This window comes from Massilia sp. 01N410 (assembly GCF_056399665.1).
In genome coordinates this window covers 1-55600 of the sequence record NZ_JBFTRV010000003.1, presented here as the reverse complement: position 1 = coordinate 55600, position 55600 = coordinate 1, and the positions used below count along the sequence as shown (strand labels likewise).

The following is a 55600-nucleotide window of genomic DNA, read 5'->3' as shown; positions in this document are numbered from 1 at the left end:
TTGTGTCCGGCGCGGCAACATGAACGGGCTCGATTTACGCACTGCGGCCCGGGCCGATGCGGGCGCCATGCTCGAGCTGCTTCGGTTGGTTTCTATTGAAGGCGATACGCTTCCATTCCGGGATCAGGTCGATGGGCATTTCATCGACAGCCAATGGCTAGGCGCAGCCGGATGTGTTTTGGCATATCAAAACGGGGTTTTGCTTGGCATGTATCGCTATGGCCCGAATATGCCGGGCCGCGGCTCGCATATTGCAACAGCTACTTTTATCGTTGCCAAAGCATTCCGGGGCCGAGGACTCGGCCGCATTCTCGTGCAGGATTGCCTTGAACAGGCGAGGCTCTCCGGATTTCGGGCGATGCAATTCAACCAGGTTGTCGCCACCAATCGCGCCGCACTTTCACTCTACCGTTCATGAAAGTGGGCACGATTCCCGACGCATTCGCACATCCCCAGGATGGCTATGTCGCGGCCTATGTCATGTATGTCGACTTATGCCGGCCTGGTTGACTATGGCGCGGTGTACGCCAGGTTCATTCGCGGCCGAATTGCGGGTTCGGGCGGGTCATGTAGTACCACTCCTGGTTCGGGCCGGCGTTCGTATCCGGGAACAGGATGCGGCCCGAGAATTCCGCCACGACCGGGGTGCCGTCGGCGCGCACGCCGATCTGTTCGCCTTCCTGCAGCGGGTCGAAGCTGGCCCACTGGCGGGTGAAGCGGTCGCCGGCGTCGAGCTTGTCGTGCACCACGACCATCTGCAGCGCTTCCATCTCTTCGAAGGGGATGGGCTGCGGCTCCGGGGCTTCGATCAGCTTCAGGTGGGCGAGGGTGTTCATGATGGCGCGGTAGGCCACTTCCGGCGCCTGCGGGTCGAGGTGCTGGCCGCATTCCAGGGTCAGGGCATAGCCGCCGGTGCTGCGCATGTATTCGGTGGTACCCATGCCGTAGCGCAGCACGGTTTCCAGTTCGGCCGCACCGACGTTAGAGCTCGACCTGCGCGAACGTCGCTGCACGCCGCCGCCATAGGCCGCCATCCAGCCGGTCACGAAGCGTCGCACGCCCAGGCGGCGCGCCAGCGCGCGCTCTTCGCGCATGTGGCGGAAGGGTTCGAGCGGGCCGTCGTTGTCCAGCGGGCCGACCATCACGAAGGGCTCGCCATGGGCGGCGTTGAAGGAGTGCAGGTCGAGCAGCACGTCGTGCCGGGCCAGCAGCGGGCACAGCCAGTTGGCGACGCGGTCTTCGAAGTCCTGCGGGTGCTCTTTCGGCGACAGGTCGCGGTTCAGGTTGCGGTCGCCGGAACGGGTGTTCTTGGCGTAGGCAAGCGGATTGACGATGGGGACGAAGGTCACGCTGCCGTTGACGATGTGCAGCTTGCCGGCGTCGAGCTCCGCCATCACGCGCTGGATGGCCTGGGTACCGCAGGTCTCGTTGCCGTGGGTCGCGCCCATGATGATGACGCGCGGACCGGGGCCCTGACCCGTGTAGTTGACGGATTTGAAATGCAGCTGGCTTGCGGCGGAGGTCATGCTTTTGATCCAAGGAAATATCGGTCCGGCCATTTTATCGGGAATCCCTGGCATCCGGGAGCGCCGCGTGGCATCATCCGGCGTTTTCGTCGACGATCCTCCACATGAGCCGCGTCTCCGCCCGCATCCATGGCCTCGACACCCTGCGCGCGCTCGCCGTCACGCTGGTGGTGCTGCATCACTACGTACTGTTCGTCAGCGGTACCGGCACCTTCGGCTGGGTGGGCGAGATCGGCTGGGTCGGCGTCGACCTCTTCTTCGCCCTGTCCGGCTACCTGATCGGGAACCAGATCTTCCAGGCCCAGCGCAGCGCGGGCGGCCTGAGCCTGGGGCGCTTCTACGCGCGCCGGCTGCTGCGTACGCTGCCGAATTTCTACGCCGTGCTGGCGCTGTATGCGCTGTGGCCGGCCTTCCGCGGCGACGCCCCGATGCTGCCGCTGTGGAAGTACCTCAGCTTTACCCAGAACATCGGCCTGGAACCGGGCACCGCCTTCTCTCACGCCTGGTCGCTGTGCATCGAGGAACAGTTCTACCTGCTGCTGCCTGCCTGCGCGCTGCTGGCCGCCGCCCTCGGCGGGCGCAAGGACGGGCCGGACGGCAGCAGGCTGCGGCGGGTATGGGCAGCGTTCGCGCTGGCCGTCGCGGCGGGAATGGCGGTCCGCGCCGGCACCTGGCTGCACGGACAGGATGACGGACATTGGCTGCACTTCTATTACAAGCACATTTATTACTCGAGCTTCTGCCGCCTCGACGAGCTGCTGGCCGGGGTGGCGCTGGCCCTGCTGAAGAACTTCCATGGCGGGATCTGGGCGCGCCTGATGGGGCAGGGCAGGCTGCTGCTGGCGGCCGGGATCGCTGCCTGCGCATTGGCGCTGCGCTGCTTCCTGGCCGACCATTACGGCCTGTGGACCACCGTGTTCGGCTTTCCGCTGCTGGCGCTGGGTTGCGCGCTGCTGATCGTGGCGGCGCTGGCCCCGGATTCGCCGCTGCACCGCATCCGCGTCCCGGGGGCGTCGAGCCTGGCGCTGTGGTCCTATGCGGTCTACCTGGTTCACAAGCAGGTGAGCGTGCTGTCCGCCCAGCCCCTTGAAGAGGCCGGCTATGGCCCCGGACACCCGCTGACAGTCGTGCTGGCGCTCGCCGCCTCGGTACTGGCAGGCTGGCTGCTGTTCCGGCTGGTCGAGACACCCTTCATGCGCCTGCGCGAGCGCTATGTGCCAGGCAATAGCCGAGGATCCTCGCTGGCAGCCGCCGTGCGGTGACAAAGCGCGCATTTTTGCGCGATATCAGTCTGATAAGCTTGGGGGTGATGAAGAAACTTATCCATTCCACCCTGCTGGCTTCCGTGATGTGCGCCGGCGCCGGCGTCCTTGCGGCGCCTCCCCAGCCCTATGTGATCGTGACGCGGCTGGGTGTCTCCACGACCACCTTCGGCTGCGGCGCCGGCAATATCGGCGTGTGCCATTATCTGATCCTGAAGTCGCTCTGCCAGGACAAGATGCTCGACGAGCGCACCAAGGAGCGCACCTGCAGCTATACCGAGGTGGTGCCGCCATTCAAGCTGCTGCCCGGCGAGAAGAGAACGGTCGGCGACCTGCCTGCCGACTACCTGTACTCGATGAAGATGAATGCCACGCCGACCGTCGACGAGGTGCTCAAGTCACCGTCGCCGCATTGAGGCGTATTGAGCGTCATTGTGCGTCATTGCGCGTCGATGACGTCGAAGGCGGCCGGCATGTCGGCCAGCCAGGCCGCCAGGTGGGCGACCCGCATCGAGGGATCGTAGCCGTCGGTGCCGGCGATCGCCGCGCGCAGGCCCGGCACCGCCTCCTGGGTGCGCGGGCTGGCGTAGGCGGCGATCAGCATCGCAAGCAGGTCGTTGGGCGGGGTGCTTGCGCGGCGCAGGCGGGCGTGGATCACGCCCAGCAGGGCGCGCTGCATGCGCGGCGTCGGGTGTTCTATGTAGACGAACACGCTGGGCGTGTTGATGATGGCGTCGGCCATGGCCTGCTCGATCCGCTCCGGCTTGTAGTCGGAAGGGATGTCGAAATAGGCCTTGTCCCAGCGGGTATCGGCGTAGCGATGGCCCGGCGGGAAGGTATCGATGGTCTCCAGCCCGAGCGCGCGGCTGGCGCGCCCGAGCAGAGAACTTATGACTTCTATCAGCGGCATGCCGGTAGTGTATCCGAACTGCCGACTATCGATCAGGCGAAGCGGCCGGCGCGGAAATCCTCTACCGCCTGGAACACCTCGGCATTCGTGTTCATCACGAATGGGCCGTACTGCGCGATCGGCTCGTTCAGCGGACGGCCGGCGATCAGGATCAGGCGGCTGTCGGTGTCGGCCTTGATCTTCACGCCGTCGGCGCCCTGGGCATTGTCGAGGATGGCCATGCGCGCCTGCGGCACCGCCTTGCCGTCGACCACGACTTCACCGCGGTAGACGTAGAAGAAGGCGTTGTGCCCGGCCGCCAGCGGCTGCTCGAACGCCACGCCCGCCGGCAGGTGGATGTCGAGGTAGAGCGGCTGGGTCGCCTCGCGCTGCACGGCGCCATCGACGCCATGCGAGCTGCCGGCGATCACCTGCACCTCCGCGCCGGAGGGCAGGGTGAAGCGCGGCACTTCCTCGGTCGGGATGTCGCGGTACCAGGGCTCGCACATCTTGTCCTTGGCGGGCAGGTTCAGCCACAGCTGGAAGCCTTCCATCAAGCCTTCGTTCTGCTCCGGCATCTCGGAGTGGGCCACGCCGCGGCCGGCGGTCATCCATTGCACGCCGCCATCGCTGACCAGGCCCTCGTTGCCGGCGCTGTCGCGGTGGCGCATGCGGCCGGCCAGCATATAGGTGACGGTCTCGAAGCCCCGGTGCGGGTGCTCGGGGAAGCCGGCGATGTAGTCGCCCGCCTTGTCGCTGCCGAAGGCATCCAGCATCAGGAAGGGATCGAGACGGCGCTGCAGCGGCTGGGTCAGGACGCGGTTGATCTTGACGCCGGCGCCATCCATCACGAACTGGCCGCCGAGCACGCGCTCGATGCGGCGGCTTTTTTCGACGCGTTCGTCGGCAACGGTGACTTCAACTTGCTGTTCCATTTCGATCTCCTGTTAATTGAATACTGCGGCCCGAAGGCCGCGCCCAGGGGCGATTCAGGCGATGGCGGCGACCACGGCGTCGGCCTCGGCCTGGCCCTTGCTCGCTGCATCCGGGCCCATCGACTGGCCGTTCGAGTACACGAAGGTCGAGTCGGTCATGCCCAGGAAGTTCAGCAGCATGCGGATGTGCGGCACTTGCGGATCCGCGTCTTCCGGATAGATGCCGCCGCGGGACGTGGCCACGAACACCTTCTTGTTCTTCAGCAGGCCTTCCGGACCGGCTTCGGTGTAGCGGAAGGTGACGCCGGCGCGGGCGATCGCATCGAACCAGGCCTTCAGCTGGATCGGCATGCCGAAGTTGTACATCGGAGCGCCGATCACGACCACGTCGGCGGCCTGCACTTCGGCGATCAGGGCGTCGTCCTGGGCCACGCGGGCGGCCTGCTCGGGGGTACGCTGGTCGGCCGGGGTGAACAGGGCGCCCAGTGCGGCTTCGTCCAGCACCGGGTGGGATTTCGCACCGAGGTCGCGCACGATGATGGTGGCGCCCGGGTTGGCGGCGCTCAGCTTGGCGACGATGCTGCCGGCCACACGGTTCGATTCGGAATTGGCGCCGCGGAGGCTGGAATTGATCTGCAGGATGTTCATTGTCGTTTCCTTCGTTGTGTCGGTTGGTGTTTCGATGTAGACACTTTAACGGTTCCATCTATCGTGCGGAAGGCGTTAGAATGGATAACATTATTCAGCCAGTGGAACAATCATGGACATCGAAGCCAACGATATGCTGCTGTTCGCCCGCATCGTCGAAGCCGGCAGTTTCAGCATGGCGGCGCAGCGCCTGGACCTGCCGAAATCGACGGTATCGCGCCGCATCGCCCTGCTCGAAGCCAGCCTGGGCGAGCGCCTCCTGCAGCGCACCACGCGCCGCCTGGTGTTGACCGAGTTCGGCGAAAGCCTGCTCGAGCACGCGCGCAAGGTCGCCGAGGAGGTGGAGGCGGCCGGCGCCCTGGCCCAGCACCGCCAGGCCGAGCCCAGCGGCAAGCTGAGGATTTCGATGCCGGGCGATTTCGCGAACCTGTACCTGACCGACCTGATCGCGCGCTTCACCGCCCGCTATCCGGCGGTATCGCTGGAACTGGACCTGTCGCCGCGCCGGGTCGACCTGGTGGCCGAGAACTTCGACATCGCGATCCGCATGGGCGACCTGCCCGAGGATTCCACCTTGAACGCGCGCCGCGTCTCGCTGGAACGCTTCGGCCTGTACGCCGCGCCTTCCTACACCGCCCAGCACGGCCTGCCCGAGCACCCGGACGACCTGGCCAAGCACGACCTGCTGTGCATCCTGAGCCGCAACGGCGGCGCCACGCCCTGGGTGCTGGAGCGCGGCAAGGTGCGCTGGGAACGCGCGGTGCAGGCGCGGCTGACGGCAAATTCGCCGGAACTGCTGGCACGCATCGCCGCCGGCGGCGCCGGCATCGCGGCCAGCTCGACCCTGTTCGTCCAGCCCTATCTGCAGAAGGGCGAGCTGGTGCGGGTGTTGCCGGAATGGGAATTCCCGGCGGCTACCGGCTGGGCCGTCTTCCCCGGACGGCGCCTGATGCCGGCCAAGACGCGGGCCTTTCTCGACATGCTGGAAGACGCCTGCTGCGCGCGCGCGCGGCTGCAGATGGAGAGCCGGGCCGCCTAGGAAGCGTCAGGCGGCCCTGTCGGTTCGGCCGCCGCTCCGGTATCATTCGGGGATGAATCAGATTTCTACCCCTCCGTTTGTCATTGGTGTCGCTGGCGGCAGCGGCAGCGGCAAGTCGACGGTGACCCAGCAGGTGCTGGCTTCCTTCGGCGCCGACATGGTGTCGGTCGTGATGCAGGACGATTACTACCGCGACCAGTCCGATCTCACCCCCGAAGTCCGCCGCAAGCAGAATTACGACCATCCCCAGGCCTTCGACTGGCCGCTGTTGGTAGAGCACGTCCAGGCCCTGCGCAATGGCGAAACGATCGAGATGCCGGAATACGACTTCACGATCGACAACCGCTCGAACAAGACGATTCCGGTCAAGCCGGCTCCGGTCATCGTGATCGAAGGCCTGTTCGCGCTCTACGACGCGGACCTGCGCAAGATGATGTCGCTGAAGATCTTTGTCGACACCGCGCCCGACGTCCGCTTCATCCGCCGCATGCAAAGGGATATCGTCGAACGCGGTCGTACGGTCGAGAGTATCGTCAACCAGTACCTGGAAACGGTACGCCCGATGCACAAGCAGTTCATCGAGCCGACCAAGCGCCACGCCGACGTCATCCTGCCCCACGGCGCCAACGGCCCGGCGGTCGATGTCATTACCACCAAGGTGGCGAGCGTCATCGGCCAGTTGAAGCGGCCTTGATCTTCTGATCGTCCCTACTCAGAAAACCTTGAAAGCAAGGTAGGCGGACAAGGCCGCCACCGCTACCCCGAGAACCAGATAGAGCTTCCAGTATGAACGTTTCTCGGCGTAGGGGTCCCGCAGGCTGCGCGCCGCCCCTTCCGGCAGCCTGGCCATGCGGGTCAGCGCGGTGCCGAAGGGGATGCTGATGCGGGCCCGGGCATTCACTGCCCAGCCATTGGCGTCAAGGATGGGGCCCAGGTTGCGGTTCTTCAGCTTGAAGAAGGCCATGGCCACGGAAGGCCCGGAAATCGACAGGAACAGGCCCACCACCGCCAGCGGCATCTGCCAGGCCTTCAGGCCCATGAAGCCCGTGACCACGGAGGCCAGGGCTGTGCCGATGGCGCCGACCGCGAGCCCGAGGGCGGCGAAGATACCGGCGAAGCGTGCCGCATCGAAAGGCGTCGCCGCGGGCTTGACCCCGGCGCCCACCTTGTTTTCGGCGTCGGTCACCAGCTTGGCCGTCATGTCGTCCACGCCCTTGGCCCGGGTGGCGGCGAACTTCTGCATCTGCTCGCCTGCCAGGCGGGTAGCCTTGCGATATGGCGCCCAGAAGGCCTGGTGGATACTGATGGGGTGGTCCACGATCTTGGTGATGGTGGCATCCCAATCCTTGCCGTCACGGTCATAGAAAATACCGTTGCGGCCCACCATGAGCTGGTCCGAATCGCCGGCGGTAAAGGCCGCCGCGATGGTCATCTTCAGGCTTCCCCGCACACAGTCGCAATAGGCCAGATACACCCCGGACAGGCTGGCCAGGATGCCGTGCCGGGACGGGTCCAGCACCTTGATGCAGAGATCGCAGCTGCGGCCGTCCAGGTAGAGCGTGCCCGCCTGGAAGATGGCCTTCTTGTCGCCGCCGCTATAGAAATCCCGGAAGGAGACGAAATTGTTGGCCAGCTGTCCCAGGTCCCGGACATAGCGCACCAGGCGTTCGACTTCGGCAATGGCGTTCGCTTCCGGGGCCAGCGCCAGATCCCTGGAGATGAGCTGGTCGATGGCGGTGCGGATGCCCGGGGCGAGGAATGCCTGCAGGAGGGAGACCTCCAGGCTGGCCAGCGGCGTTTCCGGACGGGCTGCCTGCCAGGCCTCGTAGGCGGCGAACTTATCCTTGAGATATTGCCACTCCTCGGCGCCCAGGCTGTCTTTGTCCCCCAGCAGGGGCTTTGCCACCTGTTCCCGAAGGGTCGCGGCGGCTGCCGTCCATGCCGGATTGGCGCCGCCGCCCAGCGGCAGCTCGCCGCCGGCCTGGATATAGGCGATGGGCAGCGCCGCCAGGCCGGCATCCTCGGCCGTCAGGCTTCTGGCACCGAGCGCGCGGATATCCTCCGGCGCGCCGTTCAGCAAGTCCCCCGCCCGAGGGTCGAACTCGGCCAGGCGGCAGCGAGTGAAATAATCGTCCGCCTTGGCGCGAATCGCGGCCAGGGCGGCGAAGGCGGTGTCGGTTTCGGCGCCCAAGGGGAGGAGGCCGGCGTCGTTCTGGGGACGGGACTGCCACTCGAGCCATGCCTGGGCCTCGGTGAAAAAGCGGTCGGCGAGCGCCTGGTCGATGCCTGCTTCGCCACAGCGATCCGGCACGCTGCCCAGGGTGTCCATGATGGCGGCGAGGACCGGCCGCAGCGCGTCGTCGCAAGCGGCGGCGGTGATGACGCCGTCGCCGTTGAAGGCCATGCCGGAGAAGATGCGGTCACTGTCGCTGACATCCCCGACGCTGATCGCGTCGGCGCCGCCCTTGCCCAGGCTGTCCATGACATGGCGCGCCGAGGCCAGCAGGCGATCGCCTTCTGCGCTGTCGGCGCGGATGGCGGCGAGCGGTAATGGGCCGCCATTCGCCAAAGCATCGGGGGAAGTCAGGCGGGCCGCCGCCCAATCGATGGCGGCGATCAGTTCCGGGGCCCGGATGTGGCCGTCGCCGTCGATGTCCATCAGCGCCAGGGTCCGGCGGTCGAATTCCAGGCCCTGGACCGGGCAGGACAGGGCGACCCACAGCTTCTGGTCGAGCTGCCGGAGATGGACGAGGTCGGCACCCGAGTCGAGGCTGACCTGGGTGAAACCGCCGGCGTCGAAGAACCGCCAGTTATGGCGGAAAGCAGTGTCGGCTGCGGGCGTGGAGACGTCCTCCACATCCTCCAACAGGGAGGGGTTCAGGGGAGCGTTCATGGTTGGGCCTCGGGGGCGAAGGGGGGTAGGAGGCAAAAAATGCCGACAGCGAAGGTGAAACGGGCGTGAACAAATGCCATGTCGAGTTTTGTCAGGCGAATGGCTCGGTGCACGAGCCTGTCGCCATCAGAGTAAGTCGCAATCAGAGTACGTAATGGATAGTGCCGGGCGCTCTCATTTACCGCCGGAGAACTCGCCCATCATCTCGCCCAGGCGCACCGAGCGCTCCGGCGCCCACGCCGGATTGAAGTGAATGGTGTTGGCCTTGAACAGCATGACGACGGTGGAGCCGAGCAGGAAGCGGCCCATTTCCTCGCCCTTCTTGAGGACGATGTCCTGGTCGAGGTAAGACCATTCGCTGATCTTCTGCGGGCGCTTCGGGTTCACCACGCCGTGCCACACGGTCGCCATGCTGCCGACGATGGTGGCGCCGACCAGCACCATCACGAAGGGACCGTATTCCGCCGACTCGAACACGCAGACCACGCGCTCGTTGCGGGCGAACAGGTTGGGCACGCCGCGCGCGGTGGTCGGGTTCACCGAGAACAGCGCGCCCGGCACGTAGATCATGCGGGTCAGGCGGCCGTCGCAGGGCATGTGCAGGCGGTGGTAATCCTTCGGCGACAGATACAGGTTGGCGAAGCTGCCGTGCTGGAACTGCCTGGCCAGTTCGGCGTCGCCGCCGACCAGTTCGGTGGTGGTGAACCGGTGGCCCTTGGCTTGCAGGATGTGGTGGTCGTCGATGGCGCCGAACTGGCTGATGGCGCCGTCGACCGGGCAGACGAAGGCGGCGTCCGCCAGCGGGCGCGCGCCGGCCTTCAGCGGGCGGGTGAAGAAATCGTTGAAGCTGGTGTAGCTGCCGATGTCCGGATTCTCGGCTTCGTCCATGTTGACGCCGTACTTGCCGACGAACCAGCGGATCAGCCGGGTCGTGATCGAGCCGCCCTTGGCCCCGGCGACGCGGCCGGCGAAGGTCGTCAGGCGCTGCTTGGGCAGCAGGTATTGCGGCAGGACTTTAAGGCGATCGGACACAGTAAAAAACCTCGAATGAAAGATGAAGATTATAACGGGCAGCCTGCCCTCTGGGCCAAGTTGCATTTTGACATCAATTTCAATATGCATGCATATGAAATTGATGCATACATATCAAAAATATTTACGCATTGGCAACAATAATCGGGAGAGCTGGTGGACAATGGCGGTCCATTTCAAATTGACCAGATTGAACAGATCGACATGCCAGCCCATCGTTTCCCTTTCCGCCTGAGCCTCGGTGCCGCCGCCGTCGCGGCCGCCCTGGCCAATCCCGCCTTTGCCCAGCAGGCACCGGTCTCGAAGGAGACCACGCCCGCCGCCGAGGGCAAGACGATCCAGCAGGTCGAAGTGAAGGGCGCCGCCGCGTCCTACGATCCGCGCCGCGACGATACCGCCAGCAAGATCGTCGTCAACAATGAAGAGATCGTCAAATACGGCGATACCAATGTGCTCGACGTGCTCAAGCGCGTGCCCGGCGTGACCATCAGCAGCAGCGGCCGCGGCGGCGAGATCCGCATGCGCGGCCTCGGCAGCGGCTATACCCAGGTCCTGATCAACGGCGAGCGGGCCCCGCAAGGCTTCGACATCAGCTCGCTGTCGCCGGACGTGATCGAACGCATCGAAGTGCTGCGCGCCGCCAGCGCCGAGTTCTCGACCCAGTCGATCGCCGGCACCATCAATATCGTGCTGAAGAAGGCGGTCAAGGCGGCCCAGCGCGAGCTGAAGGTGGGCTACGGCCACGGCGCCGCCATGAACAGCCCGACCCTGAACCTGCAGCTGTCCGACAAGCTCGGCAAGCTGTCCTACTCGTTCGCGGCAAACGGCTTCCAGAACCGCTTCACCAACGATCCGGAAACCATCGAAACCTTCGTCAATGCCGCCAACGCCATCACCGGCGTGCGCCAGAGCGAGACCCCGCAGGATGCCCGCATCAGCGTGGTCAACCTGACGCCACGCGTCAACTACACCTTCGAGAATGGCGACACGCTGACCGCGCAAACTTTTGCCAACTGGGCAAACTTCATGCAGGCCGAAATGGGCAGCGTCGACACCCTGATGGGACCGCTGCCGGCTTACCCGCGGCTCGAGCAGCGGATGACCAACCACAACCACGTGTTCCGCCAGGAGCTGAACTGGGTGCACAAGTTCGAATCCGGCGCCAAGCTGGACGCCAAGCTGAGCGGCCTGTACGTCGGCGCCGACAATGCGATGTACCGCTTCGGCAGCGGCAATGCGCAGGCCGCACCGCTGCGCGCCTTCATCAAGTCGGACGTCGTCGTGCGCGGCCTGACCTCGACGGGCAAGTATACGAGCAGCCGCTTCGAAGGCCACGCGCTGGCCTTCGGCTGGGACGGCGGCTGGCAGGGCGGCGACGACGCCCGCCGCGAGCGCGATGCCGCCGCGCCGAACGTCCCGCTGCCGGGCGGCGACGAACTCTACGAGTCGACCGTCTCGCGCCTGGCGGTGTACGGCCAGGACGAGTGGAACGTGACCCCGGCCTGGTCGGTGTACCTGGGCGCGCGCTGGGAGGGCATCCGCACATCGACCGAGGGCAACACTTACGCGCAAATAAAGAACCGCTCCTCGGTCCTGAGCCCGGTGGCGCAGACCCTGTACAAGCTGCCGGGCACCAAGGGCGACCAGGTGCGCCTGGCCGTGACCCGCACCTACAAGGCGCCGGGCCAGCAGCAGATCATCCCGCACCGCTTCACCTCGGTGAACAACAGCCAGACCGAACCGGATACGATCGGCAACCCGAACCTCAAGCCCGAACTGGCGCTGGGCATCGACGCCTCCTACGAGCACTACTGGGCCGAGGGAGCGCTGCTGTCGGCCAGCGTGTCGAGCCGCCGCATCAGCGACTACACCCGCAACATGGTCGTGTTCGACGGCGCGCGCTGGGTCTCGACCCCGACCAACAACGGCAATGCGCGTACCTACGGCGTGGAACTGGAAGCCAAGTTCCCGCTGAAGGCCGTGATGGAGACCAAGACCAACCTCGACCTGCGCGCCAGCCTGTCGCGCAACTGGTCGACGGTGGACTCGGTGCCGGGCCCGGACAACCGCCTGGACGGCCAGACCCCGCTGTCCGCGACTCTCGGCGCCGATTACAAGACCGGCCCGCTGACCCTGGGCGGCAGCTATGTCTTCAAGAACGGCGGCTTCGTGCGCATCTCGGGCAACCAGATCAGCTACCAGTCGGTGCGCCGCGATCTCGACCTGTATGCGCTGTGGAAGTTCAATCCGAAGCTGCAGCTGCGCGTGGCGACCGCCAACCTGCTGGCCCAGGACACCATCAGCCAGAGCAGCTATACGACGCCGGGCGTGGGCACCCAGACCAGCCGCACCTTGAATCCGGTGCACCGCAGCGTGCGGGCCACCCTGGAGATGAAGTTCTGAGCCCCGCCTGCGCCGCGGCTACCGGGAGTTGAACATGTCGCGGTGCAGGCGCCAGGCGCCGTCGATCTTGCGCCAGGCGACCAGGTAGCGCCCTTCGGCGGCGAGCACGCGCTCGCCGTCCGGCGCCGCCGCATAGAGGGCGTAGCGTCCGACCTCGATCGCGCCGGCATCGTCGCCGTCGACATCTTCGGTGGTGAAGCGGGCGCCAACGATGCCGTTGGCGAGGGTGCCGTCGAAGAAGGCGGCGATCGCTTCGCGGCCGGTGCAGGCGGGCGCGCCTTGCGGGATGAAATGGGCGTCCTCGGTGTAGAGGGATGCTGCGCGGCCGGCGTCGCGCGCGGCGATGGCTTCGGCGAGGCGGTCTTGTGCCGCCTGAATCTCGTCTTTCAGGGTCATGGACTGTCCTTTCGATGTATGGGAACGACCCTGCCGATCATACGCCGCTTCGTTTTATAAAAATACAATTTTGCTTGCCCCGAAATTGCTTTAGGCTTAAAGTATCTCCCGGTACCCACCGTCCGATACTTTCTCCGGAGCCGCTTCATGACAAGCTCATTGGCAAGCCCTTCCGCAGCAGAAGCACACCTCTCGGCCCATGTCGACACCTTCGCGCGGGATCATCTCCCGCCGGTCGGCGAGTGGCCGGAACTCGTATTCGATCTTCCTGAACTCCAATACCCGGCGCGCCTGAACTGCGTGGCCGAACTGCTCGACCGCCATGTGGCGGAGGGACGCGGCGAACGGCGCGCCATCCAGGGCGAGCATCATGCCTGGACCTATGCCGGCCTGCAGCGCCAAGTCGACCGCATCGCCCACGTGCTGCGCGCCGACATGGGCCTGGTGCCCGGCAACCGCGTGCTGCTGCGCGGCGCGAACTGTCCGTCGATGGCGGCGGCCGTCCTCGCCGTGCTGAAGGCCGGCCTGGTGGCGGTGCCGACCATGCCGCTGCTGCGCGCGAAAGAGCTGGGTGTCATCCTCGACAAGGCGCAGGTGAATGCGGTGCTGTGCGCGCGGGCGCTGGCCGGCGAGCTGGAACAGGTGGAAGCCCATCCGCCCACCGTCTACTTCGACGATCCGGACCATCCGGAAGGGCTGGAGGCGCGCATGGCGCGGCACGCGGCGCCGTTCGCGGCGGTCGACACCGCGGCCGACGACGTCTGCCTGATCAGCTTCACCTCCGGCACCACCGGCGTACCGAAGGGCACGATGCACTTCCACCGCGACGTGCTGGCCATCTGCGACTGCTTCCCGCCCCATGTCCTGCGTTCGGGCGCGGACGACGTCTTCATCGGCACGCCGCCGCTGGCCTTCACCTTCGGCCTGGGCGGCCTGCTGCTGTTCCCGCTGCGCGTTGGCGCGGCCGCGGTGCTGCTCGAGAAGCTCACGCCGGAAGGCCTGCTGGCGGCGATCGAACGCCACCGCGCGACCATCTGCTTCACGGCGCCGACCTTCTACCGCCAGATGACGCCGCTGGTGCCGAAGTTCGACCTGTCCTCGCTGCGCAAATGCGTGTCCGCCGGCGAGGCGCTGCCGCTGGCCACCCGCGACGCCTGGAAGAGCGCCACCGGCATCGACATGATCGACGGCATCGGCGCCACCGAGATCCTGCACATCTTCATCTCCGCCAGCGGCGACGACATCCGTCCCGGCGCCACCGGCAAGCCGGTGCCGGGCTATTCGGCCTGCATCCTGGATGCCGACGGCCGGCCGGCCGGGCCGGGCGTGATCGGGCGGCTGGCCGTCAAGGGACCGACCGGCTGCCGCTACCTGGCGGACGAGCGCCAGCGCAAGTACGTGCTGAACGGCTGGAACCTGACCGGCGACGCCTACGAAATGGACGCCGACGGCTACTTCTACTACCGTGCGCGCACCGACGACATGATCATCTCGGCCGGCTACAACATCGCCGGCGCCGAGGTCGAGGACGTGCTGCTGCGCCATCCCGCGGTGGCGGAATGCGGCGTGGTCGGACGCGCCGACGAGGAGCGCGGCCAGATCGTCGAAGCCCATGTGGTGCTGAAGCCCGGCTTCGATCCTTCGCCCGAACTGGTGCGGGAACTGCAGGACTTCGCCAAGCAGCACATCGCGCCCTACAAGTATCCGCGCGCCGTGCGCTTCACCGACAAGCTGCCGCGCACCGAGACGGGCAAGCTGCAGCGTTTCAAACTTCGCGAGTCGTGACCATCATTGTGAGCATCGTATGAATATCGTTTGCATCGGCGGCGGGCCCGCCGGCCTGTATTTCGGCCTGTTGATGAAGAAGCAGGACCCGGCACACCGCATCGTCGTGGTCGAGCGCAACCGGCCCTACGATACCTTCGGCTGGGGCGTGGTGTTCTCCGACCAGACCCTGGGCAACCTGGTGGCCAGCGACGAGCCGACCGCGCGCTCCATCCTGCAGGCCTTCAACCACTGGGACGACATCGACGTCTTCTACAAAGGCGTGCGCGTCACCTCGGGCGGCCACGGCTTCTGCGGCATCGGCCGCAAGCGCCTGCTCAACATCCTGCAGCAGCGCTGCGAGGAACTGGGCGTGGAGCTGGTGTTCGAGACCGAGGTCCAGGACGACCAGGCCATCGCCGCCCGCTACGACGCCGACCTCGTGATCGCCGCCGATGGCCTGAACAGCCGCATCCGCACCCGCTACGCCGAGGATTACCGGCCCTCGGTCGAGACGCGCCGCTGCCGCTTCGTGTGGCTGGGCACGAAGAAGAAGTTCGACGCCTTCACCTTCGTGTTCAAGGAAACGGAGTTCGGCTGGTTCCAGGCCCACATCTACCAGTTCGACGGCGATACCTCGACCTTCATCGTCGAGACCCCGGAAGAGGTATGGCGCAAGGCCGGCCTGGCCGACATGCCGCAGGAAGAGGGCATCGCCTTCTGCGAGCGCCTGTTCGCCGAACACCTGGACGGCCACGCGCTGATGTCGAACGCCGGCCACCGGCGCGGATCAAGCGCCTGGATCGCCTTCCCGCGCATCGTCTGCGAGCAGTGGGTGCACTGGAACGGCGAGGGTTCATCCTCCGTGCCGGTCGTGCTGATGGGCGATGCGGCCCACACGGCCCACTTCTCGATCGGCTCCGGCACCAAGCTGGCGCTGGAAGATGCGATCGAACTGGCGCGCTGCTGCGCCGGGAACGAGGGCAACCTGCGCGCCGCGCTCGACGCCTACCAGGCCAGCCGCTCGGTGGAGGTGCTGAAGATCCAGTCGGCGGCCCGCAATTCGATGGAATGGTTCGAGAACGTGGACCGCTACAGCGCGCTGGAAGCCGAGCAGTTCGCCTACTCGATGCTGACCCGCAGCCAGCGCATCTCGCACGAGAACCTGCGCCTGCGCGACCGCGGCTATGTGTCGCGCTTCGAGGACTGGTTCGCGCGGCGCGCCTGCGCCGAGGCCGGCGTCGAACTGCCCGCCGGCGCCCACCTGCCGCCGATGCTCACGCCGTTCAGGATGCGCGACGTGCTGCTGAAGAACCGCATCGTGGTCTCGCCGATGGCCCAGTATTCGGCGGTCGACGGCGTGCCGGGCGATTACCACCTGGTCCACCTGGGCGCGCGCGCGCTGGGCGGCGCCGCGCTGGTGATGGCCGAGATGACCTGCGTGTCGGCCGATGCCCGCATCACCCCGGCCTGCCCGGGCATGTATGCGCCCGAGCACACGGCGGCATGGAAGCGCATCGTCGACTTCGTGCACGGCCAGAGCGATGCCAAGATCGGCTTGCAGCTGGGCCACGCCGGCGCCAAGGGCTCGACCCGCGCGATGTGGGACGGCATCGACCAGCCGCTGCCAAGCGGGAACTGGCCGCTGATCTCGGCCTCCGAACAGCAGTATTTGCCGGGCATCTCGCAACTGGCGCGCGCGGCGACGGAAGAAGACCTGGACCGTGTCGAAGCCGACTTCGTGCGCGCCACCGTGGCGGCCGAGGAGGCCGGCTTCGACTGGCTGGAGCTGCATTGCGCCCACGGCTACTTCCTGTCGTCCTTCATCTCGCCGCTGACCAACCGGCGCGGCGACGAGTACGGCGGCAGCCTCGAGAACCGTTGCCGTTATCCGCTGCGCGTGTTCCGCGCGATGCGCGCCGTCTGGCCTACGGGTAAGCCGATCAGCGTGCGCATCTCGGCCCACGACTGGGTCGAAGGCGGCATCACGCCGGAAGACGCGGTGCAGATCGCCCGCCTGTTCAAGGATGCCGGCGCCGACATGATCGACTGCTCGTCCGGCCAGGTGAGCAAGCAGGAGAAGCCGCTGTTCGGCCGCATGTACCAGACGCCGTTCGCGGACCGCATCCGCAACGAAGCCGGCATCCCGGCCATCGCCGTCGGTTCGATCTTCGAGGCCGACCACGCCAACAGCATCATCGCCGCCGGCCGCGCCGACCTGTGCGCGGTGGGCCGGCCGCACCTGGCGAATCCGGCCTGGACCCTGACCGAAGCTGCGAAGATCGGCTTCTCCGCCATCGCCTGGCCCAAGCAGTACCTGGCCGGCAAGGCGCAGATGGAGCGCAACCTGGAACGCGAACGCCAGCTGGCGGCCGCGAACACGGGTCTGTCGCCGCAGCAGATCGCGGCAAAGTTGCTGGAGGGCTGATGGACGCACTCGAGGGTAAGCATGCGGTCGTGACGGGCGCCAGCCGCGGCATCGGCCTGGCGATCGCCCGCGCGCTCCAGGCTCAGGGCGCGCGCGTGACCCTGATGGCGCGCGATGCCGCGGCGCTGGAAGCGGCGGCCGCCGCCCTGGGCGGCGAGACCGGATGGCAGGCGATCGACGTCGCCGACGCCGCCGGCGTGGCCGCGGCGTTCGAACGCGCGGGCCGGGTCGACATCCTGGTCAACAACGCTGGCCAGGCCGCGTCGGCGCCCTTTATGAAAACCGATGGGGCGCTGTGGCAGCGCATGCTGGAGGTGAACCTGAGCGGCGCCTACCACTGCATCCAGGCGGCCCTGCCCGCCATGCTGGACGCGGGCTGGGGACGCATCGTCAACGTCGCCTCGACCGCCGGCCTGACCGGCTACCGCTACGTTGCCGCCTATTGCGCGGCCAAGCACGGGCTGGTCGGCCTGACGCGCGCGCTGGCGCTGGAACTGGCCGCCAAGGGCGTCACCGTGAACGCGGTCTGCCCCGGCTATACGGAGACCGACATCGTGCAGGAAGCCGTCGCCAACATCGTGCGCAAGACCGGCCGCAGCGAGGAACAGGCGCGCGCCGAACTGGCCGCCGGCAATCCCCAGGGACGATTGGTGCGGCCGGAAGAGGTGGCGCATGCGGTGGCCATGCTGTGCCTGCCGGCGGCGGCGGCCATGAACGGCCAGTCCATCGCGGTGGCCGGCGGGGAGGTGATGTGAAGCCCCAGCTCGACCTGACCGCGCGCCTGACCGGCGAGCACCACCAGGCCCTCAAGCTGTGGCTGCGCATGCTGGCCTGCACGGTGCGGGTCGAGGACGTCATCCGCAGCCGCCTGCGCACCAGCTTCGGCATCACCCTGCCGCGCTTCGACCTGATGGCCCAGCTGGAACGGCATCCGGAAGGACTGCGCATGGGCGAACTGTCGAAGCGCATGATGGTCACCGGCGGCAACGTCACCGGCATCGTCGACCAGCTCGAGCGCGAGCACCTGGTGGCGCGGGTGCCGGATCCGCAGGACGGCCGCGCCTTCGTGGTCACATTGACGCCGGAAGGGCGCGGCGCCTTCGCCGAGATGGCCGAAGTGCACGAAGGCTGGGTGGCGGACCTGTTCCGCGACATCCCCGCCGCCGACAAGGCCAGGATGATCGCGCTGCTGGACACCATGAAGCAGCATCTGCACGACCAAGACGACACAGACGACAAGGAATAGGAGTACATCATGCGTTACCTGCAGGGCGAGCCGCATTCGCTGCCGCGCAACCGCAATACCTTGGCCGATTACCGCGCCGAGCACTTTCTGTACGAGGTCAGCGACGGCGTCGCCAGCATCACCCTCAACCGGCCGGAGCGCAAGAATCCGCTGACCTTCGATTCCTACGCCGAGCTGCGCGACCTGTTCCGCGCGCTTGCCTACGCGGATGATGTGAAAGCCGTGGTGATCCTCGGCGCCGGCGGCAATTTCTGCTCGGGCGGCGACGTCCACGAGATCATCGGCCCGCTCACCAGGCTCGACATGCCGGGCCTGCTGGCCTTCACCCGCATGACGGGCGATACCGTGAAGGCGATGCGCGCCTGCCCGCAGCCCATCGTCGCCGCGGTCGACGGCGTCTGTGCCGGCGCCGGCGCGATCCTGGCGATGGCCTCCGACATGCGCTTCGCCACCGCCCGCACCAGGACCGCCTTCCTGTTCACGCGGGTCGGCCTGGCCGGCTGCGACATGGGCGCCTGTTCGATCCTGCCGCGCCTGATCGGCCAGGGACGCGCGGCCGAGCTGCTGTACACCGGCCGTTCGATGTCGGCGGAGGAGGGCGAGCGCTGGGGCTTCTACAACCGCCTGTGCGCGCCGGAAGACCTGCTGGCGGAGGCGCAACAGCTTGCGCGTAGCCTGGCCGGCGGTCCGACCTTCGCCCACGGCATGACCAAGAAGATGCTGCAGCAGGAGTGGAACATGGGTATCGACGAAGCCATCGAAGCCGAGGCCCAGGCCCAGGCCATCTGCATGGCGACCAACGACTTCCACCGCGCCTACCACGCCTTCGTGGCCAAGCAGACGCCCGATTTCGAAGGAGACTGAGATGGCCGACAAGTCCTACTTGCAGTGGCCTTTCTTCGACGGCCGCCACGCCGACCTCGAAACGGCGCTCGACCGCTGGGCCTCCGAGCACGTGCGCGGCCTGCACGGGCATGATGTCGATGCCGATTGCCGCCAGCTGGTGCGCCTGCTGGGCGAGGGCGGCTGGCTGCGCCATGCGATCGGCGGCGAGTCCCAGACCATCGACACGCGCGCCATCTGCCTGATCCGCGAGACCCTGGCGCGCCATAACGGCCTCGCCGACTTCGCCTTCGCGATGCAGGGCCTGGGCTCGGGCGCGATCAGCCTGTTCGGTACCGCCGCCCAGCGCGAACACTACCTGCCGCGCGTGGCCCGCGGCGATGCGATCGCGGCCTTCGCCCTGTCCGAACCGCATGCCGGTTCCGACGTCGCGGCCATGCAATGCGCGGCCCGGCTGGACGGCGATGCGTATGTGCTGGACGGCGAGAAGACCTGGATCTCGAACGGCGGCATCGCCGATTTCTACGTGGTGTTCGCCCGCACCGGCGAGGCGCCGGGCGCGCGCGGCATCAGCGCCTTCATCGTCGATGCCGGAACAAAGGGCTTCGAGATCGCCGAGCGCATCGAGGTGATCGCGCCGCACCCGCTGGCGCGCCTGCGCTTCGACGCTTGCAGGATACCCGCCACCCAGCGCATCGGCGATGCCGGCCAGGGCTTCAAGGTGGCGATGGCGACCCTGGACGTGTTCCGCACCTCGGTGGCTGCCGCCGCGCTGGGCTTCGCGCGCCGCGCCTTCGAGGAGGCGCTGGCGCATGCGACGAGTCGCGAGATGTTCGGCCAGCACCTGTCCGACTTCCAGCTGACCCAGGCCAAGCTGGCCCAGATGGCCACCCAGATCGACGCCAGCGCGCTGCTGACCTACCGCGCCGCCTGGCAGCGCGACCGTGGACAGAAGGTGACCAGGGAAGCGGCGATGGCCAAGATGACGGCCACCGAGTCGGCCCAGCAAGTGATCGACGCCGCGGTGCAGATGTTCGGCGGCCTGGGCGTCACCAGCGGCCACCCGGCCGAGCAGCTCTACCGCGAGATCCGCGCACTGCGCATCTACGAGGGCGCGACCGAAGTACAGCAGCTGATCATCGCACGCGAACTGCTGCGCGAAGCGAAGGAAGAAGGAAAACAAGCATGATGGACATACTCCAACCCCCGGGCTGGCCGCGGCCGCGCGGCTATTCGAACGGCGTCGCCGCGAGCGGCCGCCAGATTTTCGTGAGCGGCATGATCGGCTGGAATGCCGACGCCCATTTCGAGAGCGACGATTTCGCCATGCAGGCGCGCCAGGCCCTGCTGAACATCGTCGAGGTGCTGCGCGAGGCCGGCGCCGAACCGCGCCACATCGTGCGCATGACCTGGTATGTGGTCGACAAGCGCGAATACCTGGCCGCCTCGGAGGCGCTGGGCGCGGCCTACCGCGAGATCATCGGCAAGCACTTCCCGGCCATGACGGCGGTCGAAGTGCGGGCCCTGATCGAAGACCGGGCCCGCGTGGAGATCGAGGTGACGGCGGTGTTGCCGGAAGCTTGAGTTTGAACGGACGATAAAGTTTGCCGCAAGGTGTCGGGCACCTGGCGTGCCCGGCAGTCCGCTGTCGATCCAGAGCAGATCCTAAGATCGCGCGTGCAGACTTGTACCGCGCCGCTTGAGCTAAAACGTGCGGCCCCGCCCCTCGGCCACGACATCCGCTTCGAGCCAGACGGTCGGCTTGGAGTTCATTAAGGATACCGGGTTGGGATTTAAGCTGAAATTGATCGACTTAGGGTTGCCGTTCATTTTCACTTCTGCTCTTGAATCTGCTAACGGTTGTGGCCCGCACATGCCTGGGCAGAGTGGGATGGCATCTGGGGGGACGACGCTAACGCTTGCAAACGCAAAGGTAACGGGACCGTCTGAAATTGCTATCGCTCCTCGCACAGAGACATTCAAGCTCTGTCCCTTCCAAAGCATCTTGCAACCGGAAATCTCGCCGCCATTAGCACGGGTAGCGCCACCGTCATCAGCGTAGACAGGGATTGTTCCGCTAACTTTGCAAAGCTCGGTTATGTTGGCAACCCGTCCATGGATTGCTTCGACGAGCCGAATCGCGACGGTCATCCGCGCTTCGCGCAGTTGTGGAGGAGCTGCCGGCGGAGGCGGAATGGCGCTTGCCGTCAAAGCGCTCCATAAGAGTGGCACAGCTAGCCACCTTTTATGGGAAGCCTGTCGCACTATCCTCCCTATGACGCCAGGGTTCATTGATTTCCACATGTTCGCAGTTCTTGCTGGAGGATTGGGATTTTGAATAGACTGCTGGCGGCTAAGCCGGGCCGCTGGGCTCAGCATAGCACTTGGTCGGGCGGGAAAAATCGCAGACTGTCACAGAGGGCTGGAATCCACGACCCAAAGCGGACGCTAGGCTTACGTCTTAAGCATTTCTGCGGCCCTTTACAAGCCGCTTCCATGCAATTAATTCAAGCACTCCGCCCATAACCATAGCCAGCACTGCGCTTGTGTGCATCCCAATAGCTGAAAGCGCGACACTTGCAGCAAACATTGCAACTGTAATAACGTGATATTTAAGCATATGTCCTCTCTTTGGTCCGCTTCTGGCCCCGCTTGCGGACAGTCACGACGCCTGATGGGATTGCTGCTTTGACAACATTGTATGCCGAGCCGACGCTCTGCAACGTGTCAATCCGGCCCTTCGCTGATCCAAAACTGCGACAGAACGATTTTTCTGTTCTGCCGTTCCACATGTATCATCCACAAGCTCGGCCTTTAGCCTTGCAGTGTTTGCCAACGGATGCCGAGGCAAGTCCCTCGAAATGGTGACAAGTCGGCGGAGTGTCGGACGCGATGAAAAACGTTTGGAAAGCAACGATGAGAAGCATTTTACCTGTCTGTTCAACACCAGCGCTGATAGCTGCGTTGGCGCTGTCCCTTGCAGCCTGCTCGACAACAAAAGTTCAGCCAGCGAAAGCTGGTGGGCGCTATTACCTCAACGATGGTCCACCAAAAGGCGTAACGCAGGCGCAGATTGATGCAGTCAACGAACCAGTACCTAGAACAGAGCGGTTCGTCTCCGGTACGCTCAAGCCCTATGTTGCAATGGGAAACAGCTACCGTCCGATGAACAAGTTAATGCCCTACCATGCGCGTGGCGTGGCAAGCTGGTACGGAACCCGTTACCACGGAATGCCGACGGCAAGTGGTGAACTCTACGACGTGATGAAGCTCACGGCAGCGCATCCACTCCTTCCCATCCCGTCTTATGTCAGGGTTACCAACGTCGAGAACGGTCGAACGCTGATTGTTCGCGTGAACGACCGCGGCCCATTCCTCTCTGACAGGATCATCGATCTATCGTACGCGGCCGCAGCCAAGCTCGGCTATGCGGCGAAAGGAAGCGCGCTGGTCGAGATCGACGTAATCCTGCCATAAAGGCCCTGGTGCTGTTACGACGGCCCGCTGCCGACTCGAAGCAGACTGGAAGCGGTTCAGATATTCCAGCCGATGCGTTCGACCAGTTCGTCAAGAGTCCTATCTCGTCTCCGATATCCCATGCGCCGGGAAGCCCACATAAGGACTCGCGCTAGCAAATGCCGTCGTGGGACAAGTCAGCCAGCACCGCCCTCCAGCGCGGCCACGATGCGCGCCGCGATCTCGCGCAAATGCACGGGATCCGCAGGAATCCGCCCATGCATGCGCAAGGGCTCCGCTTCACGCCGCGGGATGATGTGGAAGTGCACGTGCGGTACGGTCTGGCCCGCCGCGCTGCCGTTGAGCTGGGCGATCATGATGCCCGGCGCGTCCAGCGCGGCCTTCACCGCCGCCGCCACCTTTTGCGTGGTGCGGATGCAGGCGCAGGCGCCGTCGGGGGATAGCTCGAAGATCTCGGCCGCCGCCTCCTTCGGAATGACGAGGACGTGGCCGTCGGCTTGCGGCATGATGTCCATGATCGCAAGCGTGGCCTCGTCCTCGTAGATCTTCAGGGACGGCAGTTCGCCGCGCAGGATCCTGGCGAAGGCGTTCCCGGAATCGTAGCTCGTTTCGTCGCTCATTCAATGCACCGTATTGCCGAGGATTGCGCCGCCCGAGGTGCCGTAGGTGTACGGACCGCTCAGGGATGAACCGTCGCCATAGGTCTGCACCGTCTGCGCGTTCCAGTTCGAGGTGTTGAAGCTCGCGCTCACCCTGAAGCTGTACTGCGGCGCCGAGGGGTAGGGCGAGGGCCTGGATGGCTGGGCGCTGAGGCGGTAGACCTGGATGTTGCTGTTGTCGACCAGCGGCTTGCCGGCCACGCATTGCGAGGGCGCGCCGTTGTACTTCACGAAGTAGGCGGAATTCTGCGCGGTGTACTGGGCCGTGGTGTTCTCGGCGTTGTAGGGATTGACCGCCATCTCCGCCTTGGCGCCGCCCGGGGCGCCGGAGATCAGCAGCGCGGTCTCCTCGTTGATGCCCACGCCGACCACGTCGCCGTAGTTCGCCACGCCGCCGCTGCAGCCCTTGCCGATCCTGGCCACGAAGGTAAACAGGCGGCCCAGGCGGTCGCGCGTATTGAAGTGGGTGTCGGCGACGGTGTTCGCCAGCGGCGCGATGTTCACGAAGCTGCCGGTCTGGACGAACTTGTTCGACGAGGTGTTCAGCGGATCGAGGGTCACGTAGCGATTGAACGGATCGCTCAGGGCCTTGGGCGATTCCACCGCGCCGTTCAGGGCGGCGAAGGCATACTGGCCCAGCATGGCGGTGCCGGCGCTGGTGCCGCCAACCGGAATGCCGGCCGCGATGGCTTTCTGGATCAGCGTGTTCAGCGAGGTGCTCTGCCAGTAATTGTAGTAGTCGGCCTGGTCGCCGCCGGCGATGAAGATGGCGTTCGCGCGCTTGATCACGTTCAGGACGAAGGGATCCTCGGCCGCCGCGCGGTTCGGGATCACCAGGGTCTCGACGGAAGTCAGGCCGAGGTCGGCGCCGCCCACCAGCTCGTAGCCTTTCGGGCTGGTGCTGTCGACCTGGCCGAGGCGGCTGTAGATATAGGGGTTGTAGGCGTCGGTGCCGGTGGCGCGGATGATCACGAAGCGGCCGCCGGTGCCGGGTGCGACGCCGGCGCGGGCGATCATCCAGCGGAAGGCTTCGCCGACGTCGTAGCCGCCGCCCACCAGTGCGACCGAGGGACTGCAGGCGCTCGTGGCGCAGGAGACCGGTTTGGCACTGACGTTCGGGTTGTCGGGATTGCCGAGGTAGGAGTACGTATAGCTTTTTCCGGCCGTCGCCGCGTTCGATGCCGAAGCGAGCAGGAACATGACGCCGCACAGGGTTTTCTTATGGTTGTTCATGGAGTCTCCGCCAGATAGGTGATCGGGGCCTGCCGGGCCCGCTTCAGGACCTTAGCACAACTTTATTTCTATGCAAGGCGCATGGTGATGGCGCCACAGGCGATGAGTCCTGCCGCCAGCAGGCGCCCGCGGCCCACGCGTTCGCGCAGGAACAGCGCGGCGATCGCGGTGGCGAACAGGATCGAGGTTTCGCGCAGGGCGGCGATCGCCGCCACCGGCGCCAGGGTCATCGCCCACAGCGCGATGCCGTAGGAACCGAGGGTGCTCACGCCGCCGACCGGCAGCAGCAGCGGCCGGGCGCGGGCCAGCGCCGCCAGCGCGCGCATCCGTCCGCGGGCGCTCCAGGCGCAGACCGCCACGCCGGTCAGCAGGAAGATCCACATGGTGTAGGCGGCTGGCGCGCCCGAGCGGCGCACGCCGGCGCCGTCGATCATGGTGTACAGCGCGATCACGCAGGCGGTCGCCAGCGCGAACAGGGTGGCGCGGCGCTGGCCGTGTGGCTGTTGCGCCGAGGGCCTGCGCGCGGCCAGCAGCATGGCCAGCACGCCGCCGCAGATCAGGCAGACCGCGAGCCATTGGGCGCCGCTCAGGTGCTCGCCCAGCAGGATGCCGTTGAAGACGGCCACCAGCAGCGGCGCCGTGCCGCGCATCAGCGGATAGGCATGGCTCATGTCGCCGTGCTGGTAGGTGGCGATCAGCAGCAGGTAGTAGACGGTCTGCGCCAGGCTGGAGGCGGCGATGAAGGGCCAGCTGGCGGGAGCCGGCGCGGCCAGGAAGGGCAGCAGCACGGCGCTGGCGAGCGCGCCGCCGGCCACCACCAGCACGGTCGGGAGCAGCGGGTCGCCCTGTCCGGCGCGGCCCTTGACCAGCGCGTTCCAGGTCGCGTGCAGCAGGGCGGCGCCGAGCACCGCCGCGATCACGGGCAGCGGAATGGCCGCCGTCACAGCTGGCCGTGGCTGCGGAAGTAGCGCCGCGCGACCAAGAAGGCCAGTCCCAGCATCGTGGTGCCGACGAAGAAGGGCATGCCGATCCGCCAGTCCTGCGGCGGCAGGTGGCTGGCCGCGCCCAGCAGGAAGGTGCCGAGCAGTGGCATCAGGATCACGCCCAGGCTGCCCACCGATTGCAGGGAACCCATCAGCTCGCCCTGTTCGCCGGCGCCGGTGGACTTCGAGATGATGCCCTGCAGGGCGGGACCGGAGGCGAAGGCCAGCAGGTTGCACATGATGAAGACGTACATCATCCAGCCATGGGTGGCCAGTCCGTACAGCAGGAAGGTGATGGCGCCGGAGGCCAGGCCGAGCAGGGTCAGGCGCACTTCACCGAAGCGCCGGATCAGTACCGACAGCAGGCCTGCCTGGACCACGATGCTGACCACGCCCACGCAGAACATCGCGATGCCGTTGTCGCGCGGCGTCCAGTCGAAGCGGAAGGTGGTGTACAGCACCCAGACCGACTGCAGCATCATCTGCGAGAAGGTGGTCAGGGTGTACACCACGATCAGGCTGCGGATATCGCGCCGCCGCGCCAGGCGCGCCAGGCCGCCGAAGGGATGGATGTCGGCCAGCCTGAAGGGCTTGCGCTGGCCCGGCGGCAGCGACTCCGGCACCGCCAGGTAGCCGTACACGAAGTTGGCGGCGGACAGCGCGGCGGCCACGTAGAAGGGCAGGTGCAGCGAGACGTTGCCGAGCAGGCCGCCCAGCACCGGGCCGCAGACGAAGCCCGCGCCGAAGGCTGCGCCGATCTTGCCGAAGCTTTTCGAGCGGTCTTCGGGCCGGGTGACGTCCGAGGCATAGGCCGAGGCCACCGACATGCTGGCCGAGGAGGCGCCGCCGATGATCCGTCCGATGAACAGGCAGGCCAGGTTCGGGGCCCAGGCCGTGGTCAGGAAGTTGATGCACATGCCGCCCATCGAATACAGCAGCACGGGACGGCGCCCGAGGCGGTCGCTGACCGCGCCGACCATCGGCATGAACAGGAACTGCATCAGCCCGAAGGAGGCCGCCAGGATCCCGTACCACATGGCCTGCTGCTCGCGTCCGTGGACGAATTCGCCGACCAGCCCGGGCAGCACCGGCACGATCAGGCCGATGCCAAGCATGTCGATGAACACGCAGATCAGGACGAAGTTCAGGTTGCCGGCCGGAGCCTTGGCAAGGGTCGCAGTGCTGGTCATGGGATCGCCGTCACGGATACGGAAAATCCCTATGTTAGCACCGTTGCCTGTCAGTTAATGGCTTAGCTTTTACGCCACGCCGCTCCACTCGGCCGCAAAGGCGTCGCGGAAGTCCATCAGCATGGCCAGGCGCTGCTCGCCCAGGCGGCGTCCGGCCGCGGTCTGCATCATGCCGGGCAGGAGGGCCAGCTTGACCGGGATGTGGTCGAGCGAATAGGTCTTGTCGTCGAGGGTACGCGCGGTCGCCAGCGGATCGCCGCCGTGGGCCAGGCTGCTGCCCATGCGGCCGGCGATGTAGAACATGCGCGCCAGCCCGACCGCGCCAAGGCCGTCGAGGCGGTCGGCATCCTGCACCAGCCGGGCTTCGAGCGTGCGCGGTGCGATCGCGGCCGAGAAGCTGTGTGCTTCGATCGCATGGGCGACGGCGTCGAGCTTCGCGGCCGGGAAGCCGAGTCCGGCCAGCCGTGCGCGCGCCAGCTCGGCCGAGAGCCGCGAGGCGCTGGAGCGGGCCGGATCATTCTTCGGCAGGTTGACCAGGTCGTGCAGGTAGCAGGCGGCCAGCACCACCAGCACGTCGGCGTCCGGGTGATCGGCCAGCAGGGCGCGGGCATTGCGCCAGACGCGGTCGAGGTGGTTGGCATCGTGGGCGCCGTCGAGGTCGCCGGCGGCGCATTCCATGGCGAGGGCGGCCAGTCGCGCGCGCCAGGCCTCGAGTTCAGGAGAGTTCAGCTGCATAAGTTGCGGTTTCGGTTGCGTTTGCATGGTCAGGGAAATCGTCGAAGGCGCGCTGCGACAGCGCGTCCGCCTGCTGGTTCTTGTGGCGCGGGACCCAGCGCAGGACCAGGCCGTCGATGCGCGCCATCAGTGCGCGCGCCGTGGCGCGGTAGGCGTGCAGGGCCGGCGCGGCGAGGGCGTCCGGGCCGGTCACGTCGCCGATCACGACCTGGCTGTCGCCGTACACCGTGAGGCCGGACACGCCGCCGGCGACGGCCGCTTCCAGCACGGCGATCAGGGCGCGGTACTCGGCTTCGCTGCTGTTGCCGTGGCCGGCGGGGCGCGAGATCTCGACGCTGCCGCCCGGCCCGTCGAGGCGGGCGCCGATCCCGCAGCGGCCCGGATTCGGGCGCGCCGAACCGTCGAACCAGGCGCGCCAGGCGCTGGGTGGACCGTCGTGGCGGCGGGCCTGGCGTGCCCGCGCCGCCTCGCGCAGGGCGTTGCGGGCGGCGCTGCGGCTGGCCTGGGCGGCCAGCTCGGCGCTGCGGGCCACGACCAGGGCGGCCAGGCCGGCCTTGCCGGCTTTCAATTCCAGGGTGCGGCGCAGGGCCTGTTCGTCGCTGAGGCCATCGGCGGCGGCCAGGCGGCGGCTGGCGGCGCGTTCGCTCTTGTAGGCGATCTCTTGAAGACGGGAATGCTCAATCATGCCGGGAGGATACCCCAAAACGCAAAATGCGCCGGCAGGCGGCGCATTTTCAGGAGGACATCAGGCAGCGGCGATCAGCGGCGCCACGGATTGTCCGGGCGGCGGTCGTAACGGTTCGGCACGCCGTCGCCGTCGCGGTCGCGGTCATAGCGGTTCGGGATGCCGTCGCGGTCCTGGTCCCAGCGGCCGTCGCGGCGGCCGTGCTCGTAGCGGTCGGGGATGCCGTCGCGGTCGCGGTCCCAGCCGCGGCGCACTTCGTAGCGGTCCGGAATGCCGTCACGGTCGCGGTCGCGGTAGCCGCGGTCATAGCCGCCATATTGGGTCCAGCGGGCCGGCTGCATATACCAGCCGCCGCCGCCCTGGGTCCAGACCGGCGCATTGTAGACATAGCCCGGCCGCTCGACGACCCAATTGCCCGGCACCCAGACGTGGCGGTGGCCGGCCCAGTTCCAGTAGCCGGGCGCCCACACGTAGCCATGGCGCGGCGCAGGAATCCGTTCGTAGACCGGCGCCGGCGGCGCGGTGCCGATATAGAGGCTGACGTTGCTCGCGGCCAGCGAGGGCAGGGGGGCGGCGGCGGCGCCGGCGAAGATCAGGGCGGCAAGGGCAAGGGTGCGTTTCATATTCGGTCTCCAGTCCAGTCAAGGATCAGATGCGTTTTCGACGAGTTCACTATAGCTCGGTCGAGCACCGCTGTGGGCGTCTGAAAAAGTCGCTTACATCTGAAACAGAATCCGGTCGTTTGATGATGCCTGGAAGCCACGCTGCCCGGTGGGCGCTGGAGGGGATCGATGAGAGGAGGAGTAAAGCGGAGGGTGAAGCGGAAGGACGATGCGGCAACTCAGCTGGCCGCGGGCAGGTTCCGGCGAGGGTGCCGGCGCCGCCCGCGGACGCCGCGGTTCATTGGATGCCCCCGTTGCTGTTGCCGGTGCGCTCGGCTTGCAGGGACAGGCGTTTCTCGGCCTCGGTCATGCGCTTGGCGGTGACGTGCACGACCGGCATGCTCGACTGGGCGACGACTTCGAGGCGGGCCGGGGCGCTGGCCTGGGCCGGCGGAATCGCTTCGATGGCCACGCTTGCGGCACCGGCGACGCTCAGCGAAAACAGGAAGGCGGCTTCCATGTGCTTGATGATGTTCATGATGTTGCTCCTTTCGTTTCGGGTTGTGAATCGGGTTTCGATGTGTGCACTTTATCCAGACGGCCCTCATGTCTCCAGCAGCTTGCGACAGGCCGCAAGAAACGCGGGATGAAGTGCGAAAAACCGCGCCCGAAACTCTGCGTTTTCGGCCGCCCCCCGCTAGGCCTGGCCGACACATCGAGGGGAGGCGGCATGATGGCAACGGTGTTCGGTGCCCTGGCGGCGGGGCAGGCGCGCTGGCGGCGCGCGCGCAACCTGCGGGCGGGACGGGCGCGCACGCGGCCGGACGCGCGTCCGCAAACGCGGGCGCGCGAGGCACCGGCCGGTCCGGCCGCGCTGCGCTGGCTGGGCCTGGCCTGCGCCCTGCTGGGCGTGGCCGGCGGCGTCGCGATCGGCGCGCATGCGCGCTGGATCGCGGCCGCCGGCGAGGCGCAGGCCGCCGGTCCGGACGGCCTGGCGTCCCTGCAACCGGCCTTGCCCGGCGCCGCCTTCACGGTGCCGCCCGGCCCGGCGGTGGTGCTGGAGCCGCATGGCGGTACCGCCCTCTTGATCCTGTCCGGCCTGCGCGCCGAGCCCGCCCAGCGCATCGACCTGTGCAGCCAGATGCTGGATCCGGCGCACGGACGCCTGCTGCCGCTGCGGATCGGCTACCGCTTCGACGAGGTGGCGGCGCTTGCGGCGCGCAATGCGCAATCCGCCAGCCCGGTGGCGCTGCGCAATGTGGTGCTGGCCGACGAGATCATGCCGCGCATCCAGCTGAGCGGCAGCGTGGCGGCGCCGAACCTGCGCTGGGAAGGCGTGCCCGCGCGCTGGACCGGCGACCGCGGCGGCGCCGTGGTCGCGGAGGCCGCCACCGGGCAGGCGACACTCGGCCGCCAGGGCTGGCTGCTGTGGGAGCACAAGGCCCTGCGCTTCCTGCGCCGCTCCAGCAGCGCCTGCGCGGCCGGCGAGCTGGTGCTACAGCTCTTCCGTCCATCGGCCCAGCCGGGTACGCGCGCGCTGGCGCTGGCCTTCCCGGACACGGGCCAAGCGGTCCAGGCCTGGCTGGCGCCCGGCAGCTACCGTGTGCCGGCCCAGCCCGCGCCGGCGCTGGAAGACCAGCGCCTGTTCGAGGCGCTGAACGCGCGCGGCCTGCTGCGCCTGGGTGCCGACGGGCTGGCCGAGCTGGCGCCGCCGGACCTGGCGGCCTGGCGCACGGTCGGCAAGACCGGCTGGGATCACGTTTCCATCGATGACGACACCCGGCGCCTGCTCGAGCGCCTCTACCGGCATGCCGACGGCGACTTCCTGCGCGAGCAGGTCCGCATCTTCAACAGCGAGCGCCGCCTGCTGGCCTGGCGCCTGCGCGCGGGCACGGATGCGGTGCGCACGCGGATCGAAGCGGGCGGTGCGCCGGCGCCGCTGGCGCGCGACCTGCCGGCCGCCGCCACCCGGCTGTTCGCCAGCCTGCCGCAGGGCTGGAGCGACTGGCAGCGGGTGGCGTCCTGGCCGCTGGGTGGCGAGCGCGCCCGCCTGCGCCTGCATCCGCCGGCGCAGGCGGCTCCGGGCACGACGATGCAGCTGATGCTGGTCGGGCGACTGGGTGGAATCTCGGGCGCACGCCTGATCGCGGCAACGCCGGCCTGCGGCGGCCGTGCCTGCGTGCGTCCGGACGAAGTCCAGGTGCTGGAACTGGCGCCGGATCCCGGCGCGCGTGAAATCGTCGTGGACGCGGCGCCGCTCGGCATGGACGCGCTGGCGGCGCCGGGCGATGCCCGCTACCGCCACCTGGTGCTGAAGGATGGCGCGCTGGCATGGCAGGCGCTGCCGGCCGGGCAGGGACGGCGTGCGCCGGTCCGGGCCGCGGTGGCGCTGGCGGACCGCCACGGGCACAGCCTGTGGAGCGATGGCGCGCCCACCGAGGCCGCCCGCCAGGCCGGGCTGGCGCCGCTGCTGGGCGTGCAGGCCGGGCATGCCGGCAGCGTCGCCGGCATGCTGGCGCGCCTGCCGGGCAGCGGCAGCCACCAGGCCGTCCTGAGCCTGGATCTCGGCCTGCAGGCGGCGGTCCAGGGCGCGCTCGACTGCATCGCGATGCGCCGCGGCGAATGGGATGGGCGCCGCTGCACCGGCGGCAGCGCGCCGCCGGCGGGGCGCCAGGCCGGCATGGTGGTGCTGGATGCCGCCAGCGGCGAGATCCTGGCGGCGGCAGGCGCCGGCACCGCCCGGGTCGACGCTTCCAACTGGCCCGAGGTCCGCGACTTCGACCGCATCGACCCGGCCGCCAGCCCGCTGCGCCTGCCGGCCTTCCAGCACGACGGCGGCGCCGAGCGCAGCCCCGGATCGACCTTCAAGATCGTCAGCGCCCTTGGGCTGGAGCTGGCGGCGCGCCAGGATGCCCGGCTGGATGCCCTGCTGGCGGGCCAGCCGCTGGCCGCCATCAACGCGGCGGCCGCGGCGCGCGGCTTCGCCTTCCGCACCGAGGCCTCCACCTATCCGGTCGACGGCCGCGCCCGCATCACGAATTTCCGCGACCAGGGCCTGGACCGGCGCGCCCAGGACGGTCGCCTGGGCCTGCAGCAGGCCATCACCTACAGCCTGAACACCTGGTTCGCCTGGGCCGGCGAATTGTCCGATCGCAGCCTGCTGGGCCGGCCCGAGGGCGGCGCGCCCGACCTGCAGCCGCTCACGCCCGGCGCCCTGGACGAGCTGCGGCCCATCGTCGCGATGGCGCGCCGGCTCGGCTTCGGCCAGGCCCTGCGCCTCGACGGCGGCCTGCTGCCGGCGGACTATCCGTGGTCGGCCTGGGATGCGCTGCAGGCCAGCCCCAGCGGCATCGACCCGGTGCATACCCGCCACGAGCTGCGCCAGATGGCGATCGGACTGCGCATGCAGGCGACCCCGCTGCAGATGGCGCTGGTGGCGGCGGCGGTGGGAGAAGGGAAGATCGCCACGCCGCGCCTGCTGGACAGCCTGGACGGCCGCGCGGCGGCCGCGCCCTCGGGAACGCCGCTGGATGTGCGCCTGGACCGCATCCGCGCCGGCATGAAGGGCGTGATCGACGGCGGCACCGCGGCCGGCGCCTTCCGCGGCAGCGAGCTGGCCACCCTGCGGCGCGGCCTGTACGGCAAGACCGGCACCGCGCCGGTGGGGGACGGCGAGCGCGCCACGGTCTGGTTCACCGGCTGGCTCGAACCCGGCAGCCTGCCCGGACAGACGCGCCGGCTGGCCTTCGCCGTGTTCGCCAGCCGCTCCGACGAGACGGGAGGCGCCCATGCGGCGCCGGTGGCCGCCGCCGTGTTGCGTTTCATGCAAGAAGCGAAATGGGCGCCATAGCAGGAATTGAGGGGTGAATTCCGCCCATCTGGGCGCCTCGCTTTTGTGTTTGTATGGCATTATTTGTTGTAGACACAAGAGTGAGGATGGTATGCGTTTGCCGGGAACCCGGTTCCAGGAGCCTGGGTGGGAGGAAGTGCGCAAGCTGCTGGGGCAATGCTCGCTGGCGGCCCTGCGCGCCTGCGACTGCGCGCGCCTGTCCGATCCGGCGGCGCTCGAGGAGACGCTGGCGCTCTACGTCGAGCTGACCGGCGAGCGCCTGCGCCAGGCGCGCCGCACGCCGCGGGCCCAGGCTTCGGGCAACGGCTATGGCGACACGGTGCTGGAACTGGCCCTGGACCTGCTGTACGAGCTGCAGGCCCGTCCCGCCGACTGGCAGGCCTTCTGCGCGGCCGTCGCCGCCGAGCACGCGCGCGTCGCCCCGTTCTGGTTCGATGCCGGCGGCGAGGCCCTGCTGCGCAAGAAGGTGAACGATATGTATGCGGTCCTGCGCGACAAGGTCGACGCCGACAACTACCAGGCCGCCTGCGGCCGTCCCTGCAGCCCGAACCGCATGTACGCCTACCGCATGCTGGACACGGCCTACGGCGAGATCGCCCGCCTGTTCGGCAACTGGGAGCAGCACCGCGCCCAGGTCGGCGCCATCCTCGGGCGCGAGCTGCACGGCACGCCGATCGAGGTGCGCCAGCTGCGTTCGATCGCCGACTGCCGCGCCGAATGGCTGCTGCGCTGGAGCGAGACCCATGAAGCCTTTGCCGGCAATCCCGGTCCGCTGCACACCCGCTCGAAGCGCTTCGCCAGCCTCAAGACCGCGCCCGACAAGATCTCCGCCATGCTGGGCGAGATCGGCGACTACGAGGCCCTGTCCGCCAACCGCGACCGCGACTGGCTGCAGGACCGCGACGATGCCGCGCTGTGGATGGAAGACTACTGGCGCGTGCTGCAGGAATCGGAGCAGGGCGCGACGCCGGGGCCGGACCTGATCCTGGAAGCGCGCGAGGACGAGCTGGAAGCCGACGGCCCGGCGGACGCCGAGCCCGAGCCGCCCTTCGTGCAGGATGCGCGGCTGGAAGCCGTGGCCGCCGCCGTTTCACTGCCCCCCGGCTACATGCAGGCGGCGGGCGAGGCCGAGCAGCGCGCCGGCTGGGTGGCGCGCGAACTGGCCGGCGACGGACTCGCGATCCGCCTGGCCGTGTATGCGAAGCTGCTGGGTGCCGGCGACGATTCCTATCCGGACGCCTGGCGCGATCCGGCCACCGGCGAACTGCCGACCATGCAGCAGCTGGCGGCGCTGGCCGAGGTATCGCTGCCGACCTTGCGCAAGCGCCGCGACGGCGCGATCGCCCGCCTGGAAGCGGCAACCATGAGGAGAACGGGATGAATATGAAGACCGCAGCGGATACCGCCGGCGAACGCCGGCTGCAGGAACGCCTGCTGCTGGGCCGGCGGGTCGAGGGCGACCGCCTGGTTCTGGCCGATGCGACCCTCGTCGCGGCGCTGGACGGCAGCCGGCCGCTGACGGCGGGCGAGCGCGCGGCCCTGCAGGCTTCGCCGCTGACCGCGCGCCGGCTGCGCCAGCTGGCGATCGAACGCCGCGCGGCCGAGGCCGGCGAGGTCGCGGCCGATGGTTGGCGTGCCAGCCGCGGACGCCTGCGCGCGGCCAGCAGCGGCGAGCTGGAGGCCCTGCGCACCGACGATGGCTGGTTCACCCTGCATTTCCTGCCGGCCGGCGCCGGCTGGAAGACCATCGTCCAGCTGGCCGCCGGCGCGCCCTTCGCACCGGCCCTGCTGGCGGCGCGCGCGCCGCTGCGAGTCAGCGACGGCGCCGGCCACACCGTGCTCGAAGGCCGGCTGGATGCGGACGGCGAATGCGAAGCCGCCTGGCCCTTCGCCGAATCGCCGGCCGGCCACCTGCAGGCGCGCGGCGCCGGCTTTGCCGTGGAATTGCTGAACGACTGCTGAACGACTGCTGACCGAACGAGGACATGATGCTGGGATTCTTCAAGCGCGCCGCACCCGCCGCCGATGCCTGCGAACTGGGCAGGTCCGTGGTCGCGCTGGCGCTGCCGGCGGGCAGCGCGCCGCCTTCCGGCTGCCAGGCCGTGGTGGTCGGCAGCGATGGACGCACGCGCCGCCTGCAGGCCGCGCGCCGCATCGAGGCGCGTCCCGGCGAGACCGTCTACGGTTTCCATCCGGGGCCGTACACGGCCGACCTGGTCCCCTTCGAGACGGCGCCCGAGATCGGCTTGCGCACCAGCTTCGCCGTCGATGCGCCGGATCCGCAGGCATCCCAGCAGCGCTTCGACCTCTACCTGGCGGCCGAGGTATCCGGGAGGCTGGAGCTGGCGGCGCTGGCGGCGGCCATCGAGGGCGCGCTGCGGCACGAGCTGGCCACCGGCGGCCTGGAGCTGCCGCCCTGCACCACGCTGGAAGAGTGGAATGCCTTCCGCCAGGGCCTGAACCAGCTGCTCTACATGCGCTTCGGCGTGACCGTCGACGACTGCGTGCCGGTCGACCTGGGCGAGTCGCGCGACTATGGGCATGAACTGGCGCAGCGTGCCGCGCGCCTGGCCGAAGCGCGGCTCGGAGCGGCTCCCGCGTCCATTAAGCCGGTCCCGGCCGGCGCACCGGCCGCGCGCTTCGATCCGGCGCCGGAAGACGCGAAGGCGCTGCGCCGTCTGTTCCTCGAGCTGCCCTGCCTGATGTGCGGGCTGCGGCTGGCGGCCATGCCGGCCGCACAGGAGTCGTTCCAGCGCCAGCAGGCCTTGCTGCAGCGCCTCGACCTGGTGTCGGTGGGCGTCAACGCGATGCCGGCGCTGGAATTGGCGGCGCCCGGCCAGCCCCTGGGCCGGGACGCCCAGCTGCGCCGTGCGCGCCACAGCCGGCGGGCCTGCGTCTCGCTGGACGAGGCCTGGGCCCTGCTGGCCCGCCTGCGCCAGGCCGGCGAGGCCGCGCTGCCGCAGTTGTACGGCGAGGCCGAACGCATCGTCGCCAACCTGGAAGCCGATTGCGAAGGACGTCGAGCGCTTACCGTCGCCGCCGAGGGAGAAACGGAATGAATGCCATCCTGGAATCGGTGGACTGCCGCTGCCCGCTGGCCGACGGTTCGGTGCTGACCCTGACCGCGAGCCGCCGTCCGCGCGCCGGCCGCGCCGAGGTCAAGTGCGTGGTGCCTGACGATGCGCGCCTGGCCGAGCGCATGCAGCAGGTGCTGCGCATGGCGCGCCTGACCGAGGCGGGCTTCGACAGCCGCGACCAGGTGGTGCTCAGCCTCGACCGCCGTCCGCCGGACGGAGAGCGCGGCTGGGAACTGGCGGCGGTGCTGGCAGACCGCACCGTGCGTGGCCTGCTGCGTCCCCAGGCTTCACTGGCGGCGAACGGCTGGTCGGATGGCTGGGAGCGCGGCCGCGTCGACGGTAACACCCTGGGGGCCGTCCCGGCCGGCGATGCGCTGCTGGGCGGCGCCGGCGGCCTGCCGCACCTGGGGCTGCTGAGCGGGCACGCGGATCCGTCCGCGGCGGTATCGACGGCGCGCGCCTGGTTCCCGCTGCACAGCGGCGAGGCCGGCAGCCTGGCCTGGGTCGAGGTCAGCGTCCACCCCCTCGCAGGCCACGGCGGGCCGGAGACGCTGGAGGAGGAACAGACCATCGCCGCGCCGGACCAGGACGCCGCGCGCCAGCTGGCCGTGCGCCAGGTGCTGGCCGGCGCCCGCCATTACGACGGCCGCGCGCTGGGCCGCTGGCGCAGCGTGGTGCGCTTCGGCGCCGACGCCTTCGCCGGCCGCTCCTGGGAGCTGGCGCTGGTAATGGCCGACCGGCTCGCGCGCGGACGCGAATTCGTGCCGCGCGGACGCCTGATCGCCAGCGGCTGTTCCGGCGCCTGGCACGCGGGCCGGGTCGACGAGGTCGACGGCCTGGCGCCCAAGTGCGCGCTGTTGCTGCGCGAAGCCGGGCCGGGCGACCGCATCCTGCTGCCGCGCGCCTGGCAGGAGCGGCTGCCGGAAGGCTACACGGAGCAGTTGCGGACGCAGGGTGCGAGCCTGGCCTGCGTCGAACGGATCGGGATCATTTGAAGGCGGCGCACGATTGTCGTGCGTAAAACGGGCTGGCCGGGCGGCTGCTAGAATCGTCCGGCTGCCGAGCGGTATGCGGAAGGAGTCATCATGTTGAAGATGTTCGGAACCGGCGGGTCGGAATGCCCTCGCTGCGACGCACGCAATGGCGGTGCGGCGAGCTATTGCGGGTCCTGCGGCCTGCTGCTGGGCGCGCCGCGCCACAAGGCCGTGCTGGTCGAGAACCGCTGGGCGCCCGGCCCGGACGAACTGGCCGTGTTCTTCGGCGTGCGCGACCTGTCCGGCATCTTCGTCAAGACCCTGCACGTGCCGGCCACCGCCCGCGCCTACATCCTGCAGGGCGAGCAGGCCACCGAGGTGCCGCAGGGCGAGTACGAGATCGAAGGCTTCTTCAGCCGCCTGAACAACCTGCTGCGCGACCAGCATGCCGAGATCCTCGTCACCCGCAGCGGCGCGCTGCCGGTCGAATTCTCGCTCGAAGGCCTGGCCACCTGCGAGCACCTGCGGGTCGATGCCACGCTCACGCTGTCGCTGCGGATCGAGAACGTGCCGGCCTTCGCGCGCCACTTCATGACCATGCCGGGCACGATCAAGGACGTCCAGCTGCGCGAATTGCTGGAAGCGCCGCTGGCCCAGCTGGCCCGCGAATTCGTCGCCGCGCGCTCCTTGCGCGAGATGGCGGGCCGCCGCGAGCTGCGCCTGGAACTCGACCAGCACCTGCAGGGCGGCCTGGCGCTGCTGCTGTCCCAGTACGGGCTGGCGGTGGTGCGGGTCGACACCATCGCCCTGCGCCACGACAAGTTCGATGCGAACCGCGCCGAATTTGGAAAACTCATCGGCACTCTGTGGCTGGCCGCCGACGAGCAGCGCGTGCGCCTCGAACACGCAAAGCAGCTCGACGAACTCTACGGCGAAGAAGAGTGGAACCGCATCCGCCGCGAGGAGCAGGAAGGCCGCCTGCGCCATCGCCGCGCCGAGCTGCGCCAGGACGAGAGCCTGGAGCGGGCCGGACTCTCGCTCAAGAATGCCGAGCGCGCCCAGGCGATCCGCGCGCGCCAGATCGAGCTGTACGGCCGCATCGTCGAATCGCGGACCCGCAAGCAGGCGATCGAACGCGGCGCCGTCGACGCCGTGGCGGCGCTCGAACACGAGTTGGCCGGCAAGCGCGGTGCGCGCCGCGACGAGGCCGGGCAATGGCAGCAGCTGCGAGAGCTGGCCGCGATCCACATGCGCACCGAGCTGGAAGTGGCGCAGCGGGATGCGGCCGAGGCGCGCGCCGTCGCCCAGCAGCGCTTCACCCACCAGCTGCTGCAGCAGCAGATCCGCAACAAGATCGAGCAGGCGCGCGGCATCGAGGACGCCAGCCGCCAGCGCGCCGAGCTGGCCCGGCTGCACGAGGCCGAGCAGGCCGCCGCCCGCCGCGCCCGCGAGATCGAGGACGAAGCGCATGCGGGGCGCCTCAAGCTGCTGAAGCTGGAAAACGAGGCCCACAGCCGCGAGGCCGAGCGGGTGCTCGAATGGCAGGATGCCCAGGCGGCGGGGCGGCTGTCGGTGGACGCCGAGCAGGTGCGCCAGCAGGTCGAGACCCTGCGCCGCGGCGGCGCGCAACAGGACGCCCTGGCCCAGCACGAGAAGCTGCTGCGCACCATCGAGGCCGATGCCCTGGTGGCGCGCAACGAGCGCGAAGGCTTGCACGAGCAGCGCGCCCACGAACTGGACCTGGCCCGTCTCGAGATCGAACGCGCCCAGGCCCTGGGAGCGCTGGACGACAGCGCCAAGGTGGCATTGGTGGCGCCGGCCAACGCGGCCCTGCTGGCCGAGGTGATGAAGACCCGCGAGCACGCCGGCATGAGCGCCGAGCAGCTGGCGGCCCTGGCGGGGGTGGTCGGCGCCGGCAATACCGATGCCTGGCGCCTGGCGCAGGAACAGGTCGACCTGGAACGCAGCCGCCGCGATGCCCAGGAAGAGCGCGAGCGCCGCCACCAGCTGGAGCTGCTGGCCCTGCAGAACGACGTCAACAAGACGGCGCTGGCTGCCCAGGCGCAGCTGGGCGCCGGTGTCGCCGGCGCGGTGGCGGCTCACTTCGCCGGGACGCTGAAGGCCTGTGTTCACGCGGAGACCCACCAGGGCGACCGGTTCTGCGCCACCTGTGGCGCCGCGCTGCCGGCGCGGGGATGATGCAGACCGCCATCGACAAGCTGCGCGAGCTGCGCGCACTGCACGAAGACGGCCTGCTGAGCCGCCAGGAATTCGACAGCCGCAAGAACGCGATTCTCGACGCTGCATATGCGCCGCCGGGCGATACGGCACTCGCCGCCGCCGACGAGCCGGTGCAGGCCGCGGCGGCCGGGCGCGGCACCGAGATCGGCCTGATGGCCGGCCAGGAAGTCGGCCCCTTCGAGCGCCGCTACCGGCTGGATCGCCTGATCGCCCACGGCGGCATGGGCCAGGTGTGGCAGGCCACCGACCTCGCCACCCACGCCGAGCTGGGACACAGCGCCCAGGTCGCGCTGAAGATCCTGCCGCCCCAGCTGACGCAGAACAGCACCCACGCCCGCCTGCTGATCGAGGAAGCGGCGCGCGCCCGCCAGCTCGCCCACGAGCACATCGTACGGGTCTACGACTGGGCCCAGGATCCGGCCACGGCCAGCTATTTCATCATCATGGAATGCCTGGAGGGCGAAGACCTGGAGAGCCTGCTGGCGCGCGAAGGCAGGCTGGGGCTGGAGCGCACGCTACGCCTGCTCGCGCCGGTGGCCGCCGCCCTCGAGCATGCCTGGGAGCGCCACCACCTGGTCCACCGCGACATCAAGCCGGCCAATCTCTTCCTGACCCGCGCCGGCGAGGTCAAGCTGCTCGACTTCGGCATCGCCGCGCGCGCCCGCGGCAGCGGCGGTCCTTCGGTCGAGGCGCCGGCCAGTTCGGGCACTGACGGCTACCGTGCGCCGGAAGCGGGACGCGGGCCGGACCAGGACGCACCGGGACGCGGCCTAGACGTGCATGCGGTGGCGGTCATGGCCTACCGGATGCTCAGCGGACGCCTGCCTTTCGGCGACGGCCAGGCCGGACGCGAGATTCCGGCACGGCCCGATGGTCTCAATGAGGCCCAGTGGGAGGCGCTGCAGACCGGTTTCGCGGCCAACGCCGCCGCGCGCCCCGGCAGCGTGAGCGAGCTGCTGGAGCGGCTGGAGCAAGCCCGGGGGCCGAGCGAAGCGGATCTGCGGGCGCAAGAGGCGGCCGAGCAGGCCGCCCGCGCCGAGCGCGAGACGATGGACGCGGAAGCGCAGCGGCGCGCCCGCGAAACCGAGGCGCGCCGCCGGGTGGAAGCCGAGGCCAGGGCCGCCGCCCAGGCCGCGCTGGACCGACAGCGCCGCGAACAGGAAAGGCTGGCCCGCCTGGCGGCCGAGGAGGCGCGCCGGGTACGCAAGGAAGAGCTGCGGCGCCAGTTGGCGGAGCGCCGCGTCCTCGAAGCGGAAAAGGCGCGCCAGGAGGCCGAACAGGTCCAGCGCAAGCAGGCCCAGGCCAGGGCCGCCGCGGCCTATCTCGCCCAGCAGCAGCGCGCCCGCGTCGAGCAGGCGGCGCGCAAGCAGGCCGAACTCGAAGAACTGATGCCGACCCCGTCCAGTCCAGTGGCCGACCTCGAGGGCGTGCTGCGCGACCGCTTCCTGGACGTCGATGCCAAGGGTCCGGAACTGGTGCTGCTGCCGACCGGGCGCTTCCAGATGGGCTCACCCGAGCACGAGCGCAAGATCGCGATGGAAGCCGGTTCGCAGAAGGGCTGGCTGGCGCGCGAGCTGCCCCAGCAATGGGTCGGCATCGACAAGCCGATCGCCATGGGCCGCTATCCGGTTACGGTGGGCGAATGGCGGGCCTTCGTGCGCGCCACCGGCTGGCGCCAGAGCGGCGAAGTCGACTGGGAAGCGCCGGGCTTTCACCAGACCGACGCCCACCCGGTGGTCGGCGTCAACTGGTACGACGCCCAGCACTACCTGCGCTGGCTCTCCGAGGCGACCGGCCGCAGCTACCGCCTGCCGAGCGAGGCCGAATGGGAATACGCCTGCCGCGCCGGCACCAGGACAGCGTTCAGCTTCGGCGACGGCATTTCCACCGACCAGGCCAACTACGATGGCAACTTCACCTGGAACGGCGGCGCGCGCGGCGAGTACCGCCGCGGCACCACCCCGGCCGGCATGTTCCCGGCCAATCCCTGGGGCCTGTTCGATATGCACGGCAATGTGTGGGAATGGGTGCAGGACGTGGTCCACGACAATTACGAAGGTGCGCCGCTCGACGGTAGCGCCTGGGAAGAGGGCGGCGACCAGGCCCGCCGCATCCTGCGTGGTGGCTCCTGGCTGTACAACCCGCGCTATCTGCGCTCGGCCTTGCGCAATGGCTTTTCAGCAGCCTTGTCGAACGACATCGTCGGCTTTCGCGTCGTGCGCGAGCTGATGTCCACGCGTGTGGGATAATCGGTCACGTGCTTTGTGTGACTGGAGGTTTGCCATGCGCATTCCGGACGACATCCGCATTCCCGTGATCGTGTTTTCCCTGCAGGCAGCCCTGCTGGTGGGCGCAGCCCTGATCTTCCTGGTGTTGCGGCCGTACTGAGTCAGGCGCCGGACAGCTGGGCGGCGGCGCGGCGTTCCGCGCCGCGGGCGCTGCGATAGTCGGGGTAGGAGGTGGCGGTAAAGCGTACCCGGCCGTGAAAACCGGCCAGGCGGTCGAGTGCGGCCGTCGGACCCAGCGGGGTGTCGGCGCCGCTGACGGGATCGCGGTGCCAGAAGCCGCCGTCGCGGTGGAAGAGCTGCGGCAGCACGGCCGCGCGCGGCAGGGCGCTGGCCGTCGTCGCCGGCCCCGGCTGCGTCTCCGGCGCCAGCAGCATGAAGCACTCGGCCGCGCCGCCGGCATCGACACGGTGCAGCACCACGGCATGCGGCAGCAGCGCCGTCACCACCAGCACGGCGATGCCCTTGATGCTGGCGCTCAATTCGATGCGCATGCCCGGCCGCAACGGTACCGGGCTGTGCTTGCCGGGCCAGGCGCCGTCCAGCAGCAGGCCGTAGCGCGACACGTCTTCGATCTCGAATCCCTGCCGGCCGCGGCGAATCACCGCGTGCCGGGCCGAGATGCGCCGCGTCAGGCCCTGGTGTTCGGGACCGTGTTGGCCGTAATGGCACAGCAGCAGGTCTGCTTCGGCTTCCAGCAGCTGCCCGCCGGCGCCGGCTTCCATCCGGCCCAGCACCCATTCGTCGAGGGCAAGCAGGCGCAGGTGGCGCTGCATGCCGGCATCGGGCTCGGCGTAGACGAGGCAGGCGCTGGACGCCGGGCAGGGATGGGCCGGGCGCGTGGCCGGCAGGTCGATCTCGATCAGGTCTTCGTCCCAGGCGATGGTCGGCAGTCCCATGTCGATCTTGCCGTGGGCGGGACCGAACTGCAGCTGGGCGATCGAGGCGTTGCGGGCGTCGATGGCGATGTCGAGCGGACCGGCGGCGTCGAGTCCGTGCAGGCGGGCGATCGAGGCGTCGTCGGCCTGGATGCGAACGTTCTTGCGCGCCGCCAGATAGGTCTGGTGGATCTCGGCGAGCGAGGCGTCGAGGCGCGGCACCATCAGCACCACGGTGGCGACCCAGGTGCGCGCGCTGCCGCGCCGTTCCGGATCGCGTGCATGCAGCTCGACGTCGACCCGGTACTGGCCGTGCTCGCGGCCGCGCGAGGAAAATTCGACGACCACCGGGCGCCAGCCGCCGCGCAGGCTGCGGCTGAAGGTTTGCCGGCCGCCGCCCTGGGGCAGCAGGGCCGATTGCAGCAGCATGGTGAGTTCGCCCGGGACGTCGTCCGGCATGCCGCGCAGTTCCAGCCTGATCGCCTGGCGCCCGCCGGCGGCGCGCGGGTCGAAACCACTGATGTGCAGATGCGGCCGCTCATATTCCCGCTGGGCCGCCGGGGCGCCCGGACGGATCGCATCAAGCGGGTTGCGCCTGGCGCGCACCGTCTGCAGCATGTCGAAGCTGGAGCCGAGGGCGTTCGCCGCCGTGGGCGCGGCGGCGGCCGGCTGGCCGTGGCCATGCGCGCAGGCCTGCTCGCCGGGCATGACCCAGGCGGTGCAGTGCGGATGGTCTGGGCTGCTGCAGCGTTTCATGGTTGCGGGAATAGGCTGGCTGGCGTCGGGAGAAGCTTACGTGATTCTAACGCGAGGCGGCGCGCCGTATTCATCAATAGGCAAGATTTTTTGCTAAAAAGCATCAAATTCCCGGCAGCGCGGTTTCCTCGCGCGCAGCCGTGCCCGGGGCGCGCAGCAGGATGGCCGTCACGTTGTCCGGGTAGAAAAAGGCGGGCGGATGAGCCGCGTAGGCGCGCAGCAGCGCCGCCAGCATGCCGGCCGCATCCAGCCGGCCGCCGAGCAGCTGCGGCCACTGGCTCACCCAGCCATAGGGATCGGAACAGGACCACAGGCCGTCGGTTGCCAGCAAGTAGGTCGCGCCCGGGCGCAGCTGCAGCGTGCGGCGGTCCGGCAGGGCGCACAGCCAGGGCGGCAGGTTCAGCGGCGTCAGCTCGAACAGCGGGTCGTTCAGCTGGGCCGGATTGGCGAAGGCATTCCCGAGGATGAAGGCTTGCGACACTTGCGGCCGGTGCTCGCCATGCACCTGTTGCCACCATTCCTGCTCGTCCAGCATGCCGGCCATCGCGAAGGCGGTGGCGGGCACGTGGTCGACCGTGAGCGGGGCCACGCGTTCGCGCGTGATCTCGTACAGGCGCGAGTCGCCGACGTGGTAGAGCAGGGGCTCGCCGTTCTCCGGCAGCTCGAGCATGGTCAGGGTGGTGCCGGGACGCGGTCCCGTGCCCGCGAGCTGGGCGAAATGGCGCTGCAGGTCGGCGTGCAGCTGGTCGAGGTGGCGGGTCAGCTCGGCGGCCGAATCGCAGGGCGGGATCGCCAGCAGGCCGGCAGCCACGGCTTCCGCCGCTTCGCGCCCGTGGCCGTGGCCGCCCATCCCGTCCAGCACGGCCAGGCGCGCATGGCCTTGCCGCCAGCGTGCCAGCTGGCGGCGCTGCGGCTGCTGGTCCTGCAGCCAGACGGCCTGGCCGGCGGCATCGATCAGCAGCAGATTGTCCTGGTTTTCTTCGCGCAGGCGCGGGCCGGCGCCCAGCCGCGAGGCGGCGGCGACGTCGAGCGCGCCGAAGCGCAGGGAGGACGCGAGTGAGCCTTCGGAAGTCTGCATGCCCCTACTCTAACCGCAAATGGCAAAAAGCCAAGCGACGATTAGCGGTGTTTTTCCCTTACACTAGCCGAACCATGCGCATCCGACCCCTGACATCCGACGACATCCCGGCGGCGGCCAGCCTCCTGCGCGCCGCCGCCGAAGAATTCATCCTGCACGAGTCCAGCCCCGCCAACGCGGCCGCCTTCCTGGCCGCCCAGGGCGAGGAAGGCATGCGCGGCTTCCTGGCCGACGGCTATGTCTACCATGTGGCCGAGGTCGGTGGCGAGCTGGCCGGTTTCATCGCCGTCCGCCAGCGCAGCCACGTCTACAGCCTCTACGTCGACAAGCGCTTCCATCGGCAGGGCATCGCCCGCAGGCTGTGGGACGCGGCGCGCGTAGCTGCGCTGGGGCCGGATCATCCGGGCGCCTTCACGGTCAACTCCTCGAACCATGCGGTGCCCTTCTACGAATCGCTCGGTTTCGTGCGCACCGCCCCGATGCAGGCCAGTACCGTCTGCTACAACCCGATGCGCCTGGCGCTAGGGGCCGGCGGCGCGTTCGTCGACCCGGCGTAGCCACAGGCTGCTGGCCCAGCCTTCGATTTCCTTGCCCTGAAGACGGACGCGCACCTGCCACCAGTCGCCGTCCGCGGCGCCGGTGCGCGTGACCAGGGTCCCGGCCGGCAGCACCGCCAGGCGCGGGGCGCCGGTGGCCTTGGCTGCGCGCAGGTTCAGGTCGTCGACCACGCGGTAGCGCAGCACCGGCATGGCGGGCACGGGCGCAGCCAATGGCAGTGGCGCTGCCGCGAGTGCCGGCGGCGCCGCGGCCGGCAGCAGGGAGGCGAACAGCATGCCGAAGCCCAGCGTGCCGCCGCCGACCAGGGCCAGCGTACCCGCGGTCGGCCGGCGCCACCAGCGGCGCGGGGTCAGCAGGCCGGCCAGCACCAGGGTCAGCACCAGCGCCGCCGCATAGGCCGCGGCCCCTGGCCAGTGGATCGGCGCATTCATGCTCAGGTGCCCGATCTCAGGCATCGAAGCGCAGCACGTAATGGCCGGCCACCAAGTGATGGCCGGGCGGCAGGCGGTAGGGCTGCTCCGGCGTGGCCTCGCCGATCGCCGCGACGAAGCGCAGCTGCTCGTCGAGGTGGTAGAGGGCCTGGGTGGCGCTGGCGCGGGCGATGCGGTAGCCGTCGTCCGCCGCCTCGAAGCTGAAGGCATTGCGCGACAGGCCCAGGCGGTCGGCGCTGGAGGGCGCCGTTCCGGGCAGGGCGCGCAGGAAGTGCGGCGAATCCAGCACGCGCAGGGCCGCCAGCATGGGCGCGCCGCGGCCGAACAGGAAGCGCGCGCCCGGCGCTACCGGCAGGGCCGGCGCCTGCGGCAGGCGCAGCAAGGCGAGGTAACGGTCGGCCATCTCGGGGGCGATTGCCAGCAGATCGACCCTGGCGCCGTCGAGGGGGCTGAAGCTGCCGGGCGCCGTCACCGCCTGGCGTCCCGCGGCCGTCACCGCATGCACGGTGTCGCTGTCGTCGATGGCGAAGCTGAGGATGGCGTCGGCGCCCTGGCTTGAAGGGGCCAGGGCCCGGTTCAGGCCGATCTCCAGCGCCTGGGCCCCGGTTTCGCGGTAGCGCGACAGGCGCGGCAGGGCCAGCGCCGCCAGGGCGACCCGCTGGCGTGCGACCGGGGCGTAGGTGGCGTCGGCTTCGATCGTGGCCGGCGCCGGCTTGGCGAGCGGCACCGCCGTCATGTCGGCTTCAAGGGCCTGGCGCGGCTTCCAGACCGCGGGGCGGGCCGATGGTGCCGATGGCGCCCGGACCGGTGCGGGGATCGGAGCCGGAACCGGGGCCGGAATCGGCGCGGGAATCGGTGCAGGAATCGGCGAAGCCGTCGGCCGGACCTGGGCCGAGGGCGAGGCGGCGGTGCGGACGCCGGGCGCCGGCGAAATCCGCAGCAGCAGGCGCAGGGGTGCGCCGGACGCATCGACGCCGCCGCGGCGCGAGCGGATCGTGTAGTAGCCGGCGGCCTGGTCCCAGCCGCATTCGAAGGCATCCTTGGGCCGCACTTGCACCTCGAGCGTGGCGTCGGGACCGTCGTTGATCAGCAGGATGGCGCCCTCGGCGCCGAAGGGCCAGCCGGGCGCCACGTGGGTCGCCTCGCGTTCGTCGTTGCCGATCAGGGTAAGGCGCTGGTTCGGGTAGACCGGACAGACCGTCTTCCATACCGCGCTGTCGCGCGAGACGCTGACCGTGTACTGCACCTTCTCGCCCGGCGCCGGCAGGTAGACGGCGTGGCCGAAGCGCACTTCGACTTCGCCCGGCGCCAGGTCCTCGGCGCCGACCACGTGGTAGCGTACCTCGTCGCCGCCGAGCAGGTCGCCGAAATCCTTCTGGTGCAGCGCCGCCAGGCCCTGGGCCAGGTCGCGCACGCGGGCGCCGCGCGTCAGGTGGCGGTCGTCGTCGACTTCTTCCTGCGGCAGGGCCAGGGTCACGTGCGAGAAGCAGCGGGTGGCGGCACGTCCGCGCTGTTCGCGCGGGGCGCGCTCCAGCAGGTCGCGCAGCAGCGGGCGGCGCGAGAACAGGGCGAGCCCGGGCGCCTGCCAGATCGCCTCGGGGCTGAACACATCGTTGACCCTGGCAAGGGTTTCGTGCTGGACGTAGACGGGCATGATCGGTTCTCCTCTATGGATGGGCAGGTTCGCTGGCGACGCACAGCGCTAGCAGGGGGCAGATGAAAAACAGCAGGTGCGAGCCGCCGGCCGAGAGAAAACTCATCGGCTGCCCCATGACCGGGAAGATCGCGAGGTTGGTGCCCCACGAGAGCAGCAGGTGGCCAGCCACGAAGGCGGCCCCACCGCACAGCAGGAAGCAGCGGAAGCGCGCCAGCCAGGCCAGGCGGAAGTCGCGCGCGCGGGCGCCCTCCAGCCAGCAGCGCAGCGCCGTGTGCAGCAGCCCGGCGAGGAACAGCGCCTGCAGCGCCCACAGCAGCAGGCCGGCGGCCAGGCCGTGGCGGTTCAGGAAGAAGGAAGGCGCGAAATCGTCCTGCACCGCCGGGATGCGCACCACGGCGCCGGCATCCTGGCCCAGCGCCGCCAGGCCGAAGACGTGGTCGGCGCCGAACCAGCCGCCGCTGGCGATGGCCTGTGCACCCAGCAGCAGCTGCTGGCCGGTATGCGGATGCGAGCCGGGGTCGAGCCAGACCAGGAAGCGGTCGGCATAGAAATTCCAGCGCGCGAACTCGGCCGGGCCGGCCACGCGCAGCAGCACCACACCGGCCACCGCGGCCAGCGCCGTGCCGACGCAGGCGGCGGCCAGCCAGTGCCGGCCGCCGGCCAGGGCGAATGCGAGCGCCATCGCGCATCCCCAGACCGTCAACAGCACCAGCGGCGAGTAGTCGTCGACCTGCACCAGCGCCACCGCCAGCAGCACCAGGAACAGCAGGGCCGGCGCGCCCAGGCGCAGCACGCGCAGCAGCGGGCCGCCAAGGGCCGGCTGGCTGCTCGTCGCCAGCGCCAGGCAGTGGGCGGTGAGGGCGGCCAGCACCAGCTTGGCGAATTCGACCGGCTGCAGGTCGTAGACCCCGGTCTCGTCGCCGAACGCGACCTGCAGCAGCAGGAGCAGCAGGGCGATAGCGCTCAGCACCAGCAGGCCCAGTTCGAGCCTTGCCTGCGGCAGCGGCCGCCGGTGCGGGGCGCAGCGCAGCGCGCGCAGCAGGCCGCAGGCGCCGGCGCCGACCGCCAGCAGGGCGCCGGTCTTGCCGGCATGGCGCAGCCAGGACGATTCCGGCGTGCCCAGGCCGAGTTCGAGCTGCGCCAGCAGGCCGGCCGCGAACAGCAGCACGGCCGCGCCGGCGGCCAGCGAACGGCCGCCCGACAGCCACAGGCACCACAGCGCGGCCCAGGCCACCAGCAGGCCGATGCCGGCGCCGGCCGGCGCGCCGGTCTTCTGCAGGAACATCAGCGCCGCGCCGAGGCCGGCCAGCAGCAGGGAGGCGAGCGCGCCGAGCGTGCGCCGGCTGCCCAGGCGGCGAGCGCCGCCGCCCAGCAGCAGGGCGATGCCGGTGGCCAGCGTCAGTCCGAGCACGCCGGCCAGCGGCAGCATCGCCTGCTCCGGCAGGCGCCAGTGATCGCGCCGCGTCCACGACCAGCTCAGGCCTTCGGGAAGACGCTGCTGGGCTTCGCGGTACAGGGCGACGTGGGAGACCGGCTGCAGGTGCAGCAGGTCGCCGTTGCGTTCCAGCAGGAGGCGGGTGCGGCCCAGCTGGAGGGCGCCGGCGCCCTCCAGGCTCTCCTCGCGCTCGGCCAGCAGCAGGGCGTCATGCGGATGCCCGGCCGGCTGCAGCAGCAGCGGTGCCTGCTGGATGCCGGCACCGCCCGCCAGCAGCATGCCGTTGGCGGTCTGCCGGAGGGTGGCGCCGGGCGCCGCCACGCCGGCGATGGCGATGCGGTTGCCGCAATCCAGGTTGCCGCCGAAGACCAGCGGGCGGTCGAAGCCCAGTGCCGACGGCAGCCAGCGGTTCCAGGCGCCCGCCAGGCGCGCCGCCAGCCGGGTATCCGGACAGTCGGGCTGGGGCCGGCCATCGCGCAGCAGGGTGGCGCCGTCGTAGCGCCATCGGGCCCCGGCGCGCGAGAAGGCGACCCTGCCGGCGTCGACGCCATCGACTTCGAAGCCGGCGGCGCCGAGCTGGAAGCGCTGGCCCTGGGCCAGCAGCACGCTGCCGGCGCGGCGCCGCGTATCGCCATGCTGGACCAGCAGCGCCGTCGAGGCGGCACCGGCGGCCGACCAGGCGCCGCCGGCGTCGCGGCGCAGGCGGATCCGCGCACCCTCGGCCGGCGACAGGCCGAGGGCGGCGCCGTCCAGCGTAAGCTCCTTGCCGGCATCCAGCGCCACCGTGACCCGGGCCGGCATCCACGCCGCCGGCGCGCGCAGCAGGCAGGCCAGCTGCAGGACGCACAGCAGCAGAAGCACGGCGGCGACCAGCGTCCGGCCGCCCCAGACGCGGATGCCCGCGGCCGGCGCGGCCGCGGCACGTGGCAGACCGGCCGCCTGGCGATGGAGCGCGGCGCCGCTCATGCCGCCCTCCGCACGGTTTCATGGGCGCAGGCGCCGCGTGCGCGCTCGATCAGGCGGCTGATCTCGAGGGCGTGGCGGGGGCGCTGTTCCGGTCGCGGAGCCAGCAGGGCGCGCAGCAGGCCGAGGGCCGCCTCGCCGGCAGCACCGCCGGCAAGGCCGGCATGGCGCAGGTAGAGCGCGGCTTCGTCCGGCGCCAGGATGGCTGGCAGGGCGCCGCCGTGCCGCGTGCGCAGGACGGCCGCGCCATCGTTCCCGTGTTCGCGCCAGGCCGTGCCGCAGGCGCTGCAGAAGCGCAGCATCGCGCCGGTGACGAGGTGGTAGAGCAGGGCGCCGAGGGCAAAATAATCGCTGCGCGCATCGGTTTGATAGCGCCCATCGGCATCGGGGAAGAACTGCTCGGGCGCCTGCCAGTTGGCGGTGCCGGCATAGGAATGCGCGGCGCGTTCCGCCAGCGGGCGGTTGGTGCCGAAATCGGCCAGCTTCAGCGCGCCGCCGCGGTCGACCAGCAGGTTGGCCGGTTTCAGGTCGAGGTGGCGCCAGCCGTACTGGTGGACCTTGGCCAGGGCCTGGTTGGCCTGGGCGGTCCAGTCCAGGGCTTGCGGGAAGGAGGGTGCAGCGCCGCGCGCGCGCAGGGCGTCGAGGTGGCGCGCCAGGTCGCCGTCGAGCAGTTCCAGGGCCATCGCCGGCTGGCCGTGGTGCTCGCCGCTGTCCAGCAAGCGCACGATGTGGCGCTGGTCCCAGGGACGCAGCGCCCGCAGGAAGGCGATTTCGGCTTCCAGGCAGGCGCTCCAGCGCGGGCGCTGCGGCGGCAGGGCCAGCGCCATCTGTGCGGTATTGACGAGCTTGAGGACGGCCGGCTGGCCGCCGCCGCAAGGCAGCGCATGCCACAGCAGGCCATAGCTGGAGCCTGCCAGCGGTTCGCTCAGGCGCCAGGCGCCGGCCGTCAGGGTGATGATGTCGCCCGCTTCGAGCATGTGTCCTCCCGATTGGCGGCGGCACAGGCGCCGCCAATCGGGGCTAGCGGGGGGAGGACGAAAAAAAACCGCGCCTGGGCGCGGTTCTCATGGATGGCAAGCGATCAGCGGTGCCAGCCACCGTGGTCGTAGCGGTCGTGGCGGTCGTAGCCGCCGCGGTCATAGTAGCGGCCGCGATCGTAGTAGCGGCCACGGTCATAGTAGGGACGCGATTCCACGTACACCGGGCGCGACTCGACGTAGACCGGACGCGGCTCGTAGTAATAGCTCGGGCGCGATTCCACATAGACGGCGGCAGGCGCCGGCTGGTAGTAGCCGCTCGAGTAGTAATTGTTCGTGTAGCCGCTCGACACGTAGCCGCGATCGCGGTAATAGTAATCGTCGTTCGTGCGCACCGAGTTGCCGACGGCCGCGCCGATCGCTGCGCCGACCAGTGCGCCGTCGCGTCCCGCCGCACCGCCGCCGATGGCTGCGCCGGCCAGCGCGCCGATGACGGTGTTCGCTCCCCGATCTTGAGCCATTGCCGTGGAGGACACGGCGGCCGCGGCCAGGAGTACCGCACCAAAGCATTTTTTGTTCAACATGGCTTTTCCTTCGGCCTCTACGGGGATCAACATGATCGCTACGACGCAAGGCATGACGTCACTATAGCCCCCACCGGCGAGGCTGCCACGGGTGAATACAGAATCTTACACATGCATCAGGCATCGTAACATTTCAGGCGGCAGGGCTTGCACTCGGCCAAGGCTGCCCCATCTAGCTGGGGTCTCTACTTCTTTACACCAGCCCATGGCGCGCCGTCGATCCAATATGTCTGTTCTTGCAATCCTGGTACTGGTGCACCTGTATATCGGCCTGCGCCTGTTGCCCGGCATGAACGCCGGGCTGGTCGGCATATTTCTCGGCATCATCCTGCTGAGCATCTCGGCGGTGCTGGTGCGCATCGGCCTGGTGGCGCCCAGCCTGCGCCGCAGCCGCTGGTCCGGCCCGCTGTCGTGGGCCGGCCTGCTGGCGATGGGCTTCTTTTCCTCGCTGCTGGTGTTGACCTTCGTGCGCGACGTCCTGTTGTTGATCCTCACCCTGGCGGGCGCCGGCAGCCCCGCGCTCGCATTCGACAGCGCCGTCGCCGTGCCCTTGCTGGCCCTGGCCGTCACCGCCATCGGTTTCATCAATGCGCGCCGGCTCGCGCGCGTGGTCAAGGTCGACGTGCCGATCGCCGGCCTGCCGAGGGAACTGGAAGGCTATGCGATCGCCCAGATTTCCGACATCCACGTCGGCCCGACCATCAAGCGCGCCTACCTGAACGCCATCGTCAACAAGGTCAATTCGCTGAAGGCCGACGCCATCGCCGTGACCGGCGACCTGGTCGACGGCAGCGTGCAGCGCCTGGCCATGCATACCCAGCCGCTGGAGCGCCTGGCCGCGCCCGACGGCGTGTTCTTCGTCACCGGCAACCACGAATACTATTCCGGCGCCGAGCAGTGGATCGCCGAGGTGCGCCGCCTGGGCTTGCGCGTGTTGCTGAACGAACACGTGATCCGCCGCCGCGGCCAGGCTGCCGTGATGATCGCCGGCGTGACCGACTATACGGCCCAGCATTTCAACCCCCTGCACAAGAGCGACCCGCAGCAGGCGGCGGCCGGCGCACCGGACGACGTCGCCGTGAAAGTCCTGCTGGCCCACCAGCCGCGCAGCGCGCCGGCGGCGGCCGATGCCGGTTTCGACCTGCAACTGTCCGGCCACACCCACGGCGGCCAGTTCTTTCCGTGGAACCTGTTCGTGCCGCTGCAGCAGCCCTTCGTTGCCGGCCTGAACCGGGTGCGCTCGCTGTGGGTGTATACCAGCCGCGGCACCGGCTACTGGGGACCGCCCAAGCGTTTCGGGGCGCCGTCGGAGATTACGCTTGTGCGGCTGGTGCCCGCGTAACAATCCACCAATTATGTATTTACTGCAATAAATTTCCTAAAACGGCAGCGATTGCGTTATTGTTTCGGTCATTTCGACCCGAAGAAAAGGACAAACGCATGGACCGCCGCATCAGCCTTCCCGCCCTGACCCTCGTCGCTGCCAGCCTGCTGGCCGGCCTCGCGACGGCGGGCAGCGCAAACGCTGCCCCTCCCGGTAACGATCCGGCCGCGCTCGCCAAGGTGCGGGATACGGCGATGCAGAGCGACTATGCCTACCAGCGCCTCGAAGACCTGACCGACCTGGTCGGCCCGCGCCTGTCCGGTTCCGCCGGCGCCGCCGCCGCCGTGTCCCAGGTGGCCGCCGAGCTGCGCAAGCTGGGCGCCAAGGTGACCCTGCAGCCGGTCAAGGTGCCGCACTGGGTGCGCGGCGTCGAGACCGCCGAAGTGGTCGACTACAAGGGCCGTCCGGAAGGCGTCACCCAGAAAGTCGTGCTGACCGCCCTCGGCGGCTCGGGCGCGACCCCGGCGGCCGGCATCACGGCCGAGGTGATCGTGGTGCGCAGCTTCGACGAACTGAAGGCGCGCGCGGCCGAGGTGAAGGGCCGCATCGTGCTGTTCGACGTGCCCTTCGACCAGGACATGGCCGACCGCGGCCTGGCCGGCACCGCCTACGGACAGGCGGTGGCCTTCCGCGGCGCCGGTCCGCGCATGGCGGCCGAGATGGGCGCCCAGGCAGCCCTGGTGCGCGCCGTCGGCGGCGCAGCCTACCGCATCGTGCACACCGGCGCCACCAACTTGCCGGCGGACAAGCGCATCCCGGCGGCCGCGGTCACGATCGAAGACTCGATGCTGATCGCCCGCCTGTCCAAGCGCGGTCCGGTGCGCCTGCACCTGACCCTGACCCCGCAGACCCTGCCGGATGCCGACAGCTTCAACGTGATCGCCGACTGGCCGGGCACCGACAAGGCCGACGAGATCGTGCTGGTGTCGGGTCACCTCGATTCCTGGGACCTGGCCACCGGCGCCAACGACGACGCCTCGGGCGTTGTCAGCGCCATGGGCGTGATCGACACCCTGCGCAAGCTCGACTACCGTCCGCGCCGCACCATCCGCGTGGTCGCCTGGATGAACGAGGAGAACGGCGGCCGCGGCGGCAAGCACTACGACGATGTCAACAAGTCGACGGCGGAAAAGCATTTCGCCGCCTACGAGGACGACAACGGCTCGGGCCGTCCCTTCGGCATTCGCGCAGGCATCGGCCAGCAGTCGGCAAAGCTGTTGGCGCCGCTGCAAGCCGCCCTCTATCCGATGGGCGCGGGCGCCTTCCGCCGTGAAGACGTGGTCGGTGCGGGCGACCTGCACGATCTCGAAGCCTCCGGCGTGCCGAGCTTCGAACCGTGGATCGATTCGGCCAACTACTTCAATTACCACCACACCACGGCCGACACCTTCGACAAGGTCGATCCGGAAAACCTGCGCCGCCACGTTGCCGTCATGGCGACGACCGCCTGGTTCCTGGCGAATATGGACCAGCCGATCGGCCGCTCGAACATCGCCGCGCCGGCAGCCGCTTCCGCCGCCAGGTAAGCGTCTTCACAGGCCGTGACGGATCGGCAGGCGGCTCAACTGCTGCCGATCCGCCGCACGGCGCGCGCGTGGCCGCGGAAGGGGCGGCCATACACGGTCTGGATGCCGCTGGCGAAGTTTTGCCCCCATACCAGCTGTGGCCGGGTATCGTGCTGTTCGCTCGACCAGTACCACACACGGTCGAAGCGTTCGCGCAGGTTGGCGAACAGCAGGGCGAGCTCGCGCCGCGTCGGCAGGTCCGCATCCTGCGAGCCCGCCCATTCGCGGGCCGTCGGCCAGCTCACATCCGATACGTCGTCCGCCAGCAGCACCAGGTGGTAGTCGGCTTCGCCGTCCTTGCCCAGGATCAGCCCGGCATATGCCTCGCCTTCCTTGAGCATTTCTTGAATCCTCAGGTATTCGCCCATCGCGCAATCCTCGCTATGTCTCTTGGTCTGTGTGTTAAGACCATGTTCACAGCGAGTCAGTTTCCGCACGCAATACGACGCAGCTCATAACATCGTGCGCACAAGCTGATCTGTGTCGGGTTCATCCGGCATTTTGTTTGCGTTTAATTACAACAGGAAAGTTTTCATTGGAATGCGTTGAACTCGGACAGTTTCCCTGCGTCAAAGAAGCACGTTAACTTTTTTCGCAAGAAACTTTTTTGATGAAGAAACGCGCTTCTTTTGCTTCGATCATCTGCATGCTGTTGAGCGCATGCGGCGCCGGCGTCACCGACCAGCGTGCCCCGCAAACCCGGGCCCGGACCGCCGGCGACATCATGGACAGTGCCGCCACTGCAGCCGGCGGCGCCGATTCCGCGGCCGGCCAGGCGAGCGGCGCCGCCACCGACGTCAGCACCGAACCCGGCCCCGAGGAAAGCAATCCCCGGCTGGAACAGCAGGCCGAGACTACCCAGCCCCTGGCTGCCACGCCGGCACCGGCCCCGGCGCCGCCGCCCGGGACGCCGAGCTCGTCGCCGGCCGTCATCTACATTAATTGAAAGCTAGGCCTCGTCGTCCTGGTCGTCGAGCGGCCGGGCGATCTGCGGGCCGTCGGCGCTGGCATTGTTGACCTTCTTGCTGACCTTGTACCAGTCGAAGGACTCGGCCGCGACGGCGGCGTGGCGCGCCAGTTCCAGCGCCTGCTGGGGCGTGAGGGCGGGGGACAGCCACAGCGCCGCATCCTCGGCGTTCATGACCACCGGGCGCCGGTCGTGGATGTCGAGCATGCCGCCGGAGGCATCGTCGGTGACCAGCACGAAGCCGGCCTCGGCGCGGTTTTCCTCGAAAGGACCGAAGTTGGCCAGCGCCAGCAGGAACAGCGGTTCGTGGTCCTTGCGGTGGATGTGCCAGGGCTGCTTGTGGCCTTTTTCTCCCGTCCATTCGTACCAGCCCTCGGCCGGCACGATGCCGCGCCCGTTCTTGAGCAGGCGCGACCAGTAGCTGCTGCCAAGCTTCTCGAGGCGGGCGTTGATGGCGATCGGGATCTTGCCTTCGGCCCAACGCGGGCGGTAGCTCCAGAACACGTCGTCGACGCGATGCTCGCCGTCCTGCACATGCAGCACGGGCCGGTAGGTGCCGGGCGCCGCGTTCGTGGTCGGCCCCGATTCGCTGTCGAACACGGCATCGGTCCAGCCGAACACATTGGCGTAGTGGCGCGCGGTCTGGCTTTGGTCAAATCGTCCACACATGGCCGGATGCTACCGTAGTTGCCGGGAATCGGGCGTCCGTTAGCCGGGCAGGGCGCCGAAGCGGAACTTGCAGGAAGGTTGTGCGACCAGGCCGACATATCGGCAGGAAGTTCTTACCTGTTTCGGGACTTGTGGCCGGCGAAGGCGTCCCAACTTCCTGTCATGTTTCGACAGGTAGTCTCCCTGCTTCTTTGTGTCTCCACCTCAGTGATCGGCTGAGAATTCCGCCGCTGTTCGCTTTCGCGACAGCGGCATTTTTTTGGCGCTGTTCGCGCCAAGTGTGGAATCTTTTCTGCAAGCCTGCGGTCCAATGTCGACCTGAACCGTTGACGGAGGCCCCATGCAAGCACGGCAGTTCGAACAGTTCCTGCAACGCCTGTCCTCTCTAACGCGGCGCCAGCGC

Annotated in this window: 49 protein-coding genes; 25 read left to right on the top strand and 24 right to left on the bottom strand. The window is 68.9% G+C overall.

Translation table 11 applies throughout. The features are described from left to right. Positions 1-19 precede the first annotated feature (19 nt). Entirely contained in the window at positions 20-418 is a 399-nt protein-coding gene (locus AC1DOP_RS05160; protein ID WP_477250182.1) for an N-acetyltransferase family protein, read from the top strand. Between the two features lie 115 nt (positions 419-533). Here AC1DOP_RS05160 and AC1DOP_RS05155 read toward each other — a convergent pair whose 3' ends face one another. Further along, entirely contained in the window at positions 534-1526 is a 993-nt protein-coding gene (locus AC1DOP_RS05155) for a M14 family metallopeptidase (protein ID WP_441933393.1), read from the bottom strand. Positions 1527-1630: 104 nt separating this feature from the next. On the opposite strand from AC1DOP_RS05155, the gene AC1DOP_RS05150 reads away from it, so the two are divergent. Both AC1DOP_RS05150 and AC1DOP_RS05145 read left to right on the top strand, forming a co-directional pair. After that, the gene (locus AC1DOP_RS05150) at positions 1631-2788 is read left to right on the top strand and encodes an acyltransferase family protein (RefSeq protein ID WP_477250180.1); all 1158 of its coding nucleotides are present in this window, start codon (positions 1631-1633) and stop codon (positions 2786-2788) included. Between the two features lie 47 nt (positions 2789-2835). Further along, a complete protein-coding gene (locus AC1DOP_RS05145; RefSeq protein WP_441933390.1) occupies positions 2836-3204 on the top strand; it encodes a hypothetical protein in 369 nt (122 codons plus the stop codon). A 23-nt stretch (positions 3205-3227) separates the two neighbouring features. Here AC1DOP_RS05145 and AC1DOP_RS05140 read toward each other — a convergent pair whose 3' ends face one another. The 3 genes from AC1DOP_RS05140 to AC1DOP_RS05130 are packed head-to-tail and all read right to left on the bottom strand — an operon-like array spanning position 3228 to position 5260. Continuing rightward, positions 3228-3698 (bottom strand): hypothetical protein, encoded by a 471-nt coding sequence (locus AC1DOP_RS05140; protein ID WP_441933388.1) that lies wholly within the window; start codon positions 3696-3698, stop codon positions 3228-3230. A gap of 32 nt (positions 3699-3730) precedes the next feature. Further along, on the bottom strand, positions 3731-4612 hold the full coding sequence (locus tag AC1DOP_RS05135; RefSeq protein ID WP_441933386.1) for a pirin family protein: 882 nt from the start codon (positions 4610-4612) through the stop codon (positions 3731-3733). 54 nt (positions 4613-4666) lie between these two features. After that, positions 4667-5260 carry an FMN-dependent NADH-azoreductase gene (locus AC1DOP_RS05130; RefSeq protein WP_477250177.1) on the bottom strand — a complete coding sequence of 198 codons (594 nt, stop codon included), beginning with the start codon at positions 5258-5260 and terminating at the stop codon, positions 4667-4669. Between the two features lie 112 nt (positions 5261-5372). Here AC1DOP_RS05130 and AC1DOP_RS05125 point away from each other — a divergent pair, with 112 nt between their 5' ends. Together AC1DOP_RS05125 and udk are read left to right on the top strand one after the other, a co-directional pair. Next, positions 5373-6299, top strand: coding sequence for a LysR family transcriptional regulator (locus tag AC1DOP_RS05125; RefSeq protein WP_441933382.1), 927 nt, complete (start codon positions 5373-5375; stop codon positions 6297-6299). A gap of 52 nt (positions 6300-6351) precedes the next feature. After that, entirely contained in the window at positions 6352-6993 is a 642-nt protein-coding gene (gene udk / locus AC1DOP_RS05120) for a uridine kinase (RefSeq protein WP_441933380.1), read from the top strand. Between the two features lie 18 nt (positions 6994-7011). Here udk and AC1DOP_RS05115 read toward each other — a convergent pair whose 3' ends face one another. Further along, a complete protein-coding gene (locus AC1DOP_RS05115) occupies positions 7012-9192 on the bottom strand; it encodes a hypothetical protein (RefSeq protein ID WP_477250175.1) in 2181 nt (726 codons plus the stop codon). A 174-nt stretch (positions 9193-9366) separates the two neighbouring features. After that, positions 9367-10224 (bottom strand): archaetidylserine decarboxylase, encoded by an 858-nt coding sequence (gene asd, locus AC1DOP_RS05110; RefSeq protein WP_477250173.1) that lies wholly within the window; start codon positions 10222-10224, stop codon positions 9367-9369. Between the two features lie 204 nt (positions 10225-10428). Between asd and AC1DOP_RS05105 the strand changes: the two genes are divergently transcribed. Further along, on the top strand, positions 10429-12627 hold the full coding sequence (locus tag AC1DOP_RS05105) for a TonB-dependent receptor plug domain-containing protein (protein WP_441933371.1): 2199 nt from the start codon (positions 10429-10431) through the stop codon (positions 12625-12627). Between the two features lie 18 nt (positions 12628-12645). Here the strand turns inward: AC1DOP_RS05105 and AC1DOP_RS05100 are convergent, their stop codons facing one another. Next, a complete protein-coding gene (locus AC1DOP_RS05100; protein ID WP_441933369.1) occupies positions 12646-13023 on the bottom strand; it encodes a YybH family protein in 378 nt (125 codons plus the stop codon). 147 nt (positions 13024-13170) lie between these two features. On the opposite strand from AC1DOP_RS05100, the gene AC1DOP_RS05095 reads away from it, so the two are divergent. The 8 genes from AC1DOP_RS05095 (at position 13171) to AC1DOP_RS05060 (ending at position 22781) form a co-directional block, all read left to right on the top strand. Beyond that, positions 13171-14808: an AMP-binding protein gene (locus AC1DOP_RS05095; RefSeq protein ID WP_477250170.1), complete on the top strand. Its 1638-nt coding sequence runs from the start codon at positions 13171-13173 to the stop codon at positions 14806-14808. A gap of 19 nt (positions 14809-14827) precedes the next feature. Continuing rightward, positions 14828-17215, top strand: coding sequence for a bifunctional salicylyl-CoA 5-hydroxylase/oxidoreductase (locus AC1DOP_RS05090; RefSeq protein ID WP_477250168.1), 2388 nt, complete (start codon positions 14828-14830; stop codon positions 17213-17215). Then, complete coding sequence (locus tag AC1DOP_RS05085) at positions 17215-17970, top strand: SDR family NAD(P)-dependent oxidoreductase (protein WP_477250166.1); 756 nt, start codon at positions 17215-17217, stop codon at positions 17968-17970. The genes AC1DOP_RS05090 and AC1DOP_RS05085 overlap by 1 nt, the downstream gene beginning before the upstream one ends. After that, positions 17967-18461, top strand: coding sequence for a MarR family winged helix-turn-helix transcriptional regulator (locus tag AC1DOP_RS05080; protein WP_441933363.1), 495 nt, complete (start codon positions 17967-17969; stop codon positions 18459-18461). Before AC1DOP_RS05085 ends, AC1DOP_RS05080 begins: the two co-directional genes overlap by 4 nt. 9 nt (positions 18462-18470) lie before the next feature. Further along, positions 18471-19325 (top strand): enoyl-CoA hydratase family protein, encoded by an 855-nt coding sequence (locus AC1DOP_RS05075; protein ID WP_477250163.1) that lies wholly within the window; start codon positions 18471-18473, stop codon positions 19323-19325. 1 nt (position 19326) lies between these two features. Then, entirely contained in the window at positions 19327-20493 is a 1167-nt protein-coding gene (locus tag AC1DOP_RS05070) for an acyl-CoA dehydrogenase family protein (RefSeq protein WP_441933360.1), read from the top strand. Continuing rightward, a complete protein-coding gene (locus tag AC1DOP_RS05065; RefSeq protein WP_477250554.1) occupies positions 20493-20888 on the top strand; it encodes a RidA family protein in 396 nt (131 codons plus the stop codon). The genes AC1DOP_RS05070 and AC1DOP_RS05065 overlap by 1 nt, the downstream gene beginning before the upstream one ends. A gap of 1308 nt (positions 20889-22196) precedes the next feature. Continuing rightward, the gene (locus AC1DOP_RS05060) at positions 22197-22781 is read left to right on the top strand and encodes a septal ring lytic transglycosylase RlpA family protein (RefSeq protein WP_477250161.1); all 585 of its coding nucleotides are present in this window, start codon (positions 22197-22199) and stop codon (positions 22779-22781) included. Between the two features lie 176 nt (positions 22782-22957). On the opposite strand, the gene AC1DOP_RS05055 is transcribed toward AC1DOP_RS05060, so the two are convergent. From AC1DOP_RS05055 to AC1DOP_RS05020, 8 genes are all read right to left on the bottom strand, one after another. Beyond that, positions 22958-23401 carry an HIT family protein gene (locus AC1DOP_RS05055; RefSeq protein WP_441933357.1) on the bottom strand — a complete coding sequence of 148 codons (444 nt, stop codon included), beginning with the start codon at positions 23399-23401 and terminating at the stop codon, positions 22958-22960. Further along, a complete protein-coding gene (locus AC1DOP_RS05050) occupies positions 23402-24673 on the bottom strand; it encodes a cyanophycinase (RefSeq protein WP_441933355.1) in 1272 nt (423 codons plus the stop codon). A gap of 68 nt (positions 24674-24741) precedes the next feature. Next, positions 24742-25617: an EamA family transporter gene (locus tag AC1DOP_RS05045; protein WP_477250158.1), complete on the bottom strand. Its 876-nt coding sequence runs from the start codon at positions 25615-25617 to the stop codon at positions 24742-24744. Beyond that, positions 25614-26846: a TCR/Tet family MFS transporter gene (locus AC1DOP_RS05040; protein WP_477250156.1), complete on the bottom strand. Its 1233-nt coding sequence runs from the start codon at positions 26844-26846 to the stop codon at positions 25614-25616. The genes AC1DOP_RS05045 and AC1DOP_RS05040 overlap by 4 nt, the downstream gene beginning before the upstream one ends. Positions 26847-26915: 69 nt before the next feature. Next, a complete protein-coding gene (locus AC1DOP_RS05035; RefSeq protein WP_441933349.1) occupies positions 26916-27581 on the bottom strand; it encodes an HD domain-containing protein in 666 nt (221 codons plus the stop codon). Continuing rightward, positions 27562-28266: a ribonuclease HI family protein gene (locus tag AC1DOP_RS05030; protein WP_477250154.1), complete on the bottom strand. Its 705-nt coding sequence runs from the start codon at positions 28264-28266 to the stop codon at positions 27562-27564. The genes AC1DOP_RS05035 and AC1DOP_RS05030 overlap by 20 nt, the downstream gene beginning before the upstream one ends. A 74-nt stretch (positions 28267-28340) precedes the next feature. Then, the gene (locus tag AC1DOP_RS05025) at positions 28341-28889 is read right to left on the bottom strand and encodes a YXWGXW repeat-containing protein (RefSeq protein WP_477250152.1); all 549 of its coding nucleotides are present in this window, start codon (positions 28887-28889) and stop codon (positions 28341-28343) included. Positions 28890-29166: 277 nt separating this feature from the next. Continuing rightward, the gene (locus tag AC1DOP_RS05020; RefSeq protein WP_477250150.1) at positions 29167-29406 is read right to left on the bottom strand and encodes a hypothetical protein; all 240 of its coding nucleotides are present in this window, start codon (positions 29404-29406) and stop codon (positions 29167-29169) included. Positions 29407-29598: 192 nt separating this feature from the next. Between AC1DOP_RS05020 and AC1DOP_RS05015 the strand changes: the two genes are divergently transcribed. From AC1DOP_RS05015 to AC1DOP_RS04985, 7 genes are all read left to right on the top strand, one after another. Further along, on the top strand, positions 29599-32718 hold the full coding sequence (locus AC1DOP_RS05015) for a penicillin-binding transpeptidase domain-containing protein (protein ID WP_477250148.1): 3120 nt from the start codon (positions 29599-29601) through the stop codon (positions 32716-32718). Between the two features lie 91 nt (positions 32719-32809). After that, positions 32810-34099 (top strand): hypothetical protein, encoded by a 1290-nt coding sequence (locus tag AC1DOP_RS05010; protein ID WP_441933340.1) that lies wholly within the window; start codon positions 32810-32812, stop codon positions 34097-34099. Beyond that, complete coding sequence (locus tag AC1DOP_RS05005) at positions 34096-34680, top strand: hypothetical protein (RefSeq protein ID WP_477250145.1); 585 nt, start codon at positions 34096-34098, stop codon at positions 34678-34680. Before AC1DOP_RS05010 ends, AC1DOP_RS05005 begins: the two co-directional genes overlap by 4 nt. Before the next feature lie 23 nt (positions 34681-34703). Further along, positions 34704-35777: a hypothetical protein gene (locus tag AC1DOP_RS05000; protein WP_441933337.1), complete on the top strand. Its 1074-nt coding sequence runs from the start codon at positions 34704-34706 to the stop codon at positions 35775-35777. Next, positions 35774-36790 (top strand): hypothetical protein, encoded by a 1017-nt coding sequence (locus AC1DOP_RS04995; protein WP_477250143.1) that lies wholly within the window; start codon positions 35774-35776, stop codon positions 36788-36790. The genes AC1DOP_RS05000 and AC1DOP_RS04995 overlap by 4 nt, the downstream gene beginning before the upstream one ends. Positions 36791-36880: 90 nt before the next feature. Beyond that, positions 36881-38968: a hypothetical protein gene (locus AC1DOP_RS04990; protein ID WP_477250141.1), complete on the top strand. Its 2088-nt coding sequence runs from the start codon at positions 36881-36883 to the stop codon at positions 38966-38968. Beyond that, positions 38965-41259 (top strand): SUMF1/EgtB/PvdO family nonheme iron enzyme, encoded by a 2295-nt coding sequence (locus AC1DOP_RS04985; protein ID WP_477250139.1) that lies wholly within the window; start codon positions 38965-38967, stop codon positions 41257-41259. The genes AC1DOP_RS04990 and AC1DOP_RS04985 overlap by 4 nt, the downstream gene beginning before the upstream one ends. 140 nt (positions 41260-41399) lie before the next feature. Here the strand turns inward: AC1DOP_RS04985 and AC1DOP_RS04980 are convergent, their stop codons facing one another. Both AC1DOP_RS04980 and AC1DOP_RS04975 read right to left on the bottom strand, forming a co-directional pair. Then, on the bottom strand, positions 41400-42929 hold the full coding sequence (locus AC1DOP_RS04980) for an FHA domain-containing protein (RefSeq protein WP_477250137.1): 1530 nt from the start codon (positions 42927-42929) through the stop codon (positions 41400-41402). A gap of 103 nt (positions 42930-43032) precedes the next feature. Next, positions 43033-44007 carry a PP2C family protein-serine/threonine phosphatase gene (locus AC1DOP_RS04975; RefSeq protein WP_477250135.1) on the bottom strand — a complete coding sequence of 325 codons (975 nt, stop codon included), beginning with the start codon at positions 44005-44007 and terminating at the stop codon, positions 43033-43035. Positions 44008-44081: 74 nt separating this feature from the next. Between AC1DOP_RS04975 and AC1DOP_RS04970 the strand changes: the two genes are divergently transcribed. Continuing rightward, a complete protein-coding gene (locus AC1DOP_RS04970) occupies positions 44082-44564 on the top strand; it encodes a GNAT family N-acetyltransferase (RefSeq protein WP_441933326.1) in 483 nt (160 codons plus the stop codon). Here AC1DOP_RS04970 and AC1DOP_RS04965 read toward each other — a convergent pair. From AC1DOP_RS04965 to AC1DOP_RS04945, 5 genes are all read right to left on the bottom strand, one after another. Beyond that, positions 44529-45020: an SH3 domain-containing protein gene (locus AC1DOP_RS04965; RefSeq protein WP_477250132.1), complete on the bottom strand. Its 492-nt coding sequence runs from the start codon at positions 45018-45020 to the stop codon at positions 44529-44531. The two genes, AC1DOP_RS04970 and AC1DOP_RS04965, sit on opposite strands and share 36 nt — an antisense overlap. Then, positions 45013-46650 carry a hypothetical protein gene (locus AC1DOP_RS04960; RefSeq protein WP_477250130.1) on the bottom strand — a complete coding sequence of 546 codons (1638 nt, stop codon included), beginning with the start codon at positions 46648-46650 and terminating at the stop codon, positions 45013-45015. Before AC1DOP_RS04960 ends, AC1DOP_RS04965 begins: the two co-directional genes overlap by 8 nt. A gap of 13 nt (positions 46651-46663) precedes the next feature. Next, entirely contained in the window at positions 46664-49054 is a 2391-nt protein-coding gene (locus AC1DOP_RS04955; protein WP_441933321.1) for an FtsW/RodA/SpoVE family cell cycle protein, read from the bottom strand. Beyond that, positions 49051-50028: a protein kinase domain-containing protein gene (locus AC1DOP_RS04950; protein ID WP_477250127.1), complete on the bottom strand. Its 978-nt coding sequence runs from the start codon at positions 50026-50028 to the stop codon at positions 49051-49053. Before AC1DOP_RS04950 ends, AC1DOP_RS04955 begins: the two co-directional genes overlap by 4 nt. 104 nt (positions 50029-50132) lie before the next feature. Continuing rightward, positions 50133-50612 carry a glycine zipper domain-containing protein gene (locus AC1DOP_RS04945; RefSeq protein ID WP_441933317.1) on the bottom strand — a complete coding sequence of 160 codons (480 nt, stop codon included), beginning with the start codon at positions 50610-50612 and terminating at the stop codon, positions 50133-50135. Between the two features lie 205 nt (positions 50613-50817). Here AC1DOP_RS04945 and AC1DOP_RS04940 point away from each other — a divergent pair, with 205 nt between their 5' ends. Further along, positions 50818-51954: a metallophosphoesterase gene (locus AC1DOP_RS04940; protein WP_477250125.1), complete on the top strand. Its 1137-nt coding sequence runs from the start codon at positions 50818-50820 to the stop codon at positions 51952-51954. Positions 51955-52052: 98 nt separating this feature from the next. Then, complete coding sequence (locus AC1DOP_RS04935; protein ID WP_441933313.1) at positions 52053-53522, top strand: M20/M25/M40 family metallo-hydrolase; 1470 nt, start codon at positions 52053-52055, stop codon at positions 53520-53522. A 35-nt stretch (positions 53523-53557) separates the two neighbouring features. Here the strand turns inward: AC1DOP_RS04935 and AC1DOP_RS04930 are convergent, their stop codons facing one another. Beyond that, positions 53558-53929, bottom strand: a complete 372-nt coding sequence (locus tag AC1DOP_RS04930) for an Lcl C-terminal domain-containing protein (protein ID WP_441933312.1) — start codon at positions 53927-53929, stop codon at positions 53558-53560. Between the two features lie 278 nt (positions 53930-54207). On the opposite strand from AC1DOP_RS04930, the gene AC1DOP_RS04925 reads away from it, so the two are divergent. Next, positions 54208-54507 (top strand): hypothetical protein, encoded by a 300-nt coding sequence (locus AC1DOP_RS04925; RefSeq protein ID WP_477250122.1) that lies wholly within the window; start codon positions 54208-54210, stop codon positions 54505-54507. Positions 54508-54510: 3 nt separating this feature from the next. Here the strand turns inward: AC1DOP_RS04925 and AC1DOP_RS04920 are convergent, their stop codons facing one another. Continuing rightward, positions 54511-55197 (bottom strand): SOS response-associated peptidase, encoded by a 687-nt coding sequence (locus AC1DOP_RS04920; RefSeq protein WP_477250120.1) that lies wholly within the window; start codon positions 55195-55197, stop codon positions 54511-54513. Between the last annotated feature and the right edge of the window lie 403 nt (positions 55198-55600).

Excerpts from the sequence above, each read along its gene's own strand:
- AC1DOP_RS05160 (WP_477250182.1), top strand. The coding sequence starts at position 20 with ATGAACGGGCTCGATTTACGCACTGCGGCCCGGGCCGATGCGGGCGCC.
- AC1DOP_RS05155 (WP_441933393.1), bottom strand. The coding sequence starts at position 1,526 with ATGACCTCCGCCGCAAGCCAGCTGCATTTCAAATCCGTCAACTACACG.
- AC1DOP_RS05150 (WP_477250180.1), top strand. The coding sequence starts at position 1,631 with ATGAGCCGCGTCTCCGCCCGCATCCATGGCCTCGACACCCTGCGCGCG.
- AC1DOP_RS05145 (WP_441933390.1), top strand. The coding sequence starts at position 2,836 with ATGAAGAAACTTATCCATTCCACCCTGCTGGCTTCCGTGATGTGCGCC.
- AC1DOP_RS05140 (WP_441933388.1), bottom strand. The coding sequence starts at position 3,698 with ATGCCGCTGATAGAAGTCATAAGTTCTCTGCTCGGGCGCGCCAGCCGC.
- AC1DOP_RS05135 (WP_441933386.1), bottom strand. The coding sequence starts at position 4,612 with ATGGAACAGCAAGTTGAAGTCACCGTTGCCGACGAACGCGTCGAAAAA.
- AC1DOP_RS05130 (WP_477250177.1), bottom strand. The coding sequence starts at position 5,260 with ATGAACATCCTGCAGATCAATTCCAGCCTCCGCGGCGCCAATTCCGAA.
- AC1DOP_RS05125 (WP_441933382.1), top strand. The coding sequence starts at position 5,373 with ATGGACATCGAAGCCAACGATATGCTGCTGTTCGCCCGCATCGTCGAA.
- udk (WP_441933380.1), top strand. The coding sequence starts at position 6,352 with ATGAATCAGATTTCTACCCCTCCGTTTGTCATTGGTGTCGCTGGCGGC.
- AC1DOP_RS05115 (WP_477250175.1), bottom strand. The coding sequence starts at position 9,192 with ATGAACGCTCCCCTGAACCCCTCCCTGTTGGAGGATGTGGAGGACGTC.
- AC1DOP_RS05105 (WP_441933371.1), top strand. The coding sequence starts at position 10,429 with ATGCCAGCCCATCGTTTCCCTTTCCGCCTGAGCCTCGGTGCCGCCGCC.
- AC1DOP_RS05100 (WP_441933369.1), bottom strand. The coding sequence starts at position 13,023 with ATGACCCTGAAAGACGAGATTCAGGCGGCACAAGACCGCCTCGCCGAA.
- AC1DOP_RS05095 (WP_477250170.1), top strand. The coding sequence starts at position 13,171 with ATGACAAGCTCATTGGCAAGCCCTTCCGCAGCAGAAGCACACCTCTCG.
- AC1DOP_RS05090 (WP_477250168.1), top strand. The coding sequence starts at position 14,828 with ATGAATATCGTTTGCATCGGCGGCGGGCCCGCCGGCCTGTATTTCGGC.
- AC1DOP_RS05085 (WP_477250166.1), top strand. The coding sequence starts at position 17,215 with ATGGACGCACTCGAGGGTAAGCATGCGGTCGTGACGGGCGCCAGCCGC.
- AC1DOP_RS05075 (WP_477250163.1), top strand. The coding sequence starts at position 18,471 with ATGCGTTACCTGCAGGGCGAGCCGCATTCGCTGCCGCGCAACCGCAAT.
- AC1DOP_RS05070 (WP_441933360.1), top strand. The coding sequence starts at position 19,327 with ATGGCCGACAAGTCCTACTTGCAGTGGCCTTTCTTCGACGGCCGCCAC.
- AC1DOP_RS05065 (WP_477250554.1), top strand. The coding sequence starts at position 20,493 with ATGGACATACTCCAACCCCCGGGCTGGCCGCGGCCGCGCGGCTATTCG.
- AC1DOP_RS05060 (WP_477250161.1), top strand. The coding sequence starts at position 22,197 with ATGAAAAACGTTTGGAAAGCAACGATGAGAAGCATTTTACCTGTCTGT.
- AC1DOP_RS05055 (WP_441933357.1), bottom strand. The coding sequence starts at position 23,401 with ATGAGCGACGAAACGAGCTACGATTCCGGGAACGCCTTCGCCAGGATC.
- AC1DOP_RS05050 (WP_441933355.1), bottom strand. The coding sequence starts at position 24,673 with ATGAACAACCATAAGAAAACCCTGTGCGGCGTCATGTTCCTGCTCGCT.
- AC1DOP_RS05040 (WP_477250156.1), bottom strand. The coding sequence starts at position 26,846 with ATGACCAGCACTGCGACCCTTGCCAAGGCTCCGGCCGGCAACCTGAAC.
- AC1DOP_RS05035 (WP_441933349.1), bottom strand. The coding sequence starts at position 27,581 with ATGCAGCTGAACTCTCCTGAACTCGAGGCCTGGCGCGCGCGACTGGCC.
- AC1DOP_RS05030 (WP_477250154.1), bottom strand. The coding sequence starts at position 28,266 with ATGATTGAGCATTCCCGTCTTCAAGAGATCGCCTACAAGAGCGAACGC.
- AC1DOP_RS05025 (WP_477250152.1), bottom strand. The coding sequence starts at position 28,889 with ATGAAACGCACCCTTGCCCTTGCCGCCCTGATCTTCGCCGGCGCCGCC.
- AC1DOP_RS05020 (WP_477250150.1), bottom strand. The coding sequence starts at position 29,406 with ATGAACATCATCAAGCACATGGAAGCCGCCTTCCTGTTTTCGCTGAGC.
- AC1DOP_RS05015 (WP_477250148.1), top strand. The coding sequence starts at position 29,599 with ATGATGGCAACGGTGTTCGGTGCCCTGGCGGCGGGGCAGGCGCGCTGG.
- AC1DOP_RS05010 (WP_441933340.1), top strand. The coding sequence starts at position 32,810 with ATGCGTTTGCCGGGAACCCGGTTCCAGGAGCCTGGGTGGGAGGAAGTG.
- AC1DOP_RS05005 (WP_477250145.1), top strand. The coding sequence starts at position 34,096 with ATGAATATGAAGACCGCAGCGGATACCGCCGGCGAACGCCGGCTGCAG.
- AC1DOP_RS05000 (WP_441933337.1), top strand. The coding sequence starts at position 34,704 with ATGATGCTGGGATTCTTCAAGCGCGCCGCACCCGCCGCCGATGCCTGC.
- AC1DOP_RS04995 (WP_477250143.1), top strand. The coding sequence starts at position 35,774 with ATGAATGCCATCCTGGAATCGGTGGACTGCCGCTGCCCGCTGGCCGAC.
- AC1DOP_RS04990 (WP_477250141.1), top strand. The coding sequence starts at position 36,881 with ATGTTGAAGATGTTCGGAACCGGCGGGTCGGAATGCCCTCGCTGCGAC.
- AC1DOP_RS04985 (WP_477250139.1), top strand. The coding sequence starts at position 38,965 with ATGATGCAGACCGCCATCGACAAGCTGCGCGAGCTGCGCGCACTGCAC.
- AC1DOP_RS04980 (WP_477250137.1), bottom strand. The coding sequence starts at position 42,929 with ATGAAACGCTGCAGCAGCCCAGACCATCCGCACTGCACCGCCTGGGTC.
- AC1DOP_RS04975 (WP_477250135.1), bottom strand. The coding sequence starts at position 44,007 with ATGCAGACTTCCGAAGGCTCACTCGCGTCCTCCCTGCGCTTCGGCGCG.
- AC1DOP_RS04970 (WP_441933326.1), top strand. The coding sequence starts at position 44,082 with ATGCGCATCCGACCCCTGACATCCGACGACATCCCGGCGGCGGCCAGC.
- AC1DOP_RS04965 (WP_477250132.1), bottom strand. The coding sequence starts at position 45,020 with ATGCCTGAGATCGGGCACCTGAGCATGAATGCGCCGATCCACTGGCCA.
- AC1DOP_RS04960 (WP_477250130.1), bottom strand. The coding sequence starts at position 46,650 with ATGCCCGTCTACGTCCAGCACGAAACCCTTGCCAGGGTCAACGATGTG.
- AC1DOP_RS04955 (WP_441933321.1), bottom strand. The coding sequence starts at position 49,054 with ATGAGCGGCGCCGCGCTCCATCGCCAGGCGGCCGGTCTGCCACGTGCC.
- AC1DOP_RS04950 (WP_477250127.1), bottom strand. The coding sequence starts at position 50,028 with ATGCTCGAAGCGGGCGACATCATCACCCTGACGGCCGGCGCCTGGCGC.
- AC1DOP_RS04945 (WP_441933317.1), bottom strand. The coding sequence starts at position 50,612 with ATGTTGAACAAAAAATGCTTTGGTGCGGTACTCCTGGCCGCGGCCGCC.
- AC1DOP_RS04940 (WP_477250125.1), top strand. The coding sequence starts at position 50,818 with ATGGCGCGCCGTCGATCCAATATGTCTGTTCTTGCAATCCTGGTACTG.
- AC1DOP_RS04935 (WP_441933313.1), top strand. The coding sequence starts at position 52,053 with ATGGACCGCCGCATCAGCCTTCCCGCCCTGACCCTCGTCGCTGCCAGC.
- AC1DOP_RS04930 (WP_441933312.1), bottom strand. The coding sequence starts at position 53,929 with ATGGGCGAATACCTGAGGATTCAAGAAATGCTCAAGGAAGGCGAGGCA.
- AC1DOP_RS04925 (WP_477250122.1), top strand. The coding sequence starts at position 54,208 with ATGCTGTTGAGCGCATGCGGCGCCGGCGTCACCGACCAGCGTGCCCCG.
- AC1DOP_RS04920 (WP_477250120.1), bottom strand. The coding sequence starts at position 55,197 with ATGTGTGGACGATTTGACCAAAGCCAGACCGCGCGCCACTACGCCAAT.